This window comes from Streptoverticillium olivoreticuli subsp. olivoreticuli (genome assembly GCF_003391135.1).
In the GTDB taxonomy this organism is placed as follows: domain Bacteria; phylum Actinomycetota; class Actinomycetes; order Streptomycetales; family Streptomycetaceae; genus Streptomyces; species Streptomyces blastmyceticus.
In genome coordinates this window covers 7,535,861-7,593,255 of sequence record NZ_CP031455.1, presented here as the reverse complement: position 1 = coordinate 7,593,255, position 57,395 = coordinate 7,535,861, and the positions used below count along the sequence as shown (strand labels likewise).

The 57,395-nt window shown below is 73.3% G+C and carries 48 protein-coding genes (2 of these 48 running past the window's edge); 27 read left to right on the top strand and 21 right to left on the bottom strand.

From position 1 onward, the window contains the following. Positions 1-269, top strand: the 3' portion of a protein-coding gene (locus DXZ73_RS32955) for a BCCT family transporter (RefSeq protein ID WP_116214607.1). It extends 1,462 nt beyond the left edge of the window; the window shows 269 of its 1,731 coding nt (coding positions 1,463-1,731); the start codon falls outside the window, past its left edge; the stop codon is at positions 267-269. A 7-nt stretch (positions 270-276) separates the two neighbouring features. Here the strand turns inward: DXZ73_RS32955 and DXZ73_RS32950 are convergent, their stop codons facing one another. Next, positions 277-567 carry a hypothetical protein gene (locus tag DXZ73_RS32950; RefSeq protein WP_162890417.1) on the bottom strand — a complete coding sequence of 97 codons (291 nt, stop codon included), beginning with the start codon at positions 565-567 and terminating at the stop codon, positions 277-279. Positions 568-672: 105 nt separating this feature from the next. Here DXZ73_RS32950 and DXZ73_RS32945 point away from each other — a divergent pair, with 105 nt between their 5' ends. Next, positions 673-1,431 carry a TetR/AcrR family transcriptional regulator gene (locus DXZ73_RS32945; RefSeq protein WP_116214605.1) on the top strand — a complete coding sequence of 253 codons (759 nt, stop codon included), beginning with the start codon at positions 673-675 and terminating at the stop codon, positions 1,429-1,431. Positions 1,432-1,464: 33 nt separating this feature from the next. Here the strand turns inward: DXZ73_RS32945 and DXZ73_RS32940 are convergent, their stop codons facing one another. The 3 genes from DXZ73_RS32940 to DXZ73_RS39755 all read right to left on the bottom strand — a co-directional run bounded on the left by DXZ73_RS32940 (position 1,465) and on the right by DXZ73_RS39755 (position 2,985). Then, the gene (locus DXZ73_RS32940; RefSeq protein ID WP_116214604.1) at positions 1,465-2,073 is read right to left on the bottom strand and encodes a DUF4865 family protein; all 609 of its coding nucleotides are present in this window, start codon (positions 2,071-2,073) and stop codon (positions 1,465-1,467) included. Positions 2,074-2,108: 35 nt separating this feature from the next. Next, the gene (locus tag DXZ73_RS32935; protein WP_116214603.1) at positions 2,109-2,678 is read right to left on the bottom strand and encodes a TetR/AcrR family transcriptional regulator; all 570 of its coding nucleotides are present in this window, start codon (positions 2,676-2,678) and stop codon (positions 2,109-2,111) included. Between the two features lie 94 nt (positions 2,679-2,772). Next, positions 2,773-2,985 (bottom strand): hypothetical protein, encoded by a 213-nt coding sequence (locus DXZ73_RS39755; protein ID WP_240351846.1) that lies wholly within the window; start codon positions 2,983-2,985, stop codon positions 2,773-2,775. 1,881 nt (positions 2,986-4,866) lie between these two features. Here DXZ73_RS39755 and DXZ73_RS32920 point away from each other — a divergent pair. From DXZ73_RS32920 to DXZ73_RS32910, 3 genes are read left to right on the top strand one after another with little or no spacing between them, the layout of a single operon-like run. Next, entirely contained in the window at positions 4,867-5,622 is a 756-nt protein-coding gene (locus DXZ73_RS32920) for an SIR2 family NAD-dependent protein deacylase (RefSeq protein ID WP_116214601.1), read from the top strand. 55 nt (positions 5,623-5,677) lie between these two features. Continuing rightward, positions 5,678-5,965: a hypothetical protein gene (locus DXZ73_RS32915; RefSeq protein WP_116214600.1), complete on the top strand. Its 288-nt coding sequence runs from the start codon at positions 5,678-5,680 to the stop codon at positions 5,963-5,965. Beyond that, complete coding sequence (locus DXZ73_RS32910; RefSeq protein WP_116214599.1) at positions 5,962-6,552, top strand: hypothetical protein; 591 nt, start codon at positions 5,962-5,964, stop codon at positions 6,550-6,552. Before DXZ73_RS32915 ends, DXZ73_RS32910 begins: the two co-directional genes overlap by 4 nt. On the opposite strand, the gene DXZ73_RS32905 is transcribed toward DXZ73_RS32910, so the two are convergent. The 5 genes from DXZ73_RS32905 to DXZ73_RS32885 all read right to left on the bottom strand — a co-directional run bounded on the left by DXZ73_RS32905 (position 6,549) and on the right by DXZ73_RS32885 (position 11,142). Then, positions 6,549-7,055 carry a methylated-DNA--[protein]-cysteine S-methyltransferase gene (locus DXZ73_RS32905; RefSeq protein ID WP_116214598.1) on the bottom strand — a complete coding sequence of 169 codons (507 nt, stop codon included), beginning with the start codon at positions 7,053-7,055 and terminating at the stop codon, positions 6,549-6,551. The two genes, DXZ73_RS32910 and DXZ73_RS32905, sit on opposite strands and share 4 nt — an antisense overlap. 5 nt (positions 7,056-7,060) lie before the next feature. Then, positions 7,061-8,536, bottom strand: a complete 1,476-nt coding sequence (locus tag DXZ73_RS32900; protein WP_116214597.1) for an AlkA N-terminal domain-containing protein — start codon at positions 8,534-8,536, stop codon at positions 7,061-7,063. Positions 8,537-8,859: 323 nt separating this feature from the next. Then, complete coding sequence (locus DXZ73_RS32895; RefSeq protein ID WP_116214596.1) at positions 8,860-9,411, bottom strand: isochorismatase family protein; 552 nt, start codon at positions 9,409-9,411, stop codon at positions 8,860-8,862. Positions 9,412-9,421: 10 nt separating this feature from the next. Next, positions 9,422-10,714, bottom strand: coding sequence for an MFS transporter (locus tag DXZ73_RS32890; RefSeq protein WP_240351599.1), 1,293 nt, complete (start codon positions 10,712-10,714; stop codon positions 9,422-9,424). Then, positions 10,711-11,142, bottom strand: coding sequence for a MarR family winged helix-turn-helix transcriptional regulator (locus DXZ73_RS32885; RefSeq protein ID WP_116214595.1), 432 nt, complete (start codon positions 11,140-11,142; stop codon positions 10,711-10,713). The genes DXZ73_RS32890 and DXZ73_RS32885 overlap by 4 nt, the downstream gene beginning before the upstream one ends. Positions 11,143-11,305: 163 nt before the next feature. Here DXZ73_RS32885 and DXZ73_RS32880 point away from each other — a divergent pair, with 163 nt between their 5' ends. The 5 genes from DXZ73_RS32880 to DXZ73_RS32860 all read left to right on the top strand — a co-directional run bounded on the left by DXZ73_RS32880 (position 11,306) and on the right by DXZ73_RS32860 (position 16,822). Then, entirely contained in the window at positions 11,306-12,148 is an 843-nt protein-coding gene (locus tag DXZ73_RS32880; RefSeq protein WP_116214594.1) for a nitrilase-related carbon-nitrogen hydrolase, read from the top strand. Between the two features lie 80 nt (positions 12,149-12,228). Further along, positions 12,229-13,500: an aspartate aminotransferase family protein gene (locus tag DXZ73_RS32875; protein WP_116216032.1), complete on the top strand. Its 1,272-nt coding sequence runs from the start codon at positions 12,229-12,231 to the stop codon at positions 13,498-13,500. Beyond that, entirely contained in the window at positions 13,497-14,897 is a 1,401-nt protein-coding gene (gene hydA, locus DXZ73_RS32870; RefSeq protein ID WP_116214593.1) for a dihydropyrimidinase, read from the top strand. The genes DXZ73_RS32875 and hydA overlap by 4 nt, the downstream gene beginning before the upstream one ends. Positions 14,898-14,908: 11 nt before the next feature. Beyond that, the gene (locus tag DXZ73_RS32865) at positions 14,909-15,913 is read left to right on the top strand and encodes a TIGR03842 family LLM class F420-dependent oxidoreductase (protein WP_116214592.1); all 1,005 of its coding nucleotides are present in this window, start codon (positions 14,909-14,911) and stop codon (positions 15,911-15,913) included. A 225-nt stretch (positions 15,914-16,138) separates the two neighbouring features. Further along, a complete protein-coding gene (locus tag DXZ73_RS32860; RefSeq protein WP_116214591.1) occupies positions 16,139-16,822 on the top strand; it encodes a GNAT family N-acetyltransferase in 684 nt (227 codons plus the stop codon). 10 nt (positions 16,823-16,832) lie between these two features. Here the strand turns inward: DXZ73_RS32860 and DXZ73_RS32855 are convergent, their stop codons facing one another. After that, a complete protein-coding gene (locus DXZ73_RS32855) occupies positions 16,833-17,888 on the bottom strand; it encodes a lipoate--protein ligase family protein (RefSeq protein ID WP_205519277.1) in 1,056 nt (351 codons plus the stop codon). Between the two features lie 131 nt (positions 17,889-18,019). Between DXZ73_RS32855 and DXZ73_RS32850 the strand changes: the two genes are divergently transcribed. The 3 genes from DXZ73_RS32850 (at position 18,020) to DXZ73_RS32840 (ending at position 22,188) form a co-directional block, all read left to right on the top strand. Beyond that, positions 18,020-19,831: a gamma-glutamyltransferase family protein gene (locus DXZ73_RS32850; RefSeq protein WP_116214589.1), complete on the top strand. Its 1,812-nt coding sequence runs from the start codon at positions 18,020-18,022 to the stop codon at positions 19,829-19,831. 85 nt (positions 19,832-19,916) lie between these two features. Beyond that, on the top strand, positions 19,917-20,744 hold the full coding sequence (locus DXZ73_RS32845; RefSeq protein WP_116214588.1) for an inositol monophosphatase family protein: 828 nt from the start codon (positions 19,917-19,919) through the stop codon (positions 20,742-20,744). A gap of 28 nt (positions 20,745-20,772) precedes the next feature. Beyond that, entirely contained in the window at positions 20,773-22,188 is a 1,416-nt protein-coding gene (locus tag DXZ73_RS32840) for a phytoene desaturase family protein (protein WP_240351598.1), read from the top strand. A gap of 20 nt (positions 22,189-22,208) precedes the next feature. Here DXZ73_RS32840 and DXZ73_RS32835 read toward each other — a convergent pair whose 3' ends face one another. The 4 genes from DXZ73_RS32835 to DXZ73_RS32820 form a co-directional block, all read right to left on the bottom strand. Beyond that, positions 22,209-22,790: a Clp protease N-terminal domain-containing protein gene (locus DXZ73_RS32835; protein ID WP_162890416.1), complete on the bottom strand. Its 582-nt coding sequence runs from the start codon at positions 22,788-22,790 to the stop codon at positions 22,209-22,211. A gap of 97 nt (positions 22,791-22,887) precedes the next feature. Continuing rightward, positions 22,888-23,694, bottom strand: a complete 807-nt coding sequence (locus DXZ73_RS32830) for a maleylpyruvate isomerase family mycothiol-dependent enzyme (protein ID WP_116214586.1) — start codon at positions 23,692-23,694, stop codon at positions 22,888-22,890. 59 nt (positions 23,695-23,753) lie between these two features. Next, complete coding sequence (gene ggt / locus DXZ73_RS32825; RefSeq protein ID WP_116214585.1) at positions 23,754-25,583, bottom strand: gamma-glutamyltransferase; 1,830 nt, start codon at positions 25,581-25,583, stop codon at positions 23,754-23,756. A gap of 318 nt (positions 25,584-25,901) precedes the next feature. Continuing rightward, positions 25,902-26,804, bottom strand: a complete 903-nt coding sequence (locus DXZ73_RS32820; protein ID WP_205519276.1) for an SGNH/GDSL hydrolase family protein — start codon at positions 26,802-26,804, stop codon at positions 25,902-25,904. A 152-nt stretch (positions 26,805-26,956) separates the two neighbouring features. Between DXZ73_RS32820 and DXZ73_RS32815 the strand changes: the two genes are divergently transcribed. Next, on the top strand, positions 26,957-27,976 hold the full coding sequence (locus DXZ73_RS32815; RefSeq protein WP_162890415.1) for an IPT/TIG domain-containing protein: 1,020 nt from the start codon (positions 26,957-26,959) through the stop codon (positions 27,974-27,976). Between the two features lie 128 nt (positions 27,977-28,104). Here the strand turns inward: DXZ73_RS32815 and DXZ73_RS32810 are convergent, their stop codons facing one another. The 6 genes from DXZ73_RS32810 to DXZ73_RS32785 are packed head-to-tail and all read right to left on the bottom strand — an operon-like array spanning position 28,105 to position 33,871. Then, positions 28,105-29,313, bottom strand: a complete 1,209-nt coding sequence (locus tag DXZ73_RS32810; RefSeq protein ID WP_116214583.1) for an MFS transporter — start codon at positions 29,311-29,313, stop codon at positions 28,105-28,107. Then, entirely contained in the window at positions 29,310-29,978 is a 669-nt protein-coding gene (locus DXZ73_RS32805) for an HAD-IA family hydrolase (protein ID WP_116214582.1), read from the bottom strand. The genes DXZ73_RS32810 and DXZ73_RS32805 overlap by 4 nt, the downstream gene beginning before the upstream one ends. Beyond that, positions 29,975-30,826 carry a sugar phosphate isomerase/epimerase family protein gene (locus DXZ73_RS32800; protein ID WP_116214581.1) on the bottom strand — a complete coding sequence of 284 codons (852 nt, stop codon included), beginning with the start codon at positions 30,824-30,826 and terminating at the stop codon, positions 29,975-29,977. Before DXZ73_RS32800 ends, DXZ73_RS32805 begins: the two co-directional genes overlap by 4 nt. After that, the gene (locus tag DXZ73_RS32795) at positions 30,823-31,593 is read right to left on the bottom strand and encodes an SDR family NAD(P)-dependent oxidoreductase (protein WP_240351597.1); all 771 of its coding nucleotides are present in this window, start codon (positions 31,591-31,593) and stop codon (positions 30,823-30,825) included. Before DXZ73_RS32795 ends, DXZ73_RS32800 begins: the two co-directional genes overlap by 4 nt. Continuing rightward, a complete protein-coding gene (locus DXZ73_RS32790; RefSeq protein ID WP_162890414.1) occupies positions 31,590-32,756 on the bottom strand; it encodes an alcohol dehydrogenase catalytic domain-containing protein in 1,167 nt (388 codons plus the stop codon). The genes DXZ73_RS32795 and DXZ73_RS32790 overlap by 4 nt, the downstream gene beginning before the upstream one ends. Next, complete coding sequence (locus DXZ73_RS32785) at positions 32,753-33,871, bottom strand: ROK family protein (RefSeq protein ID WP_116214578.1); 1,119 nt, start codon at positions 33,869-33,871, stop codon at positions 32,753-32,755. Before DXZ73_RS32785 ends, DXZ73_RS32790 begins: the two co-directional genes overlap by 4 nt. A gap of 654 nt (positions 33,872-34,525) precedes the next feature. Between DXZ73_RS32785 and DXZ73_RS32780 the strand changes: the two genes are divergently transcribed. From DXZ73_RS32780 to DXZ73_RS32725, 12 genes are all read left to right on the top strand, one after another. Continuing rightward, complete coding sequence (locus tag DXZ73_RS32780; RefSeq protein ID WP_205519275.1) at positions 34,526-35,356, top strand: TIGR03619 family F420-dependent LLM class oxidoreductase; 831 nt, start codon at positions 34,526-34,528, stop codon at positions 35,354-35,356. Positions 35,357-36,080: 724 nt separating this feature from the next. Continuing rightward, positions 36,081-37,250, top strand: a complete 1,170-nt coding sequence (locus DXZ73_RS32775; RefSeq protein ID WP_116214577.1) for a sedoheptulose 7-phosphate cyclase — start codon at positions 36,081-36,083, stop codon at positions 37,248-37,250. Beyond that, positions 37,247-37,996, top strand: a complete 750-nt coding sequence (locus DXZ73_RS32770; protein ID WP_116214576.1) for a cupin domain-containing protein — start codon at positions 37,247-37,249, stop codon at positions 37,994-37,996. Before DXZ73_RS32775 ends, DXZ73_RS32770 begins: the two co-directional genes overlap by 4 nt. After that, entirely contained in the window at positions 37,993-38,385 is a 393-nt protein-coding gene (locus DXZ73_RS32765) for a hypothetical protein (protein WP_116214575.1), read from the top strand. Before DXZ73_RS32770 ends, DXZ73_RS32765 begins: the two co-directional genes overlap by 4 nt. 71 nt (positions 38,386-38,456) lie before the next feature. Further along, complete coding sequence (locus tag DXZ73_RS32760) at positions 38,457-39,518, top strand: ketoacyl-ACP synthase III family protein (protein WP_116214574.1); 1,062 nt, start codon at positions 38,457-38,459, stop codon at positions 39,516-39,518. 17 nt (positions 39,519-39,535) lie between these two features. After that, positions 39,536-41,167 carry an FAD-binding oxidoreductase gene (locus DXZ73_RS32755; protein ID WP_116214573.1) on the top strand — a complete coding sequence of 544 codons (1,632 nt, stop codon included), beginning with the start codon at positions 39,536-39,538 and terminating at the stop codon, positions 41,165-41,167. Positions 41,168-41,226: 59 nt separating this feature from the next. Beyond that, entirely contained in the window at positions 41,227-41,976 is a 750-nt protein-coding gene (locus DXZ73_RS32750; protein WP_116214572.1) for an SDR family oxidoreductase, read from the top strand. An 86-nt stretch (positions 41,977-42,062) separates the two neighbouring features. After that, a complete protein-coding gene (locus tag DXZ73_RS32745; protein WP_116214571.1) occupies positions 42,063-43,646 on the top strand; it encodes an acyl-CoA synthetase in 1,584 nt (527 codons plus the stop codon). Between the two features lie 49 nt (positions 43,647-43,695). Continuing rightward, positions 43,696-45,327, top strand: coding sequence for an HAL/PAL/TAL family ammonia-lyase (locus tag DXZ73_RS32740; protein ID WP_116214570.1), 1,632 nt, complete (start codon positions 43,696-43,698; stop codon positions 45,325-45,327). Between the two features lie 75 nt (positions 45,328-45,402). After that, positions 45,403-45,846 (top strand): RrF2 family transcriptional regulator, encoded by a 444-nt coding sequence (locus DXZ73_RS32735; RefSeq protein WP_116214569.1) that lies wholly within the window; start codon positions 45,403-45,405, stop codon positions 45,844-45,846. A 90-nt stretch (positions 45,847-45,936) separates the two neighbouring features. After that, a complete protein-coding gene (locus tag DXZ73_RS32730; protein WP_116214568.1) occupies positions 45,937-47,127 on the top strand; it encodes a globin domain-containing protein in 1,191 nt (396 codons plus the stop codon). A gap of 170 nt (positions 47,128-47,297) precedes the next feature. Then, on the top strand, positions 47,298-48,878 hold the full coding sequence (locus DXZ73_RS32725; RefSeq protein WP_116216028.1) for a CocE/NonD family hydrolase: 1,581 nt from the start codon (positions 47,298-47,300) through the stop codon (positions 48,876-48,878). Positions 48,879-49,079: 201 nt separating this feature from the next. Here DXZ73_RS32725 and DXZ73_RS32720 read toward each other — a convergent pair whose 3' ends face one another. Further along, a complete protein-coding gene (locus DXZ73_RS32720) occupies positions 49,080-50,255 on the bottom strand; it encodes a tryptophan dimethylallyltransferase family protein (RefSeq protein ID WP_116214567.1) in 1,176 nt (391 codons plus the stop codon). 456 nt (positions 50,256-50,711) lie between these two features. Between DXZ73_RS32720 and DXZ73_RS39735 the strand changes: the two genes are divergently transcribed. Further along, a protein-coding gene (locus DXZ73_RS39735; RefSeq protein ID WP_116214566.1) for a non-ribosomal peptide synthetase crosses the window boundary here: on the top strand, positions 50,712-57,395 show its 5' portion. The gene runs 840 nt beyond the window's last position; the window shows 6,684 of its 7,524 coding nt (coding positions 1-6,684); the start codon lies at positions 50,712-50,714; its stop codon lies beyond the right edge, outside the window.

The following is a 57,395-nucleotide window of genomic DNA, read 5'->3' as shown; positions in this document are numbered from 1 at the left end:
TGCAGTCGGCGACGATCCTGGTCGCCCTGCCGTTCGTGCTGGTGATGCTGGCGCTGTGCTGGTCCCTCGTACGGGAGTTGCGCGAGGACCCGGGCGCGGGCCCGGCCCGGCACCACGCGCTGCACGGGCTGCGCGACGCGATGAGCACGATGATCGGCGAGGCGATCACGGAAGCGGGCCCGGTCCGCCACGCCCGGCTGCGCCGCGTCGCGGAGAGCGCCCGCGACCGCGAGGACGGCGGCAAGGGCGGCGGGCCCGGGGCCGATTAGGCCGCGGTCAGGCCACGCCCTGCGGCTTCGTCTCCTGGCGCGCCAGCGCCTTCTTGTGACCGGCGTCGAGGACGGCGACCGCACCGAAGGTGACGGCCATGACCGCGACGGCGCCGATGTAGCACCAGGGAGAGGGAAGGTAGTCGACCGCGATCATCACCGACGGCTCCTTGCCGGTGAACAGACGGAAGAAGAGGGCGGCCGCCCCTTCCCAGAACCCCGCAATGAACACCAGGAGCATTCCCAGCCGGTACCAGGCCTCGTCCATGGCAGCCTCCGGATCGTGTCGCGCTTTCATGTGGACTTACGTTACGAACGTATCAGCCGCCCAAGCCATAATCATGCCCTTTTCCAAGGCAATGTCCATTTTCGTCACACTTTTCAGCTGGCGTACGCTACAACCATGCGTGACGAAAAGAAGTCTGCGGCCTGCCGGGTGTGCGGTACGGCGCTGCCCGGGACGACCCGGGGGCGCCCGCCGGTGTACTGCTCGCGCGGCTGCCAGGCCAAGGCGTACCGGCGGCGGAAGAGTCCGCCGGTCCCGGCGGCGCCCGCGCCCGCCGCGGAACCGGGCGCGCGGGCCCGCAGACGCCGCGAGATCGCCGGGGCCGTCTGGCGGATCGCCGCCGAGCGGGGGCTGCACGAGGCGAGCATGCGGGAGATCGCCGTCGAGGCGGGCGTGTCGCTGCGGGTCGTGCAGTACCACTTCGACAGCAAGCACGACCTGCTCGTCTCCGCGCTGCGGATGCTGCACGAGGAGAACGACCGCCGCGCCCGGGCCCGCGTCGAGGCGCTTCGGAGGCCGGACGACCCCCGCGCGCTGCTGCGGACGATCCTGGAGGAGTTCCTGCCGCTGGACGAGCAACGCCGCACGGCCCTGCGGGTGTTCGCCGCCTATTACGCGCGCAGCCTCACCGACCCGGATCTCGCCGCGGTCTTCCTGCACGACGAGCAGCCCCTGGAGGAGCTCGTCGCCGCGATCCTGCGCGGGGCCCAGGACGCGGGCAAGGCCGCCCCCGGCATCGACCCCGCCCCGGAGGCGGACCTCCTGCTCTCCGGTGTCACGAGCCTGGGCATGGACTCCGTCCACGCCCGCCGCACCCTGGCCTCGGTGAGCGAGGTCGTGGACTACCACCTCGACCGGCTCCTCCCCCTGGCGTGAGGCCCCGTCCCCGCCATGGGCGGGGCGCCGGGGCTACCAGTGGCGGCCTTCGGGGAGTTCGGACAGGTGCGGGGCGGACAGGTGCAGCACTTCGTACCGCTCGGTGGCGTCCTCGGTCTCGGGGACGGCGTGCTCCCACAGGACGAAGCGCATCAGCTGCCAGTGCCGGGGGTCGACCGCCAGCGCGGCGGTGTGGACGCCGTCGCGCCGGGCCAGGGCGCGCAGTTCGTCGATCTCGCGCTGAACGAGCTCGGTGACGCCCATGCCGGTGGGGTCGGGGTCGACGGGGATCGGGGTCAGGCGGCGGGAGGCCGCCTTCGGTACGGCGTTCCGGGCCGGGCCCGACTCGCCGGCGACGCCCGCCCAGTGCTGGACGACCGGCCGCCCGAAGTCCCGGATGATCCCCTGGAAACCGCCCCCGCCGACGAGGAAGGCGCTCATCGCGGCGGTGTCGTTCCAGAGGTAGAACGGGGCGTACTGGTTGACGGGAGAGCCGTTCACTCCACGCTCGCGGATGACGTACGCCTTCAGGCCGAGCCCGGCGCGGTCGTCGAGGATGTGGCCGAAATCGGCCACCCGCTTGCGGATGACGCGCATGTCGTAGTCGGCGGGCAGGGTGATCTCGTACTGCTGGGCGTGCATGCGGATCGGTGTCTTCCTGATGGTGGCCGGGTGTCTCACCGGGCGGTGGCATGCCCGGCCAGCAGGCCGAGCACACCGGCGACGGCCTGTTGGAACGGCTCCGTCGAATTCGCCGCGCGGGCCAGGACGTAGCCGCCCTGGAGCACCGCGACCACGGTCGAGGCGGTGGCGGCGGGGTCCAGGTCACCGGCCAGTTCACCGCGGTCGCGGCCTTCCGCGAGGACCTCGGCGAGGCGGCCGCGCAGCCACACGAAGGTGTCGTCGACCGGCGCGCGGAGCGCCTCGTCGGCCATCACCTCCGGATCCTGCGTCAGCCGGCCGACCGGGCAGCCCTTGAGGACGTCGCGTTCGCGCAGCAGATACGCGCGGATCCGCTCCAGCGCCGTGCCCGGTGCGGAGAACTGCTCCTCCGCCCTGGCCCGCATCTCCTCCGCGGTGCGGCGGATCGCGGCGAGCGCCAGGTCGGGCTTGCCCGCGAAGTGGTGGTACATGCTCCCCTGCCCGGCGCCCGCCCGCTGCTGGATGGCCTTGGGGCTGGTGCCGACGTATCCGCGCTCCCACAGGAGCTCACGGGTGCTCTCGATCAGGCGTTCCGAGGTGCTCATGAGGCGAGTGTACATACTCGTAGGTACAGACCTTCGGGCACCGCGGGCCTGCCCGCCCGTCGTCGGCGGGCGGGCAGGCCCGCGGTGCCGTCGGTCAGGACGGCTGGCACACGCCGAAGACCTTGAGGGTGACCGCGGTGGGGCTGACGCTGTTCACGCCGACCAGATAGCGGTTCTCCTCGGCCACCGGATGCTCGGCGATCTTCTCCATGACGCCCGACCAGTTGCCGACCTGGGCGTATCCGCCGCCGATGATCCGCGTGCCCGAGGGGCACACCGGGCTCTTCAGCACCTGCTCGCGTGCCATGGAGGCGACGGCGAACTCCTGCTGGACGATCTGCGGGCTCGCGGCGGTCCCGGGATCGCCCTTGGGACCGGCGGGACCCTGCGGCCCGGCGGGACCCGTGGCACCGACGTCTCCCTTGTTGCCCTTCGGGCCCGCGGGGCCGGTGGGTCCTGCCGGGCCCGACGCGCCGACCGGACCGACGGGGCCTTGGGTGCCGGAGGGTCCGGCCGGGCCGGTGGGCCCCGCCGGGCCCGCGGGGCCCGTGGGGCCGTTGGCGCCCGTAGCGCCCGTGTCCCCCGTGTCCCCCGTCTCTCCTCGTTCCCCCTTGGGTCCGGGAGGGCCCCCGGGCCCCGCAGGGCCCGCGGATCCGGCAGGCCCGGCGGGACCCGCGGGCCCGGGTCTGCCGGTCGAGCCGGACGGCCCGGCGGGTCCTACGGGTCCCACCGGCCCCGCGGGCCCGGCAGGACCGGTGTCACCGGGCTCGCCCCGGTCGCCCCTGGGCCCGGCGGGACCGACGGGCCCCCCGGGATCGCCCGGGTCACCCTTGGGCCCGGCCGGGCCGACGGCACCCTCGTCACCCTTCGGCCCGGCGGGACCGGTCGAACCGGCGGGCCCGACTGGACCGGCCGGGCCCGTGGGACCGGTCGAACCCGTGGGGCCTGCGGGACCGGCCGGACCCACCCGGCCGGGGTTGCCCTGGGGACCTTGCGGTCCCACCGCCCCGGCAGGGCCGGCCGGACCACCCGCCCCAGCGGGCCCCACCCGACCGGGGTCACCCTTCGGGCCGGTAGGGCCCATGGGCCCGGTGGCACCGTCCGCGCCCGCCGGACCCACCGCACCGGGGGCTCCCTTGGGTCCGGCCGGGCCCGTATTGCCCTTGTCGCCCTTGGGCCCGGCCGGACCCGCGTCCCCTGCCGGACCGGCGACTCCCTGGTCGCCCTGCGGCCCCGCGGGGCCCACGTCCCCCGGGTCGCCCTTCGGGCCGGCGGGGCCCGGTCCCGCCACGCCGGGTCTGCCCTGAGGCCCCACGGGCCCTGCCGGGCCCACGCGCCCCGGATCACCCTTGGGACCCTTGGGCCCGGCCGGGCCCGTCGACCCCTTGGGTCCCTTCGGACCCACAGGTCCAGCGGGGCCGCGATCCCCCCTGTCGCCTTTCGGCCCCCTGGGCCCCTTGGGGCCCTGATCACCGTGGTGATCGTGACGGTCGTGATGCCCCCCGCCACCGCACAGCGGCACCGAGCCGAACGCGCGGATGTAGCGCGCGCTCATCCAGCCGCCCCCGGCGAGCCTGTACCAGTACTTGTCCCCCCGGATGTCCTCACCGACGGCCCTGCAGTCGATGCGCACGCGTTCCCCGGGACCGTAGTCGCCGACGACCGGCGTGGAGGTCGACGGCCCTTTGCGTACGTGCTGCCCCACCCCGGAGACCACCTCGCCGGGGACCTCGGCGTACCGACTCCGCGCGACCGCGGACAGCACCCCGCCCGCCGACGCGCAGAGCGCGAACATCACCCCCAATGTGACGGCGCCGCCCCCCGCCACAAAGGTGCCGACCCGCCTCCTCATTAGCGACATATCGCTCCCATCACCCTCGAAAACCTGGAGTCGCACAGGACCACAGCCGTGGGAACGCACCGCTGAGACGGGCCCGCGCCTTGACCCGGATGCGGGTAGCGCGCCACCCGCGGGAGGGAAGGGCGGGCATACAAAACGACCCCGGAAGGGTGATGCGGCAAAATATCGACAAATCGCCAATAACCGGGCAGCCTTTCGCCGACTCCGGAAACCGTGGCGCGAATGTCGACACATCCACACTCCGCCGATCGCCGGCAGCAGGCGGACCGCCCGGCCCGCGACGGAAATCCCGTCGCCGGGCCGGAGGTCCCTGCGTACCCTCGCGCCATGAGCAGCAGCGGTGCGGAGCGGGGCCGGCGGCGCCCGCTGGTGGTGATCATGAGTGGCGCGGGGATCTCCACGGACTCCGGGATCCCCGACTACCGCGGCCCCAACGGGCTGTGGCGGCGCGACCCGGAGGCGGAGAAGCTCGTCACGTACGAGTACTACATGTCCGACCCCGAGATCCGCAGGCGTGCCTGGCGGATGCGGCGCGACGGCCCCGCGCTGCGGGCGCGGCCGAACGCGGCGCACGAGGCCGTGGTGCGCCTGGAGCGGTCCGGCACGCCGGTGCGCGTGATCACGCAGAACGTGGACGGGCTGCACCAGCTGGCGGGGATGCCCGACCGCAAGGTGCTCGAACTGCACGGTTCCGCGCGGTCGGCGCAGTGCACGCGCTGCAAGGCGCGGTCGAGCATGGCGGCCGCGCTGGAGCGGGTCGACGGAGGTGATCCCGATCCGGCGTGCGAGGTGTGCGGCGGCATCCTCAAGTCGGCGACGGTGATGTTCGGCGAGGGGCTGGATCCGGCGGTGCTGGGCGAGGCGGTGGCGCTGACCAAGGCGTGCGAGGTGTTCATCGCGGTGGGGACGAGCCTGCAGGTGCACCCCGCCGCCGCGCTCGCGGGCCTGGCCGCCGACCACGGCGCCCGGCTGATCATCGTCAACGCGGAGCCGACGCCGTACGACGACCGGGCGGACGAGCTGGTGCGCGAGCCGATCGGGACCGCGTTGCCCGCACTGCTGGACCGGATCGCGGCACCCTGAGCCCACCGTCAAGGAAAGATTGACAAATGATCAGCGTCAAGGAAACCTTGACGCCATGATCGCCACAGCGCAGCAGATCGTCGACCGCAGGACCGCGCTCCGCGCCGCGGGCTTCGGCATGATCCCCGTCTCGATCTCCTTGATCTTCATGGCGACGCGGATGTCCGACGACTCCGGCGTCGTCTCGTACCTCACCCTGGGCAGCGCCGCCTTCGTCCTTCTCGCGGCCATCACCCTGCTCACCGCGGCGGCGTGGTCCGGCAGGGCCGAGGCCGCGCGGCGCGAGCTCGACCGCGCGGCGCTGGACGCGCTGGAGCCCCTGCGTACGGCCGACGACCGATGAGCGACGAGCAGTTGATCGGCCCGGAAGAGGCCGTGAGCATCCGTGAGGGGATCGCGGCCGCCGTGCTCGGCACGCCGGACGGACTGGCCGAATCGCTGGAGCACGACCCCGCGGGCTACCTCCGCCTGGTGGCCGCCACCCGCGTCGGCGCCGAGGAGACCAGCCGCCTGCTGCGCGAGGCGGTGCAGGGAGCGCGGGCCGCGGGCCACAGCTGGGACACCATCGGCCGCATCCTGGGGGTGAGCCGGCAGGCCGCGCAGCAGCGGTTCGCCGCGAAGGCGACGGCGGCCGCGCCCGGCGCGACGGCCGGGGGGCCGGGGGCGCCGGAGCGGCGGGTGCTGACTCCGCTGACCGCCTTCGACGAGATGGCCGCGCTCGCGGAAGCGGGCCTGGAGGGCTGGCACGTCGTCGACTACGGCCCGTTCTTCCACGTGGTCGAGGCGTCGGACCGGCCGTGGGAGCACCGCCGCGTGCCGTTCGCCGTCGGCAACCGGCGCCGGCGGATGGAGGCGGAGGGGTGGGTGTCGGTGGGGGCGGGCTCCTTTCCCTGGGCGTACTACAAGCGCCCGCTGACACCCGAGGACTAGAACAGCCGGGGCTGTCCGTCGGCCGCGTCCGCGCCGCGCTCCAGGGCCAGGAGCGCGCGCTTGCGGTCCAGACCGCCGCCGTAGCCCGTGAGTCCGCCCGTCGAGCCGACGACCCGGTGACAGGGAACGATGATCCCGACGGGGTTCTTGCCGTTCGCCAGACCGACCGCGCGGGAGGCGCCCGGCGCGCCGATCCGCTCGGCGAGTTCGCCGTACGAGAGCGTCTCGCCGTACGGGATCTCCTGAAGCCCCGCCCAGACGCGCTGCTGGAACGGCGTACCGTCCAGCCGCAGCGGGAGCTCGAAGCGGGTCGACTCGCCCGCGAAGTACGCCGTCAGCTGGCGCAGGGCCTCGGTGAACGGCCGCTCGTCCCGCCCGCCGAACGTCTCCTCGGGCGGCCGGTGCCGCTGGTCGGTCATGTAGAGGCCGGACAGGGTGCCGTCGGTGGCGACGAGGGTCAGGGGACCCATGGGGCTGTCGGCGACGGTGTGTACGCGTTGCATGGTGCTCAGTCCTCGGGCATGTCGTTGATGGGGTGGTCATGGGCCGCCCACAGGTGCTGGACGGCGTACGCCCGCCACGGCCGCCACGCGGCGGCGTGCCGGGTCAGTGCCCCGGGCGTCGCGGGGAGGCCGCAGGCCGCGGCGCCGCGGCGGACGCCGAGGTCCGTCGGCACGAAGGCGTCGGGGTCGCCGAGCGCCCGCATCCCGATGATCCCGGTGGTCCACGGGCCCATGCCGGGGAGCTCGGCGAGCCGCGCGTACGCCTGCGACCGGTCGCTGCCGACGCCGAGGGAGAGCTCACCGGACGCGAGGGCCCGGACGAGTGTCACGATGGTGGTGCGGCGCCCCCCGGGCATGGCGAGCGCCGTGGGGTCGAGCCCGGACAGAGCCTCGGCGGAGGGGAACAGGTGGGTCAGGCCGCCGCCCGTGGGGTCGTCGACGCGCTCGCCGTGGGCGGTGACGAGACGGGCGGCGAGCGTACGGGCCGCGGCCGTCGACACCTGCTGGCCGAGCACGGCCCGCACGGCGAACTCCTCGGGGTCCACGGTGCGCGGCACCCGCCGCCCGGGGGCCTTGGCGACCAGGGGCGCCAACCGCTCGTCGGCGCCCAGCAGTTCGTCCACCGCCTCCGGGTCCGCGTCGAGGTCGAGGAGGCTCCGGCAGCGGCTGATGGCTCCGGCCAGGTCGCGCAGGTCGGAGAGGGCGAGGCGGCAGTCGATGTGGTCGGGTCGCGGGGCGAGGGCGACGGTCCCGTGGCCGTACGGGAGGCGCAGGGTGCGGCGGTACGCGCCGTCGCGCCACTCCTCCACGCCCGGCACGGCGGTCGCCACGAGGTGGCCGAAGAGGTTGTCGGGGCACAGGGGCGCCCGGAAGGGCAGACGGAGCGTCAGCACGCCGGGGGTGGTGGGGTGCCGGCCGCGCGCCGCGCGGGCGCGGAGTTCGCTGGGCGAGAGTGCGAAGACCTCGCGGACGGTCTCGTTGAAGGTGCGGATGGAGGAGAAGCCGGCGGCGAACGCGGCGTCCGCCATGGACAGTTCGCTGGTCTCGATGAGGATGCGGGCGGTCTGGGCACGCTGGGCGCGGGCCAGGGCGAGCGGCCCGGCGCCGAGCTCGGCGAGCAGCTGGCGCTCGATCTGGCGGGTGCTGTAGCCGAGGCGGGCGGCGAGGCCGGGGACGCCCTCGCGGTCGACCGTGCCGTCGCCGATGAGCCGCATGGCCCGGGCGACGAGGTCGGCGCGCTCGTTCCACTGCGGCGAGCCGGGGCTGGCGTCGGGCCGGCAGCGCTTGCAGGCCCGGAACCCGGCCTGCTGGGCGGCGGCCGCGCTGGGGTAGAAGGTCATGTTCCGGTCCTTCGGCGGCACGGCCGGGCAGCTCGGACGGCAGTAGATGCGTGTGGTGAGCACGGCGGTGTAGAACCACCCGTCGAAGCGGGCGTCCTTGGAGCGGACGGCCCTGACACAGCGGTCGAAGTCGGTGTACATGCCTCCAGGATCGTCCGCGCGGGCCGCCTTGGCTCGCGGAAATCCGACATGGACGTGGAGGGACCGGGCACCCGGCGGATCGGGTCGGAGTGCCCCGGGCCGAGGCGACGGGGAGGCGTGTCCGGCAGGCCTCTGCCCGGCCGCGGGCCCACGGGCCGCCTGCGGCGGGGCGCCCTGCCGGGCCCCGGACGGGCCGGCCCGCGCGGGCCGAATGCGCACCGACATCAGCCGCATCCGGCCCGTCCGGCGTCCGAGGACACCGCCGCGCAGCGGCGGTGCGGACGGCGCGGCCCGCAGCCGGCCACAGGACCCGGCGGCTCCCGTCAGGCGAGCAGCTTCAGGATGTTCTCCGTCGTGTCCGTCTCTGCCAGGCGCGGGAAGACCTTCTCGACGGCGACGCGGTGGGTCTCCGGGTCGAGGTCGGTGACGGCGTCGGTCGCGACCGTCACGTGGTAGCCGTGCTCGTGGGCCGCGCGGGCGGTGGACTCGACGCCCGCGCCCGTCGCGATGCCCGCGAGGACGATCTGGGTGACGCCGCGGCGGCGCAGCTGGAGGTCGAGGTCGGTGGCGTGGAAGGCGCCCCAGGTGTGCTTGGTGACCACGATGTCGCTGTCCTGGCGGTCGAGTTCGGGGGCCAGGTCGGCGAAGTCGGCCGGGAACCGGCCGCCGCGCAGGGGCGCCTCGGAGCGGCCGGGCGCGGCGCCCACGACCCGTACCAGGACGACCGGCAGGCCGCGCTCGCGGAAGGCGGCGGCCAGTTGGGCACCGCGGCCCAGGATCTCGGCGGACGGGTGGACGGTGGGGAGGGCGAGGATGCCCTTCTGGAGGTCGACGAGGACGAGCGCGGTGTTGGGGTCGAGCGTGGTGGCGGGCATGGGGATCTCCTCAGGTGCGGGTGCGCAGGGCGCGGTCGGTGACGGTCAGGACGACGAGGGACAGGCTCAGCACACCGGTGACGGTGGCGAGGTGGTGCAGGCCGGTGTCGGTGGCCCGCGCTCCGTAGCAGAGGCCGAGCAGGGCGGTGGCGGCGATGGCGCCGAGGTACTGGGCGGTGCGCTGGAGTCCGGCCGCGGCGCCCACGCCCCCGGGCGGGGCCTGGGCGTAGACGGCCGCCTGGTTGCCGGTGGAGGCGAGGCCCTGCGGTACGCCGAAGAGCACGGAGGTCAGCAGCAGCGCGGCGAGCGGGGAGCCGCCGTGCGCGAGGAGCAGTCCTCCGCTGCCGAGGGCGAGCAGGGCGGCCGCCGTGGTGAGGGGCGCGCGGATGCCCTTCGTACGGGCGCCGAGCAGTGAACAGACCGCCGCCGCACCGGACATGGGGAGCATGACGAGGCCGGTGGCGAGGGAGGAGTAGCCGTGCGCCTCCTCCAGCCACTGGGTGAAGCCGTAGAGCGTGCAGTAGATGGTGAGGTAGGCGAGCCCGTGCCGCAGATAGGTGACGGCGAGGGGGCGGTTGCGCAGGAGCGCGGGCAGCGGGGTGCGCTCGGCGGGGCGTCCGGCCCCGCGGGACGGGAGGGCGCCGTCGCGCGGCAGCCACCACAGCCCGAGGACCAGCGGGATCAGGGCGAGCGGCACGTTGACGGCGAAGATGCCGCGCCAGCCGGTGGTGGCGGTGAGCAGCCCGCCGAGCGCGGGACCGACTGCGGCGCTGCCGAGCGCCGCGAGGGAGAGCCGCCCGAGGACGGTGCGCGGAGGTTCGCGGCCGACGCGCAGGGACTCGGCCCGGAGCATGGCCATGGCCGCGGGGTACGCGGCGGAGGTGCCGATGCCCAGCAGCACGCGGGCGGCGATCAGCCACCCGAGGCCGGGGGCGAGCGCCCCGGTCAGGCCCGCGGCGCACACCACCACGAGGCCGGCGAGGAAGACGCGGCGCGGGCCGAGGAGATCGGCGAGGCGGCCCATGAGCGGCTGGCCGACGGCGCTGGCGAGGTAGAGGGAGGAGATCAGCCAGGCGGTGCCGGCCGGGCCGGTCCCGAAGTCGCGGCCGATGGCGACGAGGCCGGTGGCGATCGCGGTGGTGTTGACGGGGTTGAGGACCGAGCCCAGCAGGAGGGGCGCCATGAGGCGGCCGCCGAAGCCGGGCGCGTGGGTCGCGGCGGGCGCGTCGTCCCCCCGCGCCGTCCCGCCGTTGTCGTGCGCCGCCCCGGTGGCGGGGGTCCGGGGCGCACCTCTGAGGCTCACTCCTCGACCAGACGTTTGAGCAGCCGGGTGGCCTCGGTCAGGGTGCGCTGTTCGTCGGGGTCGAGGCGGCGCTCGATGGCGGAGGCGAGCCAGCTGTTCTTGGAGTCCCGCACGGACGCGAGGGCCTCCTCTCCCTCGGGGGTGAGGGAGAAGACGACCTGCCGGCCGTCCGTGGGGTGCGGGGAGCGGGCGACGATCTCCATGTCCTCCAGGACACCGAGGATCACGCGCATGGACTGGGGGCGGACGAGCTCCGCGCGGGCCAGGGCGGCGGTCGTGGCGGGGCCGTCGGTGCCGAGCCGGCCGATCACGGTGCGCTGGGACGGGGTGAGAGCACCCTGCGGCGAGGCCGTGCGCAGGCGTCTCATGAGCTGGGAGACGGTGGCGGCCAGGTCGGCCGCGACGCGTTCCTGTTCCTTGTCACTCATGGTTCCACCGTAAATAACAACAGACAAACTTGCAAGTTTGCCTGTCTGGTTATCCACAGGCGGCGTGCTGGTCTTGCCACCGAGCGTGACGGGTCATACGGTCGCAGGCACACGCGGATCTACGCGTGTCAGCCTGGCTGACGCCCCGGCAAAGGAGCAGCTCATGGCCAATGTTGTGCGCGCCGCTCTGGTTCAGGCGACCTGGACCGGCGACACCGAGTCGATGATCGCCAAGCACGAGGAGCACGCCCGCGCCGCCGCCGCGCAGGGCGCGCAGGTGATCGGCTTCCAAGAGGTCTTCAACGCCCCGTATTTCTGTCAAGTGCAGGAGAGCGAGCACTACCGCTGGGCCGAGGAGGTGCCCGACGGGCCCACCGTGCGACGGATGCAGGAGCTCGCGCGGGAGACCGGCATGGTGATCGTCGTGCCCGTCTTCGAGATCGAGCAGTCCGGTTTCTACTACAACACGGCGGCCGTCATCGACGCCGACGGCCGCTATCTGGGGAAGTACCGCAAGCACCACATCCCCCAGGTCAAGGGCTTCTGGGAGAAGTACTACTTCAAACCGGGCAACCTCGGCTGGCCCGTCTTCGACACGGCCGTCGGCAAGGTCGGCGTCTATATCTGCTACGACCGCCACTTCCCCGAGGGCTGGCGCTCGCTCGGCCTGGCCGGCGCCCAGCTGGTCTACAACCCCTCGGCGACCTCGCGCGGACTCTCCGCCTACCTCTGGCAGTTGGAGCAGCCCGCGGCCGCCGTCGCCAACGAGTACTTCATCGCCGCGATCAACCGCGTGGGCCGCGAGGAGTACGGCGACAACGACTTCTACGGCACCTCGTATTTCGTGGACCCGCGCGGTCAGTTCGTCGGTGACGTCGCCAGCGACACCAAGGAGGAACTGGTCGTCCGCGACCTGGACTTCGGCCTCATCGACGAGGTGCGGCAGCAGTGGGCCTTCTACCGCGACCGCAGGCCCGACGCCTACGAAGGGCTGGTCCGGCCGTGAGCGCCGCGCCCCCGGGGGCCGCTCCCGCCGCTCCCGCGCCGTCCGCCGCCGCCTCGCTGCACGTCCGGCACCGGGCCGTGATGCCCGAGTGGCTCGCGCTCTACTACCGCGAGCCGCTGGAGCTCACCCACGGCGAGGGCCGCCATGTGTGGGACGTCCAGGGCCGCCGCTACCTCGACTTCTTCGGCGGCATCCTCACCACCATGACCGCCCACGCCCTCCCCGAGGTCACCAAGGCGGTCGCCGAGCAGGCCGGCCGGATCCTGCACACCTCCACGCTCTATCTCGACCGGCACATGGTGGAGCTGGCCGAGCGGATCGCCTCCCTCTCCGGGATCCCCGACGCCCGGGTCTTCTTCACCACCTCCGGCACCGAGGCCAACGACGCGGCCCTGCTGCTGGCCACCACCCACCGCCGCTCCAATCAGATCCTGGCGATGCGCAACAGCTACCACGGCCGTTCCTTCTCCTCGGTCGCCGTCACCGGCAACGCCTCCTGGTCCCCCACCAGCCTCTCCCCCCTGCAGACGCTCTATCTGCACGGCGGCGTGCGCGGCAGCGGGCCGTACGCGGCGCTGTCCGACGGGGAGTTCATCGCGGCGTGCGTCGCCGACCTGGAGGACATGCTCGGCCAGGCGCACGGCAACGTCGCCGCCCTGATCGCCGAACCGGTGCAGGGCGTCGGCGGGTTCACCGCACCGCCCGACGGGCTGTACGCCGCGTTCCGCGAAGTCCTCGCGCGCCACGGCATCCTGTGGATCTCCGACGAGGTGCAGACCGGCTGGGGCCGCACCGGCGACCACTTCTGGGGCTGGCAGGCGCACGCGGCGAGCGGCCCGCCCGACGTCCTCACCTTCGCCAAGGGCATCGGCAACGGCATGTCCATCGGCGGGGTCGTCGCCCGCGCCGAGGTCATGAACTGCCTGTCCGCCAACTCCATCTCGACCTTCGGGGGCAGCCCCGTCACCATGGCCGCGGGCCTGGCCAACCTCACCTATCTGCTGGAGCACGACCTCCAGGGCAACGCCCGCCGCGTCGGCGGCCTGCTCATCGAGCGGCTCCGCGCCATCGCCGCGGGGCTCCCCGTCGTCCGCGAGGTGCGCGGCCGGGGCCTGATGGCCGGCGTCGAGCTCGTACGGCCCGACGGGTCGCCCGCGCCGGAGGCCGCCTCGCTCGCCCTGGAGCACGCCCGCGAGCGCGGCCTGCTGATCGGCAAGGGCGGCCGCGAGGCGAACGTGCTGCGCATCGCCCCGCCGCTGAGCCTCACCGTCGCCGAGGCCGAGGAAGGCGCCGCGATCATCGAGGAGACCCTGCGTCAGGTGCAGCGCGCCGAAGGAGAGGAACGCCCATGACCAGAACGGCCATTCGCGGCGGGCTCGTCATCACCGCCGCCGAGGAGACGCGGGCGGACGTCCTGATCGAGGACGGCAAGGTCGCCGCCCTGGCCACGCCCGACAGTGCCTTCGCCCAGGGCTGGACCGCGGACCGCACGCTGGACGCCACCGGGAAGTACGTCGTCCCCGGCGGGGTCGACGCCCATACGCACTTCGACCTCCCCTTCGGCGGCACCGCCTCCTCCGACACCTTCGAGACGGGCACCCGCGCCGCGGCGTGGGGCGGCACCACGACCGTCGTCGACTTCGCCGTCCAGCCGCGCGGCGGGGCGCTGCGCGAGGGGCTCGACACCTGGCACGCCAAGGCCGAGGGCACCTGCGCGATCGACTACGCCTTCCACATGATCCTCTCCGATGTGAACGAGGGTTCGCTCAAGGAGATGGACCTCCTGGTGGGCGAGGGCGTCACGTCGTACAAGCTCTTCATGGCCTACCCGGGGGTGTTCTACAGCGACGACGGGCAGATCCTGCGGGCCATGCAGCGCGCCGCGGGCAACGGCGGGCTGATCATGATGCACGCCGAGAACGGCATCGCCATCGACGTCCTGGTGGAGCAGGCCCTCGCCGCGGGCCACACGGATCCGCGCTATCACGGCGAGGTCCGCAGGGCCCTGCTGGAGGCCGAGGCCACCCACCGGGCCATCCAGCTCGCCCGGGTGGCGGGCAGCCCCCTCTACGTCGTGCACGTCTCCGCCGAGGAGGCGCTCGCCGAGCTGGTCCAGGCGCGGGATGCAGGCCTGCCGGTCTTCGGCGAGACCTGCCCGCAGTATCTCTTCCTGTCCACCGACAATCTCGCCGAGCCGGGCTTCGAGGGCGCCAAATACGTCTGCTCGACGCCCCTGCGGCCCCGCGAGCACCAGGACGCGCTCTGGCGCGGGCTGCGCACGGACGACCTCCAGGTGGTCTCCACCGACCACTGCCCGTTCTGCTTCTCCGGCCAGAAGGAGCTCGGCCGCGGGGACTTCTCGAAGATCCCCAACGGCCTGCCCGGCGTGGAGAACCGCATGGACCTCCTCCACCAGGCGGTCGTCGAGGGCCGGATCACCCGCCGCCGCTGGATCGAGATCGCCTGCGCCGCCCCCGCCCGGATGTTCGGCCTCGCCCCGCACAAGGGCGGCATCGCCCCCGGCGGCGACGCCGACATCGTCATCTACGACCCGCACGCGGAGCAGACCCTCTCCGCCGCGACCCACCACATGAACGTCGACTATTGCGCGTACGAGGGGAAGCGGATCACCGGGCGGGTCGAGACCGTCCTGTCACGCGGCGAGACCGTCATCGAGCAGCGGCGGTTCACGGGGCGGGCCGGGCACGGCCGCTATGTACCTCGCACCACCTGTCAGTACCTCGCGTAAGGAGCACCGCCGTGGACTTCGGAATCGTCCTGCAGACCGACCCGCCCGCCTCCGCCGTGGTGGACCTGATGCGCCGCGCCGAGGGCGCCGGCTTCCGCTACGGCTGGACCTTCGACTCCGCCGTGCTGTGGCAGGAGCCGTTCGTCATCCACAGCCGCATCCTCGACCACACCGAGCGGCTGATCGTCGGGCCCATGGTCACCAATCCCTCCACCCGCACCCCCGAGGTCACGGCCTCCACCTTCGCCACGCTCAACGACATGTACGGCAACCGCACCGTGTGCGGCATCGGCCGCGGCGACTCCGCGATGCGGGTGGCCGGCCGCAAGCCGAACACCCTCGCCACCCTGAGCGAGGCGATGCGCGTCATCCGCGACCTCGCCGAGGGGCGCGAGACGGACGTGGGCGGCACGGCGATCCGGCTGCCCTGGGTGCGCGACGGCAGGCTGCCGGTCTGGATGGGGGCGTACGGCCCCAAGGCGCTCGCCCTCGCCGGGCGGGAGGCCGACGGCTTCATCCTCCAGCTCGCCGACCCCTTCCTCACCGAGTGGATGGTCAAGGCCGTGCGGACCGCGGCCTCCGACGCCGGGCGCGACCCGGACTCCATCACCGTCTGCGTCGCCGCGCCCGCCTATGTGGGCGACGACCTGGCCCACGCGCGCGAGCAGTGCCGCTGGTTCGGCGGCATGGTGGGCAACCACGTCGCCGACCTCGTCGAGCGGTACGGCGAGCACTCCGGCCTGGTGCCGGAGACCCTCACCGAATACATCAAGCAGCGCCGGGGCTACGACTACAGCCACCACGGCCGCGCGGGGAACCCCTCCACGGACTTCGTGCCCGACACGATCGTGGACCGCTTCTGCCTGCTCGGCCCCGTGGAGGCGCACCGCGAACGGCTGGAGGAGCTGCGGGAGTTGGGGGTCGACCAGTTCGCGATCTACGCGATGCACGACGCGAAGGAGTCGACCATCGACGCGTACGGTCAGCACATCATTCCCGCACTGACCGGCTCATAGGCCGTTCCCCGGTCACCGGACGGGCCGCGTGGAGCGGGCCCGCCCGGTGATCGGGGAGCTCGAGGGCCGCCGGAACCCCCGCACCCCGCCTTCACCTGGCCGTCTCCTGCCTTTCGCCTTCCCGTCCCCCGACCGGGGACTATCCGGACGCACACTGGCCACACCCGGCGCACGCGACGCACGCACCGGGCGCTCACCGTCCCCCCGCTGAAGGAGGCAAGGCCCATGCCCGTCCCCGTCTTCCTCCACGGCCGCAGCGCGCGGCTGGAGCCGCTCGGCGAGCGGCACGTCGAGGCCCTGGCCGCGGCGGCGGCCGAGGACCGCGGCTCCTACGTCTTCACGCCCGTGCCCCATGGGGTGGCGGCCGCGGAGCGCTATGTCGCCGACGCGCTGGCCGCCCGGGCGGCGGGGCGGGCGCTGCCGTTCGCCGTGGTGCGCGCGGCGGACGGCCTGGTGGTGGGCTCGACCCGGTTCTGCGAGCTGGACTACTGGCAGGGCCCGGTGCCCTGGCCGCCGGCTCCGCGCGAGCCGCTGGGCGACCCGCTCACCGCGGTGCCCGACGCGACGGAGATCGGCGGCACCTGGCTCTCCGCGCGCGCCCAGGGCACCGGGATCAACACCGAGGCCAAGCTGCTCATGCTGCGCCACGCCTTCGAGACGTGGGGCGTGCGGCGCGTGTCCCTGCGCGCCGACGCCCGCAATCTGCGCTCGCGCGCCGCGATCGAGCGGCTCGGCGCGGCCCTCGAAGGGGTGCGCCGGGCCCACACCCGCGGCCTGGACGGCATGGTCCGGGGCACGGCGTTCTACTCGATCCTCGACGAGGAGTGGCCCCACGTACGGGACCGGCTCGAACAGCGGGTCGCGGCGGGGCCCACGGCGGAGCGGATACGTCCGCTGATGTCGGCGTAGCCGCGCCCTCCTACGGGACGCGCGCCGTCCACTCCTGCGAGCTGAACTTCGTCGCGGCCAGTTCCTCGGCGCGGGCCAGCTCCTCGGGGGTGACCGAGCCCTCCGTCAGGCCGTAGCGGCCGCGGAAGGAGGCGACCATGCGCTCGATGACGGCGTCCCGCGGCAGGCCCGTCTGGCGGCGCAGCGGGTCCACCCGCTTCTTGGCGCTCTTGGTGCCCTTGTCGGAGAGCTTCTCCTTGCCGATCCGGAGCACGTCGAGCATCTTGTCGGCGTCGATGTCGTACGCCATGGTCACGTGGTGGAGCACCGCGCCGTCGCCGGAGACCACCCGCTTCTGCGCGGCGCCCGCGATCTTGCCGGCCTCGGTGGCGATGTCGTTGAGCGGCTGGTACCACGCCTTGACACCCATGCCCTCCAGCGCGCCGAGGACCCAGTCGTCGAGGTAGGCGTAGCTATCCGCGAATGAGAGCCCTTGAACGAGCGAGTCAGGGACGCACAGCGAATAGGTGATGGTGCTCTGGGGCTCAACAAACATGGCTCCACCACCACTGATCCGGCGCACAACGGTCATGCCATAGCGCTCGGCAGCCTCGGAGTCGACCTCGTTGCGCAGTGATTGGAAGCTGCCGATGACTACAGCGGGAGATTCCCATTCCCATACCCGCAGCGTCGGCGGGCGGCGCCCGGCCGCGACCTCGGCCGTCAGCACCTCGTCCAGCGCCATGTGCAGGGCCGGGGACTGCGGGCCGTCGTGGATCAGCTGCCAGTCGTAGTGGTGCCAGTCGGTGGCCTGCGCCAGCGCGCGGCGGACGGCGATGCCCACGGCCTCGGCGGAGAAGCCGAACATCACCGTGCCCTCGGGCAGGGCCGCGTCGATGCGCGCGGCGAGCTGCGGGGCGGGGGTGTCGGCGGGCGCGCCCTCCAGGGCCCGGTTGATGTCGAGGAGCGCCTCGTCCGGTTCGAGGAAGAAGTCACCGGCCACCCGGACGTGACGCAGCGCCCCGTCCTCGACCTCCAGGTCCACGACGACGAGCTTTCCGCCCGGAACCTTGTATTCGCCGTGCACGGCGCGTCCTCCCGCTCGTTCTCCGTCGGCCGGCCACCCGGCCGACAACGGGATCAACCGTAACTCTCGGGCGCGGTCGCGGGCGCACGCGGTATTGCGCGGTGATCGAAGCATCTGCCTTTCTAGGGGCCATGTTCACCACGCGGCCCACCCTTCAAGGCACCTTCGGCATGGTCTCGTCCACGCACTGGCTCGCCTCGCAGTCCGCGATGGCCGTGCTGGAGAACGGGGGCAACGCCTTCGACGCGGCCGTGGCGGCCGGTTTCGTGCTCCAGGTGGTCGAGCCGCACATGAACGGGCCCGCCGGAGAGGTGCCCGCGATCATCGCCCCCGCGGGCGGCGCCGTGCGGGTGCTCTGCGGCCAGGGGCCGGCACCGGCGGGGGCGAGCATCGCGCACTACACCTCGCTGGGGCTGTCCCTCGTCCCCGGCACCGGGCCCCTGGCGGCCGCGGTGCCGGGCGCGTTCGACGCCTGGATGCTGCTGCTGCGCGACCACGGCACCAAGCCGCTCGCCGACGTCCTGTCGTACGCCATCGGGTACGCGGAGACCGGGCACGCCCCGGTCGAGGCGGTCGGCCGGACCGTGGGGGCGGTGCGCGAGCTGTTCACCGCCGAGTGGCCGGACTCCGCCGCGCTGTACCTGCCCGGCGGCCGCCCGCCCGCCCCCGGCCGGCTTTTGCGGAACCCGGCCCTCGCCGCCACCTGGCGCCGCCTCCTCGCCGAGGCCGACGCGGCGGGCGGCGGCCGGGAGCGACGCATCGACGCCGCCCGCCGGGTCTGGCGCGAGGGCTTCGTCGCCGAGGCCCTCGTCCGGGCCGCGGCCCGCCCCACCCTGGACTCCTCCGGCGCCCGGCACGCGGCCCCGCTCACCGGCGACGACCTCGCCGGGTACCGGGCCGGATACGAGGACCCGGTCACCCACGACTGGAACGGCTGGACCGTCTGCAAGGCCGGCCCCTGGTCCCAGGGCCCGGTCCTCCTCCAGCAGCTCGCCCTGCTGGGCGACCTCCCGGAGTACGGGACCGGCACTTATGTCCACACGCTCGTCGAGGGCGGCAAGCTCGCCATGGCGGACCGCGAGGCGTGGTACGGCGACGCCACCGGCGACGTCCCCCTGCGCGAGCTCCTCTCGGACGGCTACAACGCCGCCCGCCGTTCCCTGATCGGCGACTTCGCCTCGTACGCCCTGCGCCCCGGCAGCCCCGGCGGCCGCACCCCGCGCCTCCCCCGGCACGCGCTCACGGCCGCCGAGGTGCCGGAGGTGCCGCTGATGTCGGGCGCGGGCGAACCGACGCTCACGTACGGCACCGATCCGGCCGTCGCGCCGGACGGGGTGACGCGCGGGGACACCTGTCACCTCGACGTCGTCGACCGCTGGGGCAACATGATCTCCGCGACGCCCAGCGGTGGCTGGCTCCAGTCCAACCCCGTCGTCCCCGAGCTCGGGTTCCCCCTCGGCACCCGGCTCCAGATGGCCTGGCTCGAACCCGGGCTGCCCAACTCCCTCACCCCCGGACGGCGTCCGCGGACGACGCTGACGCCGTCCCTCGCGTTGCGCGGCGGCGAGCCGGTGCTGGCCTTCGGCACGCCCGGCGGCGACCAGCAGGACCAGTGGCAGCTGCACTTCTTCCTCGCGGCCGCGCTGCGCCCGCCGGTGCGCGGCGGGCTCGACCTCCAGGGCGCGATCGACGCGCCCAACTGGCACCAGGAGTCCTTCCCCAGCTCCTTCCATCCGCGCGCGACGCGGCCCGGCTCGGTCACGGTGGAGTCCCGGATCGGGGAACCGGTCGTCAAGGAGCTGCGGCGCCGCGGCCATGACGTGACCGTCGCCGCGTCCTGGTCGCAGGGGCGGCTGTGCGCGGTGGCGCGCGACCCGGAGACGGGCCTGCTGTCGGCGGCCGCCAATCCGCGGGGGATGCAGGGCTACGCGGTGGGCCGCTGATCACCGGGGCGGTCGTTCACCTCGAGGACACCGTGCGGCCATGGCCACGCCCCCGGATGTCAGTGGGGCGTGATTCGATGGACATATGATCGATGACTTTCTCGCAGGTGATCTGAACGACGTCGAGGAGGCGGTCCGCAAGGCGGCCGCCGCCGAGATCGTGCCGCGTTTCCGGCAGCTCGCCGCGCACGAGATCGTCGAGAAGAACGGCCCGCACGACCTGGTGACGGTCGCCGACCGGCTCGCCGAGGAACACCTGACCGCCTCGCTCACGGCCCTGCTGCCCGGCTCCGTCGTCGTCGGGGAGGAGGCCGTGCACGCCGACCCGGGCATCCTCGACGCCCTGCGCGGCGACGCCCCCGTATGGATCGTGGACCCGGTCGACGGCACCCGGCAGTTCGTCCACGGCGACCCCGGGTTCACCACCCTGGTCTGCCTGGCCCACCGCGGCGAGCTGCTCGCCTCCTGGACGTACGCGCCCGCCCTGGAGCTGATGGCGATCGCCCGCCGCGGCGGCGGCGCGGTGCTCAACGGCACCCCGCTGTGCTCCGGCTCGCCCGGGCCCGGCAAGGTCCTCGAAGTGGCGACCTCGCACTACGACTTCACCGACGACGAGCAGAAGCGGGTCCTGGCGGCCCTGCGCACGGAAGGCGTCGCGCCGCGCCCGTGCGGCTCGGCCGGGCTCGAATACCTCAACGTGGCGCGGGGTCACATCGACGGCGTCGCCTTCTCCTGGGAGAACGCCTGGGACCACGCCGCCGGGCTGCTGCTGGTCGCCGAGGCGGGCGGCGCGAGCGGCACGGTCGCGGGCGAGCCCTTCCGGATAGCCGGCGGCAACGCCCTGCCCTTCGCCGCCGCGCGGGACGAGGTGACGGTCCGGCATATCCTGGGCCTGCTGGCGTCCGCCGGCTGATCCACGGGGACGAGGGGAGTTGCGTCCGGTGCCCACCATGCTCGACGCGGTCGTCGTAGGTGCCGGGCCCAACGGGCTCACGGCCGCGGCCGAACTGGCCCGCCGGGGCCTGGCCGTGGAGGTGTTCGAGGCCGCGGGGGCGATCGGCGGCGGCACCCGCACGGAGGAGCTCACGCTGCCCGGCTTCCGCCACGACCCGTGCTCCGCCGTGCACCCGCTGGCCGCGGGCTCGCCCGCCTTCACCAGGATGCCGCTGCACCGGCACGGCCTGGAGTGGATCCACCCCGAGCTGCCCATGGCGCACCCCTTCCCCGACGGCAGCGCCGCCGTCCTGTCCCACAGCGTCGGGGAGACGGCGCTCTCGCTCGGGCCGCGCGACGCCGGCACGTACCGGCGGCTGGTCGCGCCCTTCCGCGGCCGGTGGGACACGGTGGCCGCCGACTTCCTGCGCACCGCGTGGGACGGCCTGCCGCGCGACCCCCTGCTGTACGCGCGCTTCGGCCTGCTCGCCGCGCAGCCCGCGGCCCTGCTGACGCGCCGTTTCCACGACGCGAAGGCCCGCGCGCTCTTCGCCGGGCTCGCGGCGCACGGCATCGCGCCGCTCACCGGCTTCGGCACCGGCGGCATGGCCCTGGTCTTCGCGCTCGCCGCGCACGCGGGCGGCTGGCCGGTGCCGCGCGGCGGCTCGCAGTCGATCGCCGACGCCCTCGGCTCCTACGTCAGGGAGCAGGGCGGCGCCCTCCACACGGACTTCGAGGTCAAGCGCCTCGACGACCTCCCGCCCGCCCGCGCGTACGTCTTCGACACCTCGCCGACCGCCCTCGCCCGGATCGCGGGGCTCGGCGACGCGTACGAGCACTTCCGCTACGGCCCGTCCGTCTTCAAGATCGACTATGCGCTGAGCGGTCCCGTGCCGTGGACGTCGGAGGCCGCGCGCCGGGCGGGCACGGTCCATGTCGGCCCGACGTACGGGGAGATCGATTCCGCCCTCGGTGCCGCGCTCCACGGCGACGACCCCTCGGTGCCCTTCCTCATCACCTCGCAGCCCAGCATCATCGACCCCACGCGGGCACCGGAGGGCAAGCACACGTTCTGGGTGTACGGGCATGTGCCCAACGGCTGGCGGGGGGACGCCACGGAGGTGATCGAGCGCCAGATCGAGCGGTTCGCACCGGGCTTCCGCGATCTGGTGCTGGCCCGTGCGACGGCCGGACCGCCGGAGCTGGCCGCCCGCAACGCGAACTATGTGGGGGGTGACATCGCCACCGGCTCGGTCGCGGGGCTGCGGCTGCTGATCCGCCCCAAGCTGGCGCGGGTCCCCTACGCGACGGCGCGGCCGAACGTCTTCATCTGCTCGTCGGCCACGCCGCCGGGGCCCGGGGTGCACGGCATGTGCGGGCACCACGCGGCGCGGGCGGTCTGGCGGCGGCTCCGGGAGCGCTAGGGCCGGGCCGCCGCCACGGGTTACGCGGCGTACGGCGCGAGGTCGGCCAGGGCCTCCGCCCGTACGGTCTCCAGGTCCGTGCCCAGGTGGCGGAGCATGCGGACGATCACCTCGTCCTCGGGGTCGAGGATGCCGTACAGCACGTGCTCGGGCGTGATGCGGCTGTCCCGCTGCGGCACGGGCATCTCGCCCGCGTTCTCCAGCGCCTTCTTGCCGCTGAGCGTGAACAGCAGGTGCTGCTGCATCTGCCGGGCCCGCACCACCGCCGGGTCCTCCTGCGGTTCCGCCTTGCGGCGGCCGAAGAACGACCGCCGCTGCCTGGGCTCGGGGGCGGCGTCCGCGGGCAGCAGGATGCCGGCCTCGCGCAGGTTCGCCGCGTCCTTCGCGGACAGGCCCTCGCCGCCGCGCACCGCGGCGACGAGCGCCGCCCGGCAGGCGTCGGCGGTGATGCCGGAGCGGGTCAGCGCGGACGGGGTGCTGTCCTCGCGGAAGAGCCCGAGCAGCAGGTGTTCGCTGCCGATCCACGGGTGTTCCAGCTCCCGGGCGACCTCCTGGGCGCGTACGACCGACATCCGCGCGTGCATCGTCATCCGCTCGAACATGCCTTGCCTATCTCCTGGGGTGCTCATCGTGGGCCCGGCCCGACGGCACGGACCCGCAGTCAACCTACCGTGACGGGCGGGGCGCCCAGCCCGGCGGTCACAGGGTGGGGACGAGGTCGAAGTAGCGGTCGAGCACGCCCCGGTCGCCCGCCACGTCGAGCCGGTCCGCCGGGACCCGGTGCCAGAGGAACAGCGCCAGGTCCGACGCCGTACCGGCCAACTCGACGTCGGCGCCGGACCCTTCGCCCTCGGCGAGCCGGACCTCGGCGCCGTCGAAGTGGGCGGTCCAGTCGCCGTCGCCGTCCGTCTGCCGGAACCGGAACCGCTCGCCCGCGGCCGGGGGGAGCTGCCGCCGGGCCCGCCGGGCGGGTGCCATCACCTCGAAGTTGTGGACGACGGCGTCCGCCGCGAGTTCGGTCGCGAGCGGCCGGGCGGCGCCGAGCGCGTTCTCGGCGTCCCAGCGGTGCACGGCCGTCTCGACGGTCTGTATGCGCGTCCAGAAGGCGACGGTCCCGTCCGTCCCCCATGACCAGACGGTCTTCGCCGGGTCGGTCGTCCGCAGCGTCTCCTCCAGGGCGGCGGCCCCGGCGGCGAACCAGTCGGCCATGGCCGCGGGCACCGGCCCGGCGTTCGGCGCCCGCCCCGGGTCGGGCCAGTCCCGGTGCTCCGCCGGGATCCCGAGGCCCGGGTGGTCCAGGGAGAGGGACGCGTCGGCCGGGGGCGCGCCGATGCCGTGGGCGACGACGGCGGTGACGAAGCGGTGGACGGCGCCGAGGTGCAGGGCGAGGTCGGAGAGCGACCACTCGGGACAGGTGGGCACCACGGGCGCCGGCGCGTCGGCCGCCCCGCGCAGGGCGGTCTCGAAGGCCGCCGCCTCGTGGTGGAAGTGCCGGAGGAAATCCATGGCCCTTTTCTCCCCCGCCCCGCCCTGTCCCGAACGGGGTTCCGGTCCCTCGGTGGCGGTCAGTGCCTCGGCAGTGGGCCGTCCGGGTGGACGACCAGGGCGGAACCGCCGCCGCGGCGGACGCGCTCGGCGGCGGCCACCCACCGTCCGTCGGGCAGCCGCTGGACGCCGGTCGCCGCCCCGATCTCCGGGTTCTCCTTGAAGGCGTGCCCGAGGGCTTCGAGGCGGCCGCGCAACGGGCTGTTCCAGAGGGCCGGTTCGAGTTCGGTCGTCGCGGCGTTGCGCTGGCTGGCGCGGGGCGCCGCGATCGCGTCGACGAGCGGCATGCCGCGGTCGACGTGGTTGAGCAGGGTCTGGAGGGCCGTCGTGATGATCGTCGCGCCACCGGGCGAGCCGAGCGCGAAGGCGGGCCGGCCGTGGTCGAGGACGATCGTCGGCGAGATGGAGGAGCGCGGCCGCTTGCCGGGGCCCGGCAGGTTCGGGTCGTGGACGCCCGGGGTGACGGGCACGAAGGAGAAGTCGGTCAGCTCGTTGTTGAGCAGGAACCCACGGCCGGGGACGGTGATGCCGCTGCCGCCGGTCTGCTCGATGGTGAGGGTGTACGCGACGACGTTGCCCCACTTGTCGGCGACGGTCAGATGGGTGGTGTTGTCGCCCTCGTACGGGGTGGCCGCCGCCTTGCCGCGCGTGCCGCAGGGCACCGGGTGGCGGGGGTCGCCGGGCGCGAGCGGGCTGGTCAGGGTGCGGTGGTCCGACATCAGGCAGGCCCTGGCGCCGGCGAACGCCTTCGAGGTGAGCGCCTTCGTGGGCACGCTCTCCTGGGCGGGGTCGCCGACCCAGCGGTTGCGGTCGGCGAAGGCGATCCGGCTGGCCTCGATATAGCGGTGCAGATAGGCCTTCTCGCTCAGATCGGAGAGGTCGCCGTGCTCCAGGATGTTGAGGGCCTCCGCGACCGTGGTGCCGCCGGAGGAGGAGGGGGCGATGCCGTAGACGTCCAGGCCGCGGTAGGTCGTGCGGGTCGGGGCCTGCTCCTTCGCCGCGTACGCGGCGAGGTCCCGTTCCGTCAGGCCGCCGGGGCGCGCGACCCGTCGGGACTTCGGGTCGACGGGGGGTTTGCGTACGGTCCGTACGAGGTCACGGCCCAGGTCGCCGCGGTAGAGCGCCCCGATGCCCTGGCGGCCCAGCTGCTCGTACGTCCGCGCGAGGTCCGGGTTCTTCAGCGTGCTGCCGACGGCCGGGAGCCGACCACCGGGCAGGAAGAGCGCGGCCGTGGCCGGGAAGTCCTTGAACCGGGACTCGTTGTCCGCGGTCTGCCGGCGGAAGGTGGCGTCGACGGTGAAGCCGTCGCGCGCGATGCGTTCGGCGGGCTTCAGCACCTGGCCGAGCGAACGGCTGCCCCAGGAGCGCAGGGCGGTGTCCCAGGTGGCGGGCGTGCCGGGGGTGCCGACGGAGAGGCCGCTGGTGACGGCGTCGGCGAACGGGATCGGCCGCCCCTTCTCCAGGAACAGGTCCGCGCCCGCGCCGAGCGGGGCGCGCTCGCGGCCGTCGATGGTGGAGACGCGGTGGCTCTTCGCGTCGTAATGGACGAAGTAGCCGCCACCGCCTATCCCAGCGGAGTACGGCTCGGTCACGCCGAGGGCCGCGGCGGTGGCCACCGCGGCGTCCACGGCGTTGCCGCCCTTGCGCAGCACCTCGATGCCCGCGGCCGAGGCGTCCGCGTCGACGCTGGCTACGGCGCCGCCGTAGCCGACGGCGACGGGTGTCTTGGCGGGCGGACGGGCGGCTGCGGGCGCGGCGACCGCGGGCGCGATGCCGAGGCCGGCGATCAGGCCGGCGGTGGCGGCGAGCACGGGCAGGCGCCGATGAGTGGTCGTTCTCGCGCGGACCATCCCTACCTCCTTGCGGGGCGAGCGGGCCCCGGAGCCTACCCGTGGCTCGCTGGGCGCGCCACGGGTTCCGGTGCGCTGCCGGGTGCGGGCCTGTTGCCGCCTGCGGCGGGAGCGCCCTGCGGGCGCGGCCTCAAACGCCGGCCGGGCTGGTTTTCGCGGACCGTAGCCCGGAATTCAGCCCGTCCGGCGTTTGAGGACAGCGCGCGAAGCGTGCTTCGGGGTCTGGGGCGGAGCCCCCCACGCGGCGGAGCCGCATATTGGATGCAGCCGGGAAGGGGCGGGGCGGGGAACAAAGCCCGCCGCAGGCGGAACCCCCACTCAGTGGTCGCGGCCAACCACATTCAGGACCGCCCCCGCCATCGCCGCCTCCCCCTTCGCGTTGGGGTGGAACGGCGCCGCCGGGCTCTGCGGGCTCACGCCCTCGATCCACCGGTCCGCCGCGGGGGCGCACGTGTCGTGACCGACCGTCGGGCCGTACGTGTCGACGTAGCGGACGTGCGCCTTGCCCGCTTCCTTCTTCAGCATCGCGTTGAGGCTCTTCTCGACGCCCCGGAGGTAGGGGACGTCGCCCGCCGCGATCGGCACCGTCGGGAAGCAGCCGGTGCCGCTGTCCGGCATGATCGAGGGGTAGCCGACGAGCGCGACGCGGGCGCGCGGCGCCCGGTCGTGGACGGCCTTCAGCACGCCCGCGATCTTGGGCGCGGCGCCCGTGATCCGTGCGGCGAGCTGGTCGCTGCCGTCGGCGGCGGTGTACTGCTTCTTGCAGGGCGTGCCGGCCGGGTCGGATACGGACAGCTTGGCGCAGGTTCCGATGATGTCGCCGAAGCCGATGTCGTTGCCGCCGATACCGACAGTGACGAGCGTGGTGCGCTTGTCGAGGGCGTTGAGCTGGGCCGGGTTGGCACCCTGCGCGCGCCACATGTCGTCGGTCTTCGCCCCGCTGCAGCTGACGTCCTTGAAGGTCGCGACCTTCAGCTTCGCGGCGGTCAGGGACGGGTAGTTGACGCTGGAGCGGAGGCAGTCGCCGCCGGTCTGCTCGGGTATGCCCGGGCCGGAGGTGTAGGAGTCGCCGAGGGCGACGTAGCGCTCGCCGCCGCGGCCGTCCGACGCCGGCTGGGCGGCCGTCGCGGGAGTGGCGGCCGCGGCCGCCAGGGCCGCGGCCGCGCCGAACGCCGCCAGAGTCTTCCCGTACTGCCCGCCGCGTCCGTGCACCTGTGTCACCACTGCCTCCGAAGTTGTTCCACGGTCCTGACGACCGTCAATGCGTCGCAAGACTCGCCCCGTCGTGACTGTCTGTCAATGTGGCTCGATGAAGTCGTCGTGACGCGAGTGCCGTAACGGGGTGGGCGAAACGGGCGATGACGGCCCATGTGATGACTCGAATAGCGACATCCTGTGTGGCGGCCGCACTCGCCACGATCGCTCTGGTCACGGCGCCCTCCGCGTCCGCCGCCGACCCCGTCCAGGGGCCCGACGTGTCCGTGGGACAGGCCGGCAACTACCCGACGGGACCCGGCTCCGACGGCAGCTTCTCGGTGTCCTGGAAGTCCGAGGGCACGGAGGACGTCACCGGGGTGACCCACCTCACCGTGGACCTCCCGCCCGGCGTGACGACCAGCGGCGCCCTGATGTATTCGATGCCCTACGACTACACCTTCACCGAGACGGTCTCGCCGGACGGCCGTCACCTGGACGCCACCTACGTGGGGACGATGGTGCCCGGCCGGAGCCACTTCATGAAGGTGAAGGTGGCCTCCGGGGCGCGGACGCCGTCCGGGGTGATCACGGCGACCGTCGCCAACGCCGAGGACGTCAACACGCAGAACAACGTCTCCACGTACACCCTCAACGGCTCCTCGGAGCCGCCCGCGGCTCCCCCGGAGCCGGTGGTCGGTGCCGTCGACACGGTGACCGGTCCGGGGGTGGGCGGGACGAAGGTCACGGTCACGGGCTTCGGTCTGGACTCCGGGGTGGTGCTGTTCGGGGACGACGCGGCGCGGACCTCGTGCACGAGCACCTCGTGCACCGCGGTCGCACCGGGCGGCACGGGCGGCGTTCCCCTGGACGTCCTCACTCCGGGCGGGGCCGCGGAGGCCGGGCAGTTCACATACACGGGCCCGGGGCCCGCAGCGCCGCCCGCGCCCGTCGTCCAGCACCTGTCGGTCCGGAGCGGACCGGCGGCCGGCGGCACGGCGGTCGCCGTCTTCGGCACGGACCTGACGCACGGCACCGTGCGCTTCGGGGGACGGCCCTCGGCACACGCCTCGTGCGGGCGGGACTACTGCAGCGCGGTCTCCCCGGCCGGCACGGGCACGGTCGACGTCACCGTGGAGACGCCGGGCGGTACGAGCGCCGTGGGCACGGCGGGGCGTTTCACGTACGCGGCGGGCTGACGCGGGGACGCCCTGACGCGGCGCGTGACCGTCCGAGCCGCACAGCCGGAGCCCGTACGGACGTGAACGGGCCGGTCCTGCCGACGAGTTGTCCGCGGGCAGGACCGGCCGGGCGGCCCGGGTCCCGGTCAGGTCGCTTCGTGCGGCCGGGCCCTCGATCGGTCACGCAGTGCCTCGACGGCCAGCACAGCAGCCAGCACGGCCCCGATGGAAACCGTGATCCAGGGCAGGGTCCGCAGGCCGGACAGGCTCACGACGGCACTGCCCGCGAGGCCGCCGAGGGCGATGCCGGCGTTCGCGGCGCCGGGGCCGACGACGGCGGCGATGCCGCCACCGGCACCGACCGCCTGATGAGTGACGATCGGGACGATCGCCTGAACTCCCGCGCCCCAGAAGACGATCAGGACGTAGGCGAGCGGCGCACAGTCGCCCATGACACCGAACAGCGCCACGGCCAGCATCATCAGACACACGGCGGCGATGGAGCCCGCGCGCGGCGCGCGGTCGGCGAACCACGATCCCACCGTGTTGCCCCCCAGGGCGGCAAGGCCGAACACCCCGAGGCCGAGCGCCACTCCGTCGCCGCCCATCCCGGTCACATCGGTCAGATAGGCGCCCAGGTAGGTGAACAACAAGCCGTTGGCCATCATGATCGCGAGAGTGACCAGCAGCGGCTTGGCGACCTGCGGACGCCACAGCACCTGCAACGCCCGCCGGTCGGTGGTCTGCTGACCCGGCAGGTCGGGCAGCGTGCGCACCACGGCGAACAGGACCAGCACCGCCACCGCGCCCTCGATGGCGAAGCTGGTGCGCCAGCCGACAAGGTCACCGAGGGCCGTACCGAGCGGAGCGCCGAGGAACATCGCCCCGGACACCCCTCCCAGGACCAGGCCCACCGCGGCGCCGCGGCGCTCCGGTGCCACGACGGCCGACGCGGCGCTGAGGGCGACCCCCAGCGCGAGGCTGTGCACGGCAGCCGCCATGATCCGGCCGAGGATGAGGACGGCCAGCGTCGGCGCCAGCGCCATCACGGCGTGGGCGGCGATGAACAGGGCCAGCCCCATGGGGAGCAGCACCCTCGGCCGGTGGTGCATCAAGGTCATGGCAACCGGCAGTGTGGACACCGCGACACCGGTGGCGTACAGCGACGAGACGAGACCCGCGGCACCGGTCGCGGTGTGCAGGTCGTCGGCGATCTGCGGGACGACGCCGACCGCCATGAACTCGGTCGTGCTGATGACGAAGGAGAGGGCCAGCATGGTCAGGACCGGGGGCGACCACAGGCCACGTGCCGGCCGTGGGTCGAGGCGGGGAACCGTCGCCGCGGTCTCGTTCATACTGCGGGGCCCACCGTCACGCGCAGCCCGCCGTCCCGGTCCGGACCGTGGACGGTGACGTGCCGGAAGTCTCCGGCCCTGACCAGTCCTCGCGTCGCCGGGCCCGCGTGGGCACCCACGACAACCGTCGTCGCACCGGCGGCGGCCGCGGCGAGGAGCCCTGCCTCGGCGTCCTCGAAGATGATGGTGGCGGCCGGTGACACCCCCAACTCGGCGGCGGCCGCAAGGTATCCCTCGGGGCTGGGCTTGCCTTCACCGACGTCGTCCGCCGTGACGACCACGGGCGGCAGCACCAGCCCGGCGGCGGCCATCCTGCGCTCGGCGAGCTCGCGTCCGGCGGAGGTGACGAGGGCCCAACGCTCCGGCGGCAGGGCGGCCAGGAGCTCCCGGGCGCCGGGCACGGCGACGACCCCTTCGACATCCTCGACCTCCTCGGCCACCAGACGGGCCGTTTCGGCGGCCACGTCCGCTCCGGGGGGCGCGTACCGGGCGACGGTCTCGCCGGTGCGGCGGCCGTGCGACGTCGCCAGGATCTCCTCGCCGTCGAGGCCGTGGCGGGCCGCGAAGCGCCGCCAGGTGCGTTCGACGACCACGGTCGAGTCGACGAGGGTGCCGTCCATGTCGAACAGCAGGGCCTCGGCGCTCAGCGCCGTCCGGTTGGTCATTCGTCAACCTCGTTCAGTCGTGCGGTGAGTGTCTTCGCCTGCCGCCGGGCCCAGGCGATGTCGGTGGCGAGCCGGACGGTGTCCCCGTCGCGGTAGTCGTTCTCCAGCACGAGCGTGCGCACGCCGACCCGGTGCCGGGCCGTCGCGGCCAGGACGGCTTCGACGTTCCCGTCGCCCGCGCCCAGCGGCACCGTGCCGTCGGCGCCACCGAGGCCGTCCTTCACATGGACCTGGTCGGCGAAGTGGCGCCCGGCCCCGGCGATCAGACCCACCGTGTCGATACCGGCCGCGTGCGGGTTGTACGTGTCCAGGAGCAGCCGGAAGGCCGGGGACCCGACGCCTTCGACGAGCTCGACCGCCCGCGCCGCGTCCAGCACGTTCTCGTTGGCCAGGACGAGGCCTCGGGAAGTGGCCTCCGCAGCTGCCCAGGCGAGCACCTCGGCCGTCCGCCGCAGCGCCTCGGACCCGTCGATCGCGCTGCGCCGGAAGCTGGGGACGAAGGCCAGCGGCGCGCCCAGGGCGTGGGCGGTGTCGAGCAGGCGCACCACGGTGTCGCGTACCCGCCGCGCGTCGACACCGCCTGCCGGCGCCGTCAGACCTATGTCGTTGAGGGTGTTCGCCGCCACGCCCAGCAGTACGACACCGGTCGCGGCGGAACGCTCCCGCAGGGCTTCCACCGTGCCGGGGGCGTCGAGCGGCTCTCCCCGGCCGGGTCCGCCGAGGTCGAGCTGGACGCCGTCGGCCCCGAGGCCGGCGGCCAGTTCCAGCACCGCGGTCCCGGCCACCGGCAGCCGCCACCCGGTGAGACCCACGGCGACGGCCTGCCGGGCCGGTGCCGTGGGTGTCATGCGCGGACCGCTCGGCTCTGGGAGGCGGGAATCTCCTCCCGTACGGACCGCCACTGCCCGTCGCCGTCCACGACGAGGCTGTCGCCGTGGTGCTCCGCTCCCCCGGTCACCGCCAGCAGGCGGGCCAGCTCTCCGAAGTGGCCCGGCTGCATGTACGAGTCGTAGTCGAAGTCCGCGGGCCTCCGACGGCGGATTCCCGGAGTGTCGACCATCCCCGCGGGCAGGACCTGGACGATGCGGACCCGGTCCGCGTCCTCCTCCTGTGCCACGGAGTTCAGCAGAGCGGAGGCGGCCGCCTTGGTCGCCGCGTAACCCGACCGGCCCGGCCCCGCGTTGTACACCACTTCGGAGGAGACTCCGACGAACAGTCCGGGAGCCGCCCGGCGGAGTGCGGGCAGGGAGGACTGGAGGGTGAGCCACAGCCCGTGCAGGTTCACATCCACCTGACGGCGCCATTCCGACTCTGTCACTTCGCCGAACAGAGCTCGCCGGTCGCCGTAGTGGATGGCCGAGAAGCAGACCAGGTCCAGGGTGCCCGCGGTGGCCTCGGACAGGCGCTCACGCGCCGCGTCGGCGTCGGTGAGATCCAGCGGGGCCCAGCGCAGCGCCTCGCTGCCGCTGCCGGCCGGGGTGCTGCGGCTGAGCACGAGGACGTCGGCTCCGGCGGCGGCCCAGGCCTCGGCGATGCCGCGCCCGATGCCGGTGGACCCTCCGACGACCAGCGCCTTACGGCCGGCGAGGGGGCGCTCGTGGGGTTCGGACATCATGCCTCCAGGTTCGAGGGCGGGGCGGGTGCGATGCGCACCGCGAGTTTGACAAGCCGTCGGCCGCCGATGGAGCGGTCGCGGGTGGTGGCCAGCCGGGCCATGATCCGGGCGGCCTCGTCGAGGCCGGCCGTGTGCGTCACCAGGTCGCGGTAGAGCTCCGGGGCACGCGTCAACTCGGCTGCGGCGGCGCGCAGATGGGCGTTGCCGACGCCCCTGTGCCCCAGGAGCCGTACGCGTGTGCCGGTGTCCGTGGTGAGTGTGGCGACGTGGGGCGGTTCGGGCTGCCCGGCACAGTTCGCGGCCCGGATCGCCGCGAGGTCGGCACCCGGGAGGGCAGGGGTGCGCGCACCCGGGGGAAGGCCGCCGAGCAGGTCGACCGTCATGTCGTCGGCTGCGGTGCGCAGTGCCGACTCGAGGGCGGTGAGTGTGGCGTCGCGGGGGGTGGCGAGCAGCACGGCCAACGGTCCGCCGTGGGCCACGGTGCGGATCGTCGCAGTGTTGTCCTCGTCCGCCGACAACAGGTGGTCGGCGGAGCCGGGCCGGCCGGCGCTCCACGCGCGCCCTTGTCCGGTGTGGTGGACCAGGATCGTACGGACTCCGTCCCCGAGCCAGCGCCGGGCGGCCCGGACCGCGAGGTGTCCGATGGTGCCGTCGCCGTGGACGAGGAGGGTGCGGGGGCCGGTGGCACCGAGAGCGGCCAGGGCGTAGCGCACGGCCGCGAGGGGCTCCAGCAGCGCGGCCAGATCGGGCTCGGGCGCCTCGGGCAGCGGTATCACCAGACCGCTGTCGACGGCGGTGGCGGGGATGAGCGTGCGTTCCTGGAGCAGTCCGTCGAGGTTGTGACCGAGCAGGAAGGACGGGTCGGCGGGGTGGGTGGGGTTGACCACGACGCGGGTTCCCGGTGCCAGGTCCAGGTCCACGCCGGGTCCCGCGGCGACCACCCGTGCGATGCCTTCGTGGCCGATGACCGGCGCCTTGTCGTCCTCGCGCAGTCCGCGCAGCATCTGGAGGTCGGTGCCGCAGAGCCCGGCGACCTCAGTGGCGATGCTCAGTTCCCCGGGGCCGGGTTGTGCGGTGGGGCGCCTCAGGACCCGGACGTCGCGCCCGTCGCGGACGATGGCACGGTGTGTCTCCGCGGGCGTCCGGTCCCGGGTGCCGCTCACTGTCCTTCCCCGGACTGTGCGTCGAGCGGAACGGAGGGGAGGGCGGCTTCGGCGGCGAGGGCCGCGATGCCCGCCCCGATGAGACCGTCGGCCTCGCCGGGTTTGCAGACGGTGATCCGCTGCTCGACCCACTGCGGGGTGATCTCGCCGGTCAGATACAGCCCTTGCCGCGTCAGATGGTCCATCAGGGCCCGCCGGTAGTGGCCCGCGAGTCCGAAGACGACCCCGCCGGTCAGTGCGGCTTCATCGATCTCGGGGTCCAGGCACAGTGCGGTGCGCAGGGTGTCGGCGACGGGGCGGGTGACGGCGGTGAGCAGTTCGCCCGCGAGGGGGTCGTCCATGTCGAGCGCGGTGCGGAACGCGTCCTCGAAGGCGGCGCCGCCGTCGAGTTCGGTGCTCAGGCGCGATCGCGACCACTGCCGGCCGGCTCGATCGCGCAGTTCCGTGGCCATGTTCCGGATGCCCGGGCCCGAGGCGTACGCCGCGAGGTGGCCCGCGGCACCGCAGTCGCAGAGAAGCTCGACGGGCTCGCCCAGGAGCGTGGCGGTGGCGGGCAGATGACCGATCTCGCCCTGAAGTCCGGCCCCGTCCACGGGGATCGCACCGGTGCGTACGTCGAGGGTGCGGCAGGCGATTCCGGTACTGACGGTCGCCAGCAGGACCTTGCGGTGGGTCTTGCGCCGGGGCGCGGACGCGAGGTGCAGCAGCGCGGCAGTGACGTCGTTGACCACGTGCCAGCCGACGTCGGGGCGCCGTGCGCGGAGCGCGGCGAGCAGGTCGAACGGTTCGCTGTGGGCTCCCCACAGCGGTGCCGACGCGTAGACGGTCCCACTGCGGGCGTCCAGGGCCGCGCCGAAGGAAACTCCTGCGGTTCCGCCGTCGGCCGGGACCGCGGCGCACAGGGCGTCGACCATCCGGGCCCGCAGTTCGCCGGCAGTCGCGCCGGGATGCCGGCGGAAACTCGGGGAGGGCTCCTGGCCCCGGCCGGTCAGCCCCTCGGTGGGCTCCCAGCGGGCCCGGCGCAGGTGCGAGCCGCCGACATCGATGACCGTTACGGCCCGGCTCCCGGTCCCCGGCGAACTGCCGCCGACCGTAGTGGTGATGACGGTGGACATGTCTCTTCCTCAGCGTATGTGGGGGTGTGACGGGCATGGGGCGGGTGCTGTGTGCCGGCGTCGGACCGTACGGCCCGGGGCCTTCCCGCGCGCATCGTCGCGCGGGCGGAAGTACCGGGATCCGGGTCACGTACTGCCGGACCCGGCCGGTGCCGGGCTAGCGGCGTCGCTTTTCCGAAGTGCCGCGAAAACGCCACCGGAGCATGCTCATCGTCCCCCCTGGACCCCTTTGATCAATTGCGCGCGGAATCCTGGGCCGACAGGTGCGCAGTCGATCCTGACAGGGGCACCCGGGCGCGGAATCCTGAAGAATGCGACGGACAACCCCCCGGCCGTCCATGCCGCTTTCCACACTCAACGATCAGCGACCCCCATCAGAGATCAACTCGCCGCCGCGTGTCAATGCGGATCCGCGATCGGTGACTGGTGTCACATGCAAGTATTCGGGTCGGCACATCGATTGACATCCGCGCGCCACGAGGACAAGGGCACGGCAGGGAATCAACTCGGGAATGCGGACGTTGTCGTCGACCCCACCGCCGGCACGGCGGTGGACAGTGCGCGGAAGCGAATACCCCCATCGACAACGACGAGGCCGACCGGCACGGGGGCGCGGCGCGGAACACCCGGCCGGTCGGCACCGAGGAGCCCGAAGTGGATCTGCATGTCATCCTGCCCGACGAATCGGCCACGATGCCGGCGTCGCAACTGGTGGAACTGAGCCGGGAGGCGGAGTCCTTGGGGTTCGCCGGGGTCTGGCTTCCCGACCACCTCCTGCCGCCCGCGGAGTACGGACCCCGTTACGGCGGGGTGTACGAACCACTGGTGACGCTCGCCCACCTGGCGGCGGTCACCACCCGGGTCACCTTGGGCACGTCGGTCCTGGTGCTGCCCCTGCGGGACCCCTTGGTGGTGGCCAAGCAGGCAGCCACGCTGGCACATCTGAGCGATGGCCGGTTCGTACTGGGGGCCGGCGCCGGCTGGGAGCCGTACGAGTTCGCCGCGGCACACTCGGACTTCACCGACCGCGGCTCCCGCACCACCGCCGCCCTGCGCCTCATCCGCCACCTGCACACCCATGGCGGCGGGCCCTACCGGGACGAGCACCACTCCTTCGACGAACGCGCGGTCTTCCGGCCCGTCCCCGAGAAGCCGGTGCCGTTCCTGATCGGCGGCAATTCCGATGCCGCCCTGCGCCGGGCCGCACAGGTCGGTGACATGTGGCAGGCAGTGCACCTGTCCCACGAGGAGTTCGCCATCCGGCGGGACCGGCTGCGCGAACTGGCCGGGGACCGGGTCTCCGCAGGCGCCAGGGACTCCTGGACCGACGACGGCCTCCCCGTCGAGGAGGTGGTGCGGCGCGTTCACGCCTGGGAGCGGTCCGGCGCCGAGCACTTGGGCCTGTTCTTCGGGCCGGCCGAGGGGTTCGGCCGTCGGCTGCGGGCGCTGGCGGCCCGGGTGCCCGGCCTGCTGACACACGACTGACACAGGATTGACTCCTTCCTGACGGGCGGCACGGCCGGACGGAGCGGGCACCCAATGGGATCTGATATCCCGTCAACCATGGCTCACCTGGGCCTTCTTGACGGAGGGCCGGAATCCACTTATCCCGTCCCGGCAGGCTGTGACGAAGGCCATAGCCCCAAGAGGTGCTACGGAGAGCGACATCCGCCTCGCCGTGATCACATAGAGCGAGGAGAATATCCGAGCATTCCGGACAGAGTGCCCGCACATTGTTGAATGTTTACATTACTGATCAAGTGCGACGTTCGCGTTCACTTCGACCGCTCGCAGCCCACGATCTCTTTTTGCCATGCCAATCGATGTTGATAGGTTTTTGAATGTCGCTGCATAGCAGCCGAGTTCGAACCGGGGGGACGAACCGATGACTTCTCAGCATGCCGCTGTCCGGACTGCCGACACCACGCACCGCTCCTGTAGCGCCTCGCGTTGTCGGCGAATCCCGTAACGCGAGACCGAAGCGCGCGATCGCGCCACTTCTGCGAATACCTCGGACCGACGGCCGTCCGCGCCATGCGCCGACGACGGCTCCGTCCGGGACGTTACGCGCCTTCCCGTACAGCGCCTCCGGGCATACGACTGAGCATGAGTGCGCGCCGACTCGGTGTGTGTATACGCCATCGAGCCTTGCGCGAGAGATCGGAGAGAATTGCCGAATTACAGCGATGTACCCAACGGCAGCACAGGTTTGTTCACGTCCGGACAGCCCACGAGGCAGTGGACGGTCAAGGCGAGCGAGCCCGTCGGCTACGAGGTGCGGATAGCCGATGGCCTCTTCGAGCCGGACAGCACGGTCCTCCTCGAGGACGCCCGACCCGGCACCGGTCCGGTCCGACGCGTCGTCGTGACGGACACCGTGGTGAACGACCTCTACGGGAAGACGATCCGCGACTACTTCGACCACCACGGCGTCGAGTACGAGATCTGCGTACTCCCCGACGGCGAGACCGCCAAAACGTGGGACAACGTGCTGACCGTCGTGGAAACGCTCGACAGGTTCGGCATCGACAGGCGCCGTGAGCCTGTCATCGGGATCGGCGGTGGCGTCCTGCTCGACATCGTCGGCTTCGTCGCCAGCACCTACCGCCGCGGGACGCCCTACATCCGGGTCCCCACCACTCTGATCGGCCTTGTCGACGCCGGGGTCGGCGTCAAGACCGGCTTCAACTTCAACGGGCACAAGAACCGGCTGGGCACCTACTTCGCGGCCGAACGCAACCTGCTGGACCGCACCTTCCTCAAGACCCTCGGGGAACGGCACATCAGCAACGGGCTGGCCGAGATTCTCAAGATCGCCCTGATCAAGGACTACCGGCTCTTCACCCTGCTCGAGAGCTACGGTGCGGACCTGGTCGGCACCCGGATGCAGGGCCCGTACGACGGGCCGCACCCCGACCCCGCCCTGGAGGCGATGGAGCGGGCCATCCACGGAATGCTCGAGGAGCTCCAGCCCAATCTCCGGGAGAAGAACCTCGAACGCGTCGTGGACTACGGTCACACCTTCAGCCCGACGGTGGAGATGCAGGCCCTGCCCGAGCTGCTGCACGGCGAGGCCGTCGCCGTCGACATGGCGCTGACCACCGTGCTCGCCGAACGCCGGGGACTCGTCGACGCCTCGCAGCGAGAGCGGATCTTCCGCGTCATGGTCGATCTGAACCTGCCGACCTGGCACGAGCTGTGCGTACCCGACGTGCTGCAGCCCGCGCTCGCCGACACCGTGCGGCACCGCAACGGACAACAGCGGCTCCCCCTGCCCATGGGCATCGGGTCCGCTGTCTTCGTCAACGACGTGACGCCCTCCGAACTCGCCGAGGCCGCGGAGCACTTGGCCCAGGCCGCGCTGGCGGTCGCCCGATGACGAACACGGCCCCGGCCGCCACGCTCACCGTGACGACCGCACCGGACCGCGCCGCCCTGTCCCACGTCCACCGGGCGGCGGGGACGACCCGCTGGCACTCCTTCACCGGCCGCCGCCAGCTGCGTTCGGCGACGGAGGCCGTCGGGCGGCTGTCCCTCGCACCCGGCGCGGCCGGCGGCGGGCACCTCCAGACCCGCACCGAGGTGGCCTGCCTGGTCCTGGCCGGCGAGGGCGAGTTCCTGGTCAACGGCGCGCCCGCGCCCGTGCGGGCGGGCTCTCTCGTGCTGGCCGGGGCGGGCAGCGCGCGCGAGCTGCGCAACACCGCGGACGCCGACCTCGACCTGCTCGTCGTCGAGACCGTCTCGCCCCCGACCCACGCCACGCTGTCCGGATCCCTTCCCCCGTACGGAGGAACAGCCGTGAGTTCCATCTCGGTCCTCGATCTCTTCGAGGCCAGGAGCATCGACACCACCGGTACCTTCACCGGCCCGCTGCGACAGATCGAGATCGTCGACATCCCCGCGGGGGACATCCGCACGCTCGGAGCGCCGGACGCCGAGCTCGCCTGCTATGTGATCAGCGGCGGCGGTACGGTCACCAGCTCGGTCACCGACGCACCGCTGGTCGTCTCCGCCGACACCTGCGTCACCACACCGGCGGGCTCCGAGAACTCCTTCGCCGCCATCAAGACGCTGCGGCTCGCCGTGGTCACCCTGCGGCTTCCGGTCCACGAGGCCGCCCAGTGATCGTCACCTCGGCCGGCACGGGGGCCACGAGCCGGCTGATCGCCCCGGGGCACGAGGACGCCCGGTGGCAGAGCCTCGCCCGCCGCGCCATGCTGCACAGCGAATGCGAGGCGGTCGAACACTGGCGTCTCCCCGCGGGCTACCCCCTGCAGGTCAGCGCGGACCACGGCGTGGAAGAGGCCCTGATCGTCCTGGAGGGCTCGATCAGCGTCGACGTGCCCGGAGAGGCCGTGCCCGAAGCCCGGGCCGGTCAGTGCGCCCTGGTGCCGCACGGCGTGGAGGCGACCATACGGGCCGGTGCGGACGGGGCCGTGCTGGTGAGCGTCCGCGCCCTGCCCAGTGAGATCACCCGCGCTCTGCCGCCCCGGCGGCCCGGGCTGCCGGCATGACCGCCGCTCGTACGCGGCGGGCGGCCACGCGCCTGTCCTCAACCACCTTCTGAACCACCCGGACCGCATTCATGCTTTGGAACGACATCTACATCACGGCGACAGCCTCCTGGCTCCCCGAGCGGGTCAGCGTCGAGGACGCGCTCAGCGCGGGCCAGTACGCCTCCGAGGACGCCGAGCGGCACGACCACCTCTCGGTCACCGTCACCGACCCCTCCGACAACGTGGCGGACCTGTGGACCCGGGCCGGGCAGGCGGCAATCGCCCGGTCCGGGTCCACCCGGGACGGCATCGATCTGCTGCTGTGCACCGCGACGTTCGGAGCCGGTATCGACGGCTGGAACGCCGCCGCCTATGTGCAGCGTCAGATCGCCGCCGACGGCTGCCTCGCGACCGAGCTGCGCGGCGCCTCCAACGGCTCCCTCCTCGCGATGGAGCTGGCAGCCGCCTACCTGACGGCCCATACCGCACCCACCACCGCGGTGATCACCGCCGGTGACCTCTTCCCCATGCCGTACTTCGACCGCTGGCGGGCCGACCGGATCCTGTTCGGCGACGGGGCCGCGGCGGCGGTGCTGTCGAACCGGGACGGGTTCGCCCGCATCGTGGCGATGGCGACCCACTCCGACGCCACGCTCGAAGGACTGCACCGGGCCGACGAGCCGATCGGGCCGTTCAATCCCGAGGTGAAGTACCCCATCGACCTGCGTTCCAGGAGCCGCTGGTTCCAGGAGACGACCATGGCCAAGGAGGAGATCCGCCGCCGCATGGACATCGGCCTCGTGACGGCGGCCCGGCAGGCCGTCGAGGAGTCCGGGATCCCCCTGGACCGGATCGACCACGTGGTCGTGCCGCACCTCGGCAAGCGCCTGATCCACAGTCAGGTGCTGGCACCTCTCGGCATCACCACCCTCGACCGCAGCACGTGGGAGTTCTCCCGCCGGATCGGTCACCTGGGTCCGGCGGACCAGCTGGCCGGCCTCGACCATCTGGCCGACAGCGGTGCGCTGCGGCCCGGACAGCACGTGCTTCTGATCGGGCTCGGTGCGGGCTACACCTGGTCCTGCGCCGTGCTCGAGATCACGAGCGACCCGGCCTGGCCGACCACCCACCACGGCCACGCCGGATCATGAGAGACAAGGAACGACTGATGACTTCCCTGAGCCGCAGAAGGCTGTTCGCGGGTGCGGCCGCACTCGGCACCGCGGCGGCCGCCCCCCAGCTCCTCGGCGCCGCACCGGCCGGCGCCGCACCGCGGAGCGCCGCGCCGACGGCGGCGGCCGGCACCTTCCCGGTGTCCACGGTCAAGCCTGGTGACAGGCGCTACGCCACTCTCAGCAGGGGCAACAACCACCGTTTCGTCGGCGCTCCGGAGTACGTCCGACTCGTCGGATCGACGGCCGACGTCGTCCAGGCGGTCCAGGAGGCGGTGGATTCCGGCAAACGCGTCGCCGTCCGCAGCGGCGGGCACTGCTACGAGGGCTTCGTCGACGACCCCGCGGTGCAGGTGATCATCGACCTGTCGGAGATGAACGAGATCTCCTTCGACGCCAAGCGCGGCGCCTTCGCGGTCGAGGGCGGGGCGATGCTGGGCGAGGTGTACGAGCGGCTCTACAAGGGCTGGGGCGTCACCGTGCCCGGCGGCAACTGCCCGACCGTGGCCGCGGGCGGGCATGTCGCCGGCGGTGGTTACGGCTCGCTCTCCCGGCAGCACGGCCTTGTTGTCGACCACCTCCACGCGGTGGAGGTCGTCGTCGTCGACAGCGCCGGCAAGGCCCGCGCGGTCGTGGCCACCAACGCCAAGTCCGACCCCAACCGCGATCTGTGGTGGGCGCACACCGGCGCCGGAGGCGGCAACTTCGGCGTGGTGACCAAGTACTGGTTCCGCTCGCCGGGCGCGACGGGAACCGACCCGGCCAAGCTGCTCCCGCAACCGCCCTCCGAGGTCTGGATCAGCAATGTCGTCTGGCCCTGGGGCAAGCTCGACGAGCAGTCGTTCAGCCGCCTGGTGCAGAACTTCGGCGCGTGGCACGAGCGCAACAGCGCGCCCGACTCGCCGTACCGGGCGCTGTTCTCCCAGCTCAAGCTGATCCACCCGGACAACGGCGTGGTGATCCTGAGCACCCAGATCGACGCCGGCGCCGAGGACGCGGAGAAGCTGCTCGACGCCTACCACGCCGCGATCGCGGAGGGCGTCGGAGTGCCGCACACCGTGACCGAGCGCCACAAGCTGCCCTGGCTGCAGGCCACTCGGTGGGCGGGCTTCACCGGCCCCGATCCCACCCAGCGGTTCAAGGGCAAGCCCGCCTACTTCCGCAAGAACTTCAGCGCGGACCAGGCCCGCACGATGTACCGGCAGCTGACCCGGGACGACTACCACGCCTCGGGCGCCTTCATGACGCTGGCGGGCATCGGCGGCCAGGGGAACGCCGTCGCGCCGACGGCGACCGCGGTCGCCCAGCGCGACTCCGTGGTCAAGTTCCAGTGCGGCGTGCTGTGGACCGACGCGAACGAGGACGACAAGCACCTCACCTGGGTGCGCGGCCTGTACAAGGAACTGTTCTCCGCCACCGGCGGCGTACCGGTCCCGAACGAGCAGACCGACGGTCTCTTCATCAACTACGCCGACGTGGACGCCCGCGACCCGAACCTGAACACCTCCGGCGTGTCCTGGAGCGCCCTGTACTTCAAGGGCAACTACCCCAAGCTCCAGCAGGTCAAGGCAGCGTGGGACCCCAAGAACCTCTTCCGTCACGGGCTCTCCATAGAACCGTCGCGCTAGCGGCCCGCCTGCGCCTCGCGCCGGCCCTCCCCACCCCATCCGATCCGAAAGGCACCCCCATGACCGCCACCCCCGCCCGCCCGCTCGCCGGCAAGTCCGCCGTCGTCACCGGCTCCTCCCGCGGCATCGGCCGCGCCATCGCCCTGCGCCTCGGCCAGGACGGCGCGGACGTCGTCGTGAACTACCACAGCAACGCCGCGGCCGCCGAGGAGCTGGTCGCCGAGATCGCCGCCGCGGGCGGCAAGGCCATCGCCGTCCGCGGTGACATCGCGGTCCGCGGCGACGTCGAGCGGCTCTTCGACGAGGCCGAGTCCTCCTTCGGCGGCATCGACATCCTGGTCCACAACGCCGGGAACGACGCCGAGGGCGCCATCGCCGACCTCGACGACGACCTCATCGACCGGACCGTGGACCTCAACTTCAAGGGCGCGCTGTACACCCTTCAGGAGGCGTCCCGCCGGCTCCGTGACGGCGGCCGCGTCATCAACATCTCGACGGGTTACACCCGCGCGGTCTTCCCCAACTTCGGCATCTACGCCGCCACGAAGGTCGCGGTCGAGCAGCTGGTGCTCGTCCTCTCCAAGGAGCTCGGCGGCCGCGGCATCACCGCCAACTCCGTGCTCCCGGGTGTGGTCGCCACCGACCGCACCGAGCGGCTGCGCGAGCAGTTCGACGCCTTCGCCTCGATGACCCCGCTCGGCCGCGTCGGCGAGCCGGAGGACATCTCCGACGTCGTGGCCTTCCTCGCCGGTGAGCAGGCCCGCTGGGTCACCGGCCAGTCGATCGCCGCCGCCGGCGGTCTTGTCTGACAACTGACGCCCCGTGCCGCCGCTGAGCCGCCGGCGGCACGGGGCGGGCGGGCACCACATCACAGCACTCACCCACCGGGGGCATCATGAGAGAAGTCAGCGTCAGCTCGGCCGCGGCCGTACACCGATGGGCACGGATCGCGGGTGACTCCACGGCGATCGTCTACGAGGGCAGCACGACGACCTACGCCCAACTGGGCACGCGCGTACGCTCCTTGGCCGCGACCCTGGCCGACGGTGGACTGCGGGCCGGGGACCGGGTCGCCTACCTCGGCCTCAACAGTGTGCTGCTGCTGGAGACGGCGCTGGCCGCGGCCCACCTCGGCGCGATCTTCCTGCCGGTGAACTTCCGGCTCGCCGCCGAGGAGGTCTGCTACCTCCTCAACGATTCCGGTGTACACACCGTGGTGGCCGAGGACGGGCACCGGGCCGTCGTCGACGCCGTGGCCGACGCCACGCCGGTGCGCCGCTTCCTCCTCGGGGACCGCGACCCGCTCGTACCGGCCTCGGCGGCCCACCCGCGCTGGCAGCCGCTGTCCACGGCGCCGACCGGCAGCGGCTGGGGGGAGCCCGTCGCCGTCCATGCCACGGACACAGCGGTCCTGATGTACACCTCGGGCACCACCGGCCGCCCCAAGGGCGTCATCCTCACCCACGGCAACCTGTGGTGGAACCAGCTGAACGTGGCGGCGGCGATCGACACCCGCCCCCGCGAGACGACCCTCGCCGTCGCGCCGATGTTCCACATCGGGGGGCTCAACGCCTTTACGCTCGGCGCGCTCGGCCGGGGCGGCACGGTCGTGGTCCGGCGCGCCTTCGACCCCGACCAGTGTGTGGACGACCTGGTGGCCCACCGGGTGTCGCACATGTTCGCGGTCCCGGTGATGTTCGACGCTCTGGCCCGTTCGGACCGCTGGCAGCAGGCCGACCTGAGCGCGCTGACCGCCGCCGTGGTCGCGGGTGCGCCGGTCCCGGGCCTGCTCGTCCGCGAATACGCGGCGCGCGGCATCCGGCTGCAGCAGGCCTGGGGGCTGACCGAGACCGCCCCGTTCGCCACCTACCTCCCCCCGGAACTGGTCGAGACCGCCCCCGAGTCCGCGGGCTTCCCCATGCCGTACACCGAGATCCAGCTGACGGATCCCGAGACCGGCGCTGTGATCGCCGAGCCGAGGGTGCCCGGAGAGATCTGTGTACGGGGACCCCACGTCACACCGGGCTACTGGAACAACCCCGAGGCCACCGCGCAGGCCATCGACAGCTTCGGCTGGTTCCACTCCGGCGATGTCGGCTATCTCGACGACAAGGGCCTGCTCTACATCATCGACCGGCTCAAGGACATGATCATCAGCGGCGGTGAGAACGTCTACCCCGCCGAGATCGAGCGTGTGCTCATCGAACTCCCCGGCATTCGCGACGCCGCGGTGGTGGGGGTGCCGCACCCCAAGTGGGGCGAGACCCCCGTCGCGGTCCTGGTGCAGGACCACGGCAACACCATCGGCATCGAGGAACTCCGCGCGTTCACCGGAGAACGGCTCGCCCGTTACAAGCTCCCGACCGCTGTCTGTCACGTCGACGCGCTGCCCCGCAACGGCAGCGGAAAGCTCGACAAGACCGCCCTGCGCGCCTGGGTGCTCAGCGAGCGCGAGCCCGTCGGTGCCACGCGGCACTGACCGGCCTGTCCGTCTCCACCCCGCCCCCACGGAAGGAATTACGCACATCATGCATGGCTCCACGGCAGCAGACGCCCGTTCCAAGGCCGAACTCGCCATCGACGGACACACTCTGACGGTGAACGATGTCGTCGCCGCCGCGCGGGGGAAGGACGATGCGCCCCGCGTCACCCTCGCCGAGGAAACGGTGCGCCGCATGCTCAAGTCGATCGAGCTGAAGGGCCAGGTCATCGAGGCCGGTATCCCGGTCTACGGGGTGACCTCGGGCTTCGGCGACAGCAACACCCGGCAGATATCCGGGAAGAAGGCGGAGGACCTCCAGAAGAACCTCATCCGCTTCCTGTCCTGCGGCATCGGCCCCGTCGCGGCCGAGGACGTCATCCGCGCCACGATGGTCATCCGCGCCAACTGCCTGGCCCGCGGCTATTCGGCGGTCCGCCCCGAGGTCGTCGAGCTGCTCCTCGAGTGCCTCAACCACGATGTCCTGGCGCCCATCCCCGAGCGGGGCTCGGTCGGCGCGAGCGGTGACCTCGTCCCGCTCAGCTACATCGCGGCGCTCGTCACCGGCCAGGGCCAGGCCCTGCACGAGGGCGAGGAGAAGAGCTCGGCGGACGCCCTGGCCGCGGCCGGCCTCACCCCGGCGGTGCTGGAGGCCAAGGAGGGGCTGGCGCTCGTCAACGGCACGTCCTTCATGTCCGGGTTCGCCGCCCTGGCCCTCCACGACGCCGCGGAGCTGGCCTTCGCCGCCGACCTGTCGACCGCGCTGACCTCCCAGGTGCTCCAGGGCAACCCCGGCCACTTCGCGCCGTTCGTCTTCGACCAGAAGCCGCACACGGGTACGCGCCGCAGCGCGCGCACCATCCGTGACCTGCTCGGCAACCCCGAGGACCGCGACCCGGGCGTCGCGCAGCGCGACGCTTCGCTGTCGGAGGCGGGCTTCCGCGAGCTGGAGGAGCCGATCCAGGACCGCTACTCCATCCGCTGCGCCCCGCATGTGATCGGTGTGCTCCGCGACACCCTGGACTGGGCCACCAACTGGGTGGACATCGAGATCAACTCCACCAACGACAACCCGCTGTTCGACATCGACGCCGGTGTCGTCCGCAACGGCGGCAACTTCTACGGCGGCCACGTCGGCCAGGCCATGGACTCCCTGAAGACCGCGGTCGCCAGCGTCGCCGACCTGCTCGACCGCCAGCTGGAGCTGGTCGTGGACGAGAAGTTCAACAACGGCCTGACCCCCAACCTGATCCCGCGCTTCGAGGCGGAGAGCTGGGACGCGGGCATGCACCACGGCTTCAAGGGCATGCAGATCGCCGCCTCCGGGCTCACCGCCGAGGCGCTGAAGAACACCATGCCCGCGACCTCGTTCTCCCGGTCGACCGAGGCGCACAACCAGGACAAGGTCAGCATGGCGACCATCGCCGCGCGGGACGCCCGTACGGCCGTGGAGCTGGTCCGCCAGGTCACCGCCATCCACCTGCTCGCCCTGGCCCAGGCCGCCGACCTGCGCGGCACCGAGGTCCTCAGCGGCCCGACGAAGGCCGCGTACGACCTGATCCGCTCGGTCTCCCCGACGCTGGAGGGCGACCGTCCGCTGGCGGGCGACATCCAGCGGGTCACCGCGCTCATCGCCTCCGGCGAGCTGCGCGAGGCCGCCGAGGCGGCGCTGACCGACTGACGGGCCGCTCGACCGGGGCCCACGGCGGGCCCCGGTTAATTGGACTCCCAGAAGCCAATTAATTACAGTCGAACCGTGCGACTCACCAAGGGCACCGACATCGCGCTGCGCATCGCCATGCGCCTCGCGGTGGCGGGCGACGAGGAGGCGCCGACCACCCGGGAGGTGGCCGGCGCGGTCGGCGTGCCGTACACGCACGCCGCCAAGGTCGTCAGCAGACTCCAGCACCTGGGGGTCGTCGAGGCCCGCCGGGGCCGGGGCGGCGGGCTCACGCTCACCGCCGCCGGCCGGGCGGCCTCGATCGGCCGCCTGGTGCGCGAGCTGGAGGGCGCGGGCGACGTCGTCGGCTGCGAGGACGACCCGCCGTGCCCGCTGCGTGCCGCGTGCAGGCTGCGCGGCGCGCTGCGCGAGGCCCAGGAGGCGTTCTTCGCCGCCCTGGACCCGATCACCGTCGAAGAGCTGACGGCTCCGCCGACGGGCCCCCTCCTGCTGAGCCTGGGCACCGGCCCCGGGGACTGACCGCGAAACCCCCACCCCTCCACCGAGGCCGCAGCGCACCGTTAAATGCGAATCTCAGATACCAATTCCAGTCGAGCGTCAGGAGCCCCGATGCTGTCCACCAGGTCGACCGAGATCGTCCGCGCCACCCTCCCCGCCGTCGGCGGCGCCATCGGCGAGATCACCCCGCTCTTCTACGACAAGCTCTTCACCGACCGGCCCGACCTGCTGCGCGACCTCTTCAACCGGGGCAACCAGGCCAACGGCACCCAGCGCCAGGCCCTCGCGGGCGCCATCGCCGCCTTCGCCACCGCGCTGGTCGAGCACCCGGAGGTCCGCCCCGACGCGATGCTCTCGCGCATCGCCCACAAGCACGCCTCGCTCGGCATCACCCCCGCGCAGTACCCGCTGGTGCAGCGGCACCTCTTCGCCGCGATCGCCGAGGTGCTGGGCGACGCCGTCACCCCCGAGGTCGCCGCCGCCTGGGACGAGGTCTACTGGCTGATGGCCAATGCCCTCATCGCGATCGAGGCCCGGCTCCACGAGGAGGCCGGCGCCCCGGACGGCGACACCCTCGCCCCGTACCGCGTCGTCGGCCGGCTCCGGGAGACCGCCGAGGTCACCACCTTCCTCGTCCGGCCCCTGGACGGGCGGCCGCTGCCCGCCTCCCGCCCCGGCCAGTACGTCTCCGTCCAGGTGGAACTCCCCGACGGCGCCCGGCAGATCCGCCAGTACAGCCTCTCCGGCCACCCCGACGACGCGCTCCAGTTCTCCGTCAAGCGGCTCGCGGGCGACCCGGACGGCGAGGTCTCGCACCACCTCCACGAGCGGCTCGGCGTGGGCGACACCCTGCTGGTCAGCGCCCCCTTCGGGGATGTGGTGCTGGCCGGCGGCGACGCGCCCGTGCTCCTCGCCTCCGCGGGCATCGGCTGCACCCCGATGATCGGGATGCTCTCCCACCTGGCGGCCACCGGCGCCACCCGCCGGGTGATCGCCGTCCACGCCGACCGCAGCGAGTCCACGCACGCCTTCCGCACCGACCTCCGCCAGCTGACGGGCAAGCTCCCGGACGCGGTCGCGCATGTCTGGTACGAGGAGCCGGAGGCCGGCCACCCCGCCGACCGCACGGGCCGCGCCGACCTCGCCGCCATCGACATCCCCGCGGGCACCACGGCCTACCTCTGCGGACCGCTGCCCTTCCTCCGCTCGGTCCGTACGCAACTCCTGGCGGCGGGCGTGGCGGCGGCCGACATCCACTACGAGGTGTTCGGCCCGGATCTGTGGCTGGGCGAGGGCGCCTGACGGACCGTCGGCTGAGTACGGGGAGCGGCACCCGGGGCAGATCGTTACCCACGCGTAACTCACGTGACCATTACCCTTGGTAAGTCACCGAGGTTACCGTCGAGTCACTTCGCTTCGGAGTGCCGCACCCCCCGTACCACCAGCGCGGCACCGACCTCAGGAGTGTGACCGTGCGACACCCTCGCAAGGCCCTGCGCGCCACGGCGGTCGGCGCCGCCTCCGCCGCGCTGCTGGCCGGCACCGCCCTCGGATTCGCCCCCGCGGCACAGGCCGCGCCGGACCGCCCGGCCGCGGTGGGCCACGCCGCCGCGTCCGTCCGGTTCACCGACCTCCCCGGCTCCGGCGGCATCACCCTGAAGGGCAACGTCTTCGCCCCCGGCGACACCGGCGGCGGGCGCCGCCACCCCCTGATCGTGCTGCCCACCAGCTGGGCCATGCCGCAGCTGGAGTACATCGCCCAGGCCAAGCAGCTCGCCGAGTCCGGCTATGTCGTGGTCAGTTACACCGCCCGCGGCTTCTGGCTCTCCGGCGGGAAGATCGAGACGGCCGGGCCGCAGGACATCGCCGACGCCTCCAAGGTCATCGACTGGGCGCTCGCCAACACCCCCGCCGACCCCGAACGGGTCGGCATGGGCGGGGTCTCGTACGGGGCGGGCATCAGCCTGATGGCCGCGGCGTTCGACAAGCGCGTCAAGGCGGTCACCGCGCTGAGCGGCTGGGCCGACCTCATCGAGTCGATCTACGGCGACCGCACCCAGCACCGGCAGGCCGCCGAGCTGCTCGGCGGCCTGGGCAACCTCACCGGCAGACCCGGCGACGAACTCCAGCGGATCCTGCGGGACTTCCTCGGCAACGACCTGTCGAAGGAGAAGGACATGCTGGCCTGGGGCGCGAAGCGCTCCCCCGCCACCTACCTCGACCGCATCAACGCCCAGGGCACCGCCGTCATGCTGGGCAACGCCTGGGGCGACTCGCTCTTCACCCCCAATCAGTACGCGAAGTTCTACGAGCGGCTGACCGGCCCCAAGCGCCTGGAGTTCCGGCCCGGCGACCACGCCACCGCCGAGGCCACGGGGCTGCTCGGACTGCCCAACGACACCTGGACCCACGCCCACCGCTGGTTCGACCGCTACCTCAAGGGCGAGGACAACGGCATCGACCGCGAGGCGCCCGTACAGCTCTCCTCCCGCTCCGGCGGCGGCTACGAGTCGTACGCGACCTGGGCGGACGTCGAGCGGAACCGGCGCGCGGTGCCGATGGACGGCGCGCGGGAGATCCGCACCGGCGTCGACTCGGGCGCGAACGGCGGCACCGTCATCCTCTCGGGCGCGCTCGACCAGTTCCTGAAGATCCCGCCGATGGTGTCCGTCCCGTTCCTCTCCCGGACGTACGCCGCCGTGTGGCAGACCGGGCCGTACGGGGCCGGGCAGCGGATCCGGGGCAGCGTGCAGGTGCGGACGACGATGACGAGCACCAAGGACACGGGGACGGCCGTCGCCTATCTCTACGACGTGGGCCCGCTGGGCGTGGGCAAGTTGATCAGCCACGCGCCGTACACCTTCCGGGACGAGGTGCCGGGGCGGGGGTTCGGGGTGGATCTGTCGCTCTACGCCACGGCGTACGACGTCCCTGCGGGGCATCGGCTGGCGCTGGTGGTGGACTCGGTGGACCCGCTCTACATCTCCCACAACCCGGCGGGGGCACGCTTGTCCTTCACGGCACCGACACTCTCGGTCCCGGTGCGCGACTAGGTTGCCCTGCGGGGCTTGTTCCCCAGCGCCGGACAGGCTGGATTTTCCAGCCCGTCCGGCGTTTGAGGACGCTCCCGCAGGGAGCTCCCGCCGCAGGCGGCAACGGCGGGACAGCCGGGGGCCTGGGGCACGAGCCCCTCACGCGGCGGAGCCGCATATCGGATGCAGCCGGGAAGGGGCGGGGCTGGGGAAACAAACCCCCTACACCTCCCGGTAGACCCCCGGCGCGAGGTAAACCGAGAAGCGCGGTGAGTCACCGCCCCGGTAGGAGATGAAGTTCTGTGTGCGCGACCCCGGCAGCGGGCGGTCGGAGATCGCGTCGAGCACCGACACATACGACGACGGGTCGACGCCCTCCGAGCGCAGAAACGCCGCCACCCGCTCCCGCGCCGCCGCGTCGCTCTCGTGCACAGGGATCATCGGAACGTACAGCGTCGCACCGGGCACGGCCTTCCCCGGGCCGAAGGAGAAGGCCGTCACCGGCGGCTTCCGCTTCCATTCGGGGGTGCCGTCAGCGCCGTTGATGCTGCGCAGCGCGTGGGCGAAGGAGCCCGGTACGTGGTCCGCGGCGACGGCCGACTTCGCGTCGATCGCGTCGGCGGACACCCCGGAGTGCGCGAGGTAGACCTGGACCCGGAAGTCGTCGCCGGGCACGAGGTCCATGGCCAGGGCGGCGGGTTCGTGCTCCGGGCCGTACGCGCCGCCGAGGTGTTCGGTGAGGGCGCGCCAGGGCCGCTCCAGGCCGAGGCGGACCATGGCCTCTTCCGTACGGGCGGCGGCCTGTTCCCGGCCACGGACCGCCGGGTTGAGGAAGATCTTGTAGCGGGGGTGGCCGCCGGGGACCCAGGCCACCGCGTGGGCGATGGTGAAGTATCCCTGCGGGTCGTCGTCGGTGAAGAGGTCCTCGACCCGGAGGCAGGGGTCGACGGAGACGCCGGGGCGGCCGGCCAGCCGCCGGGTGAGGGCCATGCCGTCCTCCATCCGGCGCTTCGCGGGGCCCCTGGGGGACTCCAGGGAGAGCCGGACCCCGGCCTTGCGCCCGGCCCAGGCGACCGAGGTCTCCAGGGGCATGCCGTCGATGGAGACCCAGCAGGCGTCCTCGGGGGGTATGCCGACGGGGAGTTCGCCCCAGGGATCGGTGAGGTCGCGCAGGAACGCGAGGAGCGGCTCCCGGTCCCCGCCGTCGGTCCCGAGGCCCTCGTAGGCGCGGAGCACCTTGTCGCAGGCCACCTCCGCGTAGGTGTCGGTGGGCCGGTAGCGGTCGGAGTCGAAGCGCGTCGGGCGGCCGGTCATCTCGGCTATGACGCCCGTGTCCGGGGTGAAATCGCCTGACGGGCGGGGCGGTTGGGGGCCGGTGCCGGGACCTGCGGACTCCATCGTGACTCCCTGTGCGTGGTGACGGCAAAAACGAGCGCGATCTTCCCACCGTGCGGCGGGCGCTGTCAGAGCTTTGCCCGACAATTGCCCGGGATCCCGTTATCGGGCCTATGTTCCGGCCAACTTGCCGCCCTTCGCGCGTACGGTCGACCCGCCTCAGCCGGGACCGGAGCCCGACCGGGGATCCGTCCGGTCCGCGGCGGCGGAATGCCCGGGACCGCCATCCACACCTGCGCATTACCGCTGGTTACGGTCAGGGTCGGGCATCCGCTTCGCAAGAACGGCCGGATCATGCACGGCGGTGGTCCGCATCACGACGTTCCGCGACACGATCGCCACACATCGTTCGCTGGTGCATGGCCCCGGCGAATGGGTGTGCCCTGTCCACATGCGGCCAACCGGAGAGAGTCGGCGCCGCCGTGCTCCGGGAAGCCTGTGCAGAGGAGTTGTTGACGCGTGTCCGCACAGCACCACTCCGCCCCGCTCCGGCCCACCGCCGGTGCTCCGCGTTCCGTATCCCCCACCGACCCCGCCACCCCACCCGACGGGGACGTCCTCCCCGCGACGCTTCCGGAGGCGTTCGCCCGGCAGGCGGCGCTCACCCCCGACGCGACAGCACTCGTGAGCGGCGCCGCGGGGGCGGGAACCGCCGAGATCTCCCTGACCTACCGGGAGCTCGACGCACGCGCGGACCGGCTGGCCCGGCGGCTGACGGCGGCGGGCGTGGAGCCGGGCGGCACCGTGGCGGTGCTGATGGACCGTTCGGCCGAGCTCGTCATATCCCTGCTCGCGGTCGTCAAGTCCGGTGGCGCCTACGTCCCGTTGGACCCGCGGCAGCCCGTCTCCCGGCTGCGGTGGATCCTGGAGCAGACCGGCGCGGAGCTCGTCCTGACGGCCGATGGTTCCCCGGACGCACAGCTCCCGGCGGGGCGCGAGGTGCTGGCCGTGTCCATGGCCGACGCGGACGGCACGGACGAAGGGGCGCCGGCCACCCGCGTACACCCTTGCGAACCACGCCAGTTGGCGTATGTGATGTTCACCTCCGGCTCGACCGGCACGCCCAAGGGCGTCGCGGTGACCCATGAGAACGTGGTCGGCCTCGCCCGCGACCAGGCGTGGCGCGGCGGCGCCCACGGCCGGGTGCTGCTGCACTCGCCGCACGCGTTCGACGCCTCGACGTACGAGCTGTGGGTGCCGCTGCTGTGCGGGGGGACGGTGGTGGTCGCGCCGCCCGGGGACCTGGACGCGCGGGGCGTCGCCGCCGCCGTCACGGACGCGGGGATCACCGGGCTGTGGGTGACCGCGGGCCTGTTCTCGGTGCTGGCCGAGGAGGCGCCGCGGTGCTTCCTCGGGGTGCGGGAGGTGTGGACGGGCGGGGACGCGGTCTCCCCGGCGGCCGTCCGGCGGGTGCTGCGGGCGTGCCCGGAGACCGCGGTCGTCAACGGCTACGGGCCGACCGAGACGACCACGTTCGCCACCTGTCACCGAGTGGCCGACCCCGGCGTCCTGGGCACGGTCGTGCCCATCGGCGCGGCGATGGCCGGGATGCGCGCGGAGGTGCTCGGCCCACGGCTGGCGCCGGTGCCGCCCGGGGAGGTCGGCGAGCTCTATCTCGGCGGCTCGGGGCTGGCGCGCGGCTACTGGAACCGCCCGGCGCTCACCGCCGAGCGCTTCGTCGCCGACCCGCTGGGCGAGCCCGGTGCCCGGCTGTTCCGCACCGGTGACCTGGTGCGGCGCGGCCCGGACGGGCTCCTGGAGTTCGTCGGCCGCAGCGACGACCAGGTGAAGATCCGCGGCTTCCGGGTCGAGCCGGGCGAGGTCGAGGCCGTACTCGCCGGGCACCCCGGGGTCGCCCAGGCGGCCGTGGCGGTCCGGGAGGACAGGCCGGGCCACAAGCGGCTCGTCGGCTATGTCGTACCGGCGGAGGAGAGCGCCGCCGAGGCGCCCGCGGACGGCACGGACCGGGTCGGGGAGTGGCAGGAGATCTACGACTCGCTGTACAGCGACGTGGCGCGGGCGCGCTTCGGCGAGGACTTCTCCGGCTGGAACAGCAGCTACGACGGCGGGCCGATCCCGGCGGCGCAGATGCGGGAGTGGCGCGACGCCACCGTGGCCCGGATCCGTGAGCTCCGGCCGCGCCGGGTGCTGGAGATCGGCGTCGGCACCGGGCTGCTGATGTCCCGGCTGGCCCCGCACTGCGACGCCTATTGGGGAACGGACCTCTCCGGCCGGGTCATCGAGGCGCTGCGCCACCTGGTGCGGCAGGACCCCGGGCTGGCGGACCGGGTCGAGCTGCGGGCCGGTGCCGCCGACGACACGGCGGAGCTGCCCACCGGCTTCTTCGACACCGTCGTCGTCAACTCCGTGACGCAGTACTTCCCCGACGCCCACTACCTCGCGGACGTCCTGGCCAAGGCCGTGGGGCTGCTCGCCCCCGGCGGGTCGGTGTTCATCGGCGACGTCCGCAATCTGCGGCTGCTGCGCTGCTTCCACACCGATGTCCGGCTCCGGCAGGACGGGTTGCCGGCGGACCCCGCCGCCGTCCGGGCGGCCGTCGAGCACGGCATGGTGCGGGAGAAGGAGCTGCTGGTCGACCCGGCGTTCTTCGCCGAGCTGGCGGCCGGCCTGCCGGGCGCGGTCGGCAGCGAGGTGCGGGTCAAGCGCGGGCGGTCCGTCAACGAGCTGACGCGCTACCGCTACGACGCCGTGCTGCGCAAGCTGTCCCCCGGCGAGCAGGCGTCTGTGCCCGTACGGGAGTTGTCGTGGGGGCGGGAGGTCCGCTCGCCCGACGGCCTGGCCGCGCTGCTGCGCGCGGAGCCGCCGGCGGGCGACGTACGGCTGACGGGGGTGCCCGACAGCAGGCTCGCGCCGGTGGCCGAGGCTCTGCGGGAGCTGGACGGGGGTACGGGCCGGGTCCGTACCCTGAGCGCTCGCGACGACGCCGGCACCGACGCGCTGGAGCGCCTCCATGAGCTGGCGGACGGGCTGGGCCTGCGCGCCTCGGCCACCTGGTCGGCCGCCGACGACGGCACGCTGGACGTATTCCTGACGCTGCGTCAGCCCGGTTCGGCGGTCGGCGGTCCGGCGCCGGGGGTGCCGCTCACCTCGCTGGTCAACGCCCCGGCGGCCGCGCGGGACACCGGCGCGCTGGTGTCCTCGGTCCGGGCGTTCCTGCGCGAGCGGTTGCCCGAGTACCTGGTGCCCACCGCGACGGTGGTGCTGGACAGCCTGCCGCTGACCGCGAACGGCAAGGTCGACCGGCGCCGCCTGCCGGAGCCCGGCACCGGATCCGCCGAGGGCGGCCGGGCGCCGCGCAATCCGCTCGAAGAGCTGCTGTGCGGGCTGTTCGCCGACATCCTGGGGGTGTCCGGGGTCACCGTCGACGACAGCTTCTTCACGCTGGGCGGGCACTCGCTGTCGGCAACCCGGCTCAGCGCCCGGCTGCGGTCCGTCCTGGGCCTGGAGCTGCCGGTGCGCGCCGTCTTCGAGACGCCGACCGTCGCCGGTCTCGCCGAGGCGGTGCGCGAGGCGTCGGCCGGGGACCGGCCGCCGCTGGTGCCCGCGGAGCGGCCCGAGGAGGTGCCGCTGTCGTTCGCCCAGCGGCGGCTGTGGTTCCTCGACCACCTCCAGGGGCCGGGCGCCGCGTACAACGTCCCGCTCGTGCTCGACCTGGACGGCGAGCTGGACCGCGCGGCCCTCGAAGCGGCACTGGGCGATGTGCTGGCCCGGCACGAGAGTCTGCGGACGGTCTTCCCGGAGACGGCCGGGGTACCCAGGCAGCTGGTCCTGGACGGTGCCGCCGTCCGGCCGCGCCTGGAGGTGAGCGCGGTCGCGCCGGAGGAGCTGGACGCGGCGGTGGCCGCCGCGGTCCGCCGGCCCTTCGACCTCGCGGCCGAGATACCGGTCCGGGCGCGGCTGTTCACCGCGGGCCCCGGCCGGCACGTCCTGGCACTGGCCGTCCACCACATCGCGTGCGACGGCTGGTCGCTGGCACCGCTGTGGCGCGACCTCGCCACCGCCTACGCCGCCCGCCGCGACGGCGCCGCGCCCGACGTCGCGCCATTGCCGGTGCAGTACGCCGACTACGCGCTGTGGCAGCACCGGATGCTGGGCGACGAGGCCGACCCGGCCAGCCTGGCGTCCCGTCAGATCGCCTATTGGACCGAGGCGTTGTCCGGGCTGCCCGAGTGCGCCGAGCTTCCCGTGGACCGGCCCCGGCCGCAGGTGGCCTCGCACCGCGGCGACACCCTGCACTTCACGGTCGACGCCGATCTGCACCGGCGGATCACGGAGCTGGCCGGGCGGTGCGGGGCCAGCCCGTTCATGGTCGTGCACGCCGCGCTGGTGACGCTGCTGACGAAGCTGGGCGCGGGCCCGGACATCGCGGTCGGCACCCCGGTCGCGGGCCGCACCGACCACGCGCTGGACGGCCTGGTCGGGTTCTTCGTCAACACGCTGGTGCTGCGCACGGACGCCTCAGGCAACCCCGCGTTCCGCGACCTGCTGGCCCGGGTCCGGGAGACCGACCTGGCCGCGTACGCCCATCAGGACGTGCCCTTCGAGCGGCTGGTCGACGCCCTCGCCCCGGCGCGCGGGCTCGCCCACCACCCGCTGTTCCAGGTGCTGCTGGCGCTGCAGAACGCCCCGCAGGGCGAGGCGGAGCTGCCGGGTCTGACCGTCGCGGAGCGGGCGGTGAACACCGGGGCGTGCCGGTTCGACCTGTCGCTGAGCCTGCGGGAGCGGCACGGCGCGGACCAGCGGCCGCAGGGCATGGACGGGGTCGCGGAGTACAGCACCGACCTGTTCGACCGGTCCACCGTCGAGCGCCTCGTCCGCCGATTCCTGCGGCTGCTCGACGCGGTCACCGCCGACCCCGGCCGCCGGCTCGGCTCGCTGGAGGTGCTGCTCCCCGACGAGCGGGAGCGGCTGCTGGCACGGAGCGGCGACGACACCCCCGGCACTGACCCCGGCCACCTGCCGCAGCTGTTCGAGGCGCAGGTGAAGCGGACGCCGGACGCGACCGCACTGATCCACGACGACGGCGCCGGGCCCGTACGGACTCTGACGTTCCGTGAGCTGAACGCGCGGGCGAACCAGCTGGCCCGGTATCTGATCGGCTGCGGTGCCGGGCCGGAGCGGTTCGTGGCGATCGCCCTGCCGCGCGACGCCGACTCGGTCGTCGCGACGCTCGCGGTGCTGAAAGCGGGAGCCGCCTATCTGCCGCTGGACGCGGGCTACCCGGCGACCCGCCTCGCCTACATGGCCGAGGACGCCCGGCCCGCGATCCTGCTCACCGACTCCCGCACCTGTCCGCCGCTGCCGGACGGCACGGGGACGCGCACGGTCGTGCTGGACCGGGACGAGACCCGGCGGGCCGTGGCCCTGTGCTGGGAGACGGACGTCGCCGACGGCGAGCGGCTCGCGCCGCTGAGCTGCGGGGCGCCCGCCTATGTCATCTACACCTCCGGGTCCACCGGCCGGCCCAAGGGCGTCGTCGTCACCCACGCGGGGGTCTCCGGCGTGGTCGAGGCGCAGGTGCGGCGGTTCGGGGTGACGGCGTCGAGCCGGATCCTGCAGTTCGCCTCGCACAGCTTCGACGGCGCGGTGTGGGAGCTGTGCGGCGGGCTGCTGACCGGGGCCACGCTGGTGATGGCGCCCGCGGAGCTGACCGCGCCCGGCCCTGAGCTGGCCGCGCTGGTCGAGCGGCACCGGGTCACGCACGCGACGCTGCCCCCGGCCGCGCTGTCGGTGATGGAGCCGGGCGAACTGCCGTCGCTGCGCTGGCTGATCACCTCGGGCGAGGCGCCGTCGGCGGAGACGGTGCGCCGCTGGTCGGCGGGGCGCAGGTTCCTCAACGGCTACGGCCCGACCGAGACGACGGTGTGCGCGACGCTCAGCGCCCCGCTGTCCGGCGACGGGACGCCCCCGATCGGCCGGCCCACCGTGGGGGCCCGCGCCTATGTCCTGGACCGTGACCTGTGTCTGGTGCCGCCGGGGGTGCCCGGGGAGCTCCATGTGTCGGGCGCCGGGCTGGCCCGCGGCTATCTGCACCGGGCGGGGCTGACGGCGGAGCGGTTCGTGGCCGACCCGTTCGGGGCGCCGGGCGGCCGGATGTACAGGACCGGCGACACGGTCCGCTGGAACGCCGACGGCGAGCTGGAGTTCATCGGCCGCACCGACGGGCAGATCAAGATCCGCGGCTTCCGGATCGAGCCCGGCGAGGTCGAGGCGGTGCTGGGCGGCCACCCGGGCGTGGCCCAGGCGGTCGTCGTCCCCCGCAAGGACGCCCGCGGCGGTACGTACCTGGCGGCGTACGCGGTGCCCGCCGGTGACGCGCCGGGCCTGGACGGGGCCGGGCTGCGCGACCGGCTGGCCGGTCTGCTGCCCGGCTATATGGTGCCGTCCGCGGTCGTGGTCCTGGACTCGCTGCCGGTGACGGCCACGGGCAAGGTGGACCGGTCGGCGCTCCCCGAGCCCGACTTCGGGGCGCTGTCCACGGGCCGCGAGCCCCGCAACCCGCGCGAGCGGATCCTGTGCGAGCTGTTCGCCGAGGTGCTGGGCGTGCCCCGGGTGACCATCGACGACGGCTTCTTCGACCTGGGCGGGCACTCCCTGCTGGTGACCCGGGTGATCAGCGGGCTGCGCCGCCGCCTCGGCGTGGAGCTGCCCGTGCGCACCCTCTTCGAGCGGCAGTCGGTGGCCGCGCTGCTGGAGGCCGTCGACGGCCCGGCCGCGCCCGGCGGGACGTACGCGCCGGCGCGGGCCGACCTCGCCGCGGAGGCCGTGCTGGACCCGGCGATCACCGTGGGCCGGGCGGCGGACGGCACCCGGGCGGAGGGGCGGGAGACCATCCTGCTGACCGGTGCGACCGGCTTCCTCGGGGCGTTCCTGCTGCGCGAGCTCCTCGACCGCACGAGCGCCGACATCCACTGCCTGGTGCGCGCCGACGACGCCGCGCAGGCGGACCGCCGGATCCGGCGGAACATGGCGGAGTACGGGCTGTGGAACGAGTTCTCCCGCAGCCGGATCGTGGCCGTCCCCGGCGACCTGGAGAAGCCGCTGCTCGGACTCTCCCCCGAGCGCTTCGACGCCCTCGCGGCCCGGCTCGACGCGGTCTACCACAACGGCGCGCGGGTCAGC

Excerpts from the sequence above, each read along its gene's own strand:
- DXZ73_RS39755 (WP_240351846.1), bottom strand. The coding sequence starts at position 2,985 with ATGGCACGCGAGCAGGTGCTGAAGAGCCCGGTGTGCCCCTCGGGCACG.
- DXZ73_RS32940 (WP_116214604.1), bottom strand. The coding sequence starts at position 2,073 with ATGCACGCCCAGCAGTACGAGATCACCCTGCCCGCCGACTACGACATG.
- DXZ73_RS32915 (WP_116214600.1), top strand. The coding sequence starts at position 5,678 with ATGATCGCCACAGCGCAGCAGATCGTCGACCGCAGGACCGCGCTCCGC.
- DXZ73_RS32920 (WP_116214601.1), top strand. The coding sequence starts at position 4,867 with ATGAGCAGCAGCGGTGCGGAGCGGGGCCGGCGGCGCCCGCTGGTGGTG.
- DXZ73_RS32755 (WP_116214573.1), top strand. The coding sequence starts at position 39,536 with ATGACTTCCCTGAGCCGCAGAAGGCTGTTCGCGGGTGCGGCCGCACTC.
- DXZ73_RS32805 (WP_116214582.1), bottom strand. The coding sequence starts at position 29,978 with ATGACCAACCGGACGGCGCTGAGCGCCGAGGCCCTGCTGTTCGACATG.
- DXZ73_RS32760 (WP_116214574.1), top strand. The coding sequence starts at position 38,457 with ATGCTTTGGAACGACATCTACATCACGGCGACAGCCTCCTGGCTCCCC.
- DXZ73_RS32770 (WP_116214576.1), top strand. The coding sequence starts at position 37,247 with ATGACGAACACGGCCCCGGCCGCCACGCTCACCGTGACGACCGCACCG.
- DXZ73_RS32910 (WP_116214599.1), top strand. The coding sequence starts at position 5,962 with ATGAGCGACGAGCAGTTGATCGGCCCGGAAGAGGCCGTGAGCATCCGT.
- DXZ73_RS32740 (WP_116214570.1), top strand. The coding sequence starts at position 43,696 with ATGCATGGCTCCACGGCAGCAGACGCCCGTTCCAAGGCCGAACTCGCC.
- DXZ73_RS32745 (WP_116214571.1), top strand. The coding sequence starts at position 42,063 with ATGAGAGAAGTCAGCGTCAGCTCGGCCGCGGCCGTACACCGATGGGCA.
- DXZ73_RS32810 (WP_116214583.1), bottom strand. The coding sequence starts at position 29,313 with ATGAACGAGACCGCGGCGACGGTTCCCCGCCTCGACCCACGGCCGGCA.
- DXZ73_RS32875 (WP_116216032.1), top strand. The coding sequence starts at position 12,229 with ATGCCCGAGTGGCTCGCGCTCTACTACCGCGAGCCGCTGGAGCTCACC.
- DXZ73_RS32795 (WP_240351597.1), bottom strand. The coding sequence starts at position 31,593 with ATGATGTCCGAACCCCACGAGCGCCCCCTCGCCGGCCGTAAGGCGCTG.
- DXZ73_RS32880 (WP_116214594.1), top strand. The coding sequence starts at position 11,306 with ATGGCCAATGTTGTGCGCGCCGCTCTGGTTCAGGCGACCTGGACCGGC.
- DXZ73_RS32905 (WP_116214598.1), bottom strand. The coding sequence starts at position 7,055 with ATGCAACGCGTACACACCGTCGCCGACAGCCCCATGGGTCCCCTGACC.
- DXZ73_RS32845 (WP_116214588.1), top strand. The coding sequence starts at position 19,917 with ATGATCGATGACTTTCTCGCAGGTGATCTGAACGACGTCGAGGAGGCG.
- DXZ73_RS32950 (WP_162890417.1), bottom strand. The coding sequence starts at position 567 with ATGAAAGCGCGACACGATCCGGAGGCTGCCATGGACGAGGCCTGGTAC.
- DXZ73_RS32945 (WP_116214605.1), top strand. The coding sequence starts at position 673 with ATGCGTGACGAAAAGAAGTCTGCGGCCTGCCGGGTGTGCGGTACGGCG.
- ggt (WP_116214585.1), bottom strand. The coding sequence starts at position 25,583 with ATGGTCCGCGCGAGAACGACCACTCATCGGCGCCTGCCCGTGCTCGCC.
- hydA (WP_116214593.1), top strand. The coding sequence starts at position 13,497 with ATGACCAGAACGGCCATTCGCGGCGGGCTCGTCATCACCGCCGCCGAG.
- DXZ73_RS32850 (WP_116214589.1), top strand. The coding sequence starts at position 18,020 with ATGTTCACCACGCGGCCCACCCTTCAAGGCACCTTCGGCATGGTCTCG.
- DXZ73_RS32830 (WP_116214586.1), bottom strand. The coding sequence starts at position 23,694 with ATGGATTTCCTCCGGCACTTCCACCACGAGGCGGCGGCCTTCGAGACC.
- DXZ73_RS32895 (WP_116214596.1), bottom strand. The coding sequence starts at position 9,411 with ATGCCCGCCACCACGCTCGACCCCAACACCGCGCTCGTCCTCGTCGAC.
- DXZ73_RS32750 (WP_116214572.1), top strand. The coding sequence starts at position 41,227 with ATGACCGCCACCCCCGCCCGCCCGCTCGCCGGCAAGTCCGCCGTCGTC.
- DXZ73_RS32885 (WP_116214595.1), bottom strand. The coding sequence starts at position 11,142 with ATGAGTGACAAGGAACAGGAACGCGTCGCGGCCGACCTGGCCGCCACC.
- DXZ73_RS32730 (WP_116214568.1), top strand. The coding sequence starts at position 45,937 with ATGCTGTCCACCAGGTCGACCGAGATCGTCCGCGCCACCCTCCCCGCC.
- DXZ73_RS32935 (WP_116214603.1), bottom strand. The coding sequence starts at position 2,678 with ATGAGCACCTCGGAACGCCTGATCGAGAGCACCCGTGAGCTCCTGTGG.
- DXZ73_RS32785 (WP_116214578.1), bottom strand. The coding sequence starts at position 33,871 with ATGTCCACCGTCATCACCACTACGGTCGGCGGCAGTTCGCCGGGGACC.
- DXZ73_RS32835 (WP_162890416.1), bottom strand. The coding sequence starts at position 22,790 with ATGTTCGAGCGGATGACGATGCACGCGCGGATGTCGGTCGTACGCGCC.
- DXZ73_RS32800 (WP_116214581.1), bottom strand. The coding sequence starts at position 30,826 with ATGACACCCACGGCACCGGCCCGGCAGGCCGTCGCCGTGGGTCTCACC.
- DXZ73_RS32900 (WP_116214597.1), bottom strand. The coding sequence starts at position 8,536 with ATGTACACCGACTTCGACCGCTGTGTCAGGGCCGTCCGCTCCAAGGAC.
- DXZ73_RS32815 (WP_162890415.1), top strand. The coding sequence starts at position 26,957 with ATGACTCGAATAGCGACATCCTGTGTGGCGGCCGCACTCGCCACGATC.
- DXZ73_RS32720 (WP_116214567.1), bottom strand. The coding sequence starts at position 50,255 with ATGGAGTCCGCAGGTCCCGGCACCGGCCCCCAACCGCCCCGCCCGTCA.
- DXZ73_RS32860 (WP_116214591.1), top strand. The coding sequence starts at position 16,139 with ATGCCCGTCCCCGTCTTCCTCCACGGCCGCAGCGCGCGGCTGGAGCCG.